The 57,671-nt window shown below is 71.7% G+C and carries 45 protein-coding genes (1 of these 45 only partly in view); 21 read left to right on the top strand and 24 right to left on the bottom strand.

The annotated features are described in order from the left end of the window. Nucleotides 1-111: 111 nt before the first annotated feature. Nucleotides 112-255, bottom strand: coding sequence for a lasso RiPP family leader peptide-containing protein (locus ACIG36_RS16240; protein WP_399927402.1), 144 nt, complete (start codon nt 253-255; stop codon nt 112-114). 132 nt (nt 256-387) lie between these two features. On the opposite strand from ACIG36_RS16240, the gene ACIG36_RS16235 reads away from it, so the two are divergent. Together ACIG36_RS16235 and ACIG36_RS16230 are read left to right on the top strand one after the other, a co-directional pair. Next, nucleotides 388-2,802, top strand: a complete 2,415-nt coding sequence (locus ACIG36_RS16235) for an ATP-binding protein (RefSeq protein WP_399927400.1) — start codon at nt 388-390, stop codon at nt 2,800-2,802. Between the two features lie 70 nt (nt 2,803-2,872). After that, a complete protein-coding gene (locus tag ACIG36_RS16230) occupies nt 2,873-3,430 on the top strand; it encodes a GNAT family N-acetyltransferase (protein ID WP_399927636.1) in 558 nt (185 codons plus the stop codon). 79 nt (nt 3,431-3,509) lie between these two features. Here ACIG36_RS16230 and ACIG36_RS16225 read toward each other — a convergent pair whose 3' ends face one another. Then, nucleotides 3,510-4,478 carry an ADP-ribosylation family protein gene (locus ACIG36_RS16225; RefSeq protein ID WP_399927397.1) on the bottom strand — a complete coding sequence of 323 codons (969 nt, stop codon included), beginning with the start codon at nt 4,476-4,478 and terminating at the stop codon, nt 3,510-3,512. A gap of 152 nt (nt 4,479-4,630) precedes the next feature. Here ACIG36_RS16225 and ACIG36_RS16220 point away from each other — a divergent pair, with 152 nt between their 5' ends. Both ACIG36_RS16220 and ACIG36_RS16215 read left to right on the top strand, forming a co-directional pair. After that, complete coding sequence (locus tag ACIG36_RS16220; protein ID WP_399927394.1) at nt 4,631-6,004, top strand: TrkH family potassium uptake protein; 1,374 nt, start codon at nt 4,631-4,633, stop codon at nt 6,002-6,004. Next, nucleotides 5,997-6,719 carry a potassium channel family protein gene (locus ACIG36_RS16215; protein ID WP_399927391.1) on the top strand — a complete coding sequence of 241 codons (723 nt, stop codon included), beginning with the start codon at nt 5,997-5,999 and terminating at the stop codon, nt 6,717-6,719. Before ACIG36_RS16220 ends, ACIG36_RS16215 begins: the two co-directional genes overlap by 8 nt. Before the next feature lie 23 nt (nt 6,720-6,742). Here ACIG36_RS16215 and ACIG36_RS16210 read toward each other — a convergent pair whose 3' ends face one another. Beyond that, nucleotides 6,743-7,813: an alkene reductase gene (locus ACIG36_RS16210; protein WP_399927388.1), complete on the bottom strand. Its 1,071-nt coding sequence runs from the start codon at nt 7,811-7,813 to the stop codon at nt 6,743-6,745. A 203-nt stretch (nt 7,814-8,016) separates the two neighbouring features. Here ACIG36_RS16210 and ACIG36_RS16205 point away from each other — a divergent pair, with 203 nt between their 5' ends. Beyond that, on the top strand, nt 8,017-8,511 hold the full coding sequence (locus ACIG36_RS16205) for a MarR family winged helix-turn-helix transcriptional regulator (protein WP_399927385.1): 495 nt from the start codon (nt 8,017-8,019) through the stop codon (nt 8,509-8,511). Between the two features lie 85 nt (nt 8,512-8,596). Here ACIG36_RS16205 and ACIG36_RS16200 read toward each other — a convergent pair whose 3' ends face one another. The 5 genes from ACIG36_RS16200 to ACIG36_RS16180 all read right to left on the bottom strand — a co-directional run bounded on the left by ACIG36_RS16200 (nt 8,597) and on the right by ACIG36_RS16180 (nt 16,563). Next, entirely contained in the window at nt 8,597-9,478 is an 882-nt protein-coding gene (locus ACIG36_RS16200; RefSeq protein ID WP_399927381.1) for an SAM-dependent methyltransferase, read from the bottom strand. Between the two features lie 89 nt (nt 9,479-9,567). Continuing rightward, entirely contained in the window at nt 9,568-11,592 is a 2,025-nt protein-coding gene (locus ACIG36_RS16195) for an ABC transporter ATP-binding protein (protein WP_399927378.1), read from the bottom strand. Continuing rightward, nucleotides 11,586-12,926, bottom strand: coding sequence for a lanthionine synthetase C family protein (locus tag ACIG36_RS16190; protein WP_399927375.1), 1,341 nt, complete (start codon nt 12,924-12,926; stop codon nt 11,586-11,588). The genes ACIG36_RS16195 and ACIG36_RS16190 overlap by 7 nt, the downstream gene beginning before the upstream one ends. After that, nucleotides 12,923-16,276, bottom strand: coding sequence for a lantibiotic dehydratase (locus tag ACIG36_RS16185; protein ID WP_399927372.1), 3,354 nt, complete (start codon nt 16,274-16,276; stop codon nt 12,923-12,925). Before ACIG36_RS16185 ends, ACIG36_RS16190 begins: the two co-directional genes overlap by 4 nt. Before the next feature lie 98 nt (nt 16,277-16,374). Further along, nucleotides 16,375-16,563, bottom strand: coding sequence for a hypothetical protein (locus tag ACIG36_RS16180; RefSeq protein WP_399927370.1), 189 nt, complete (start codon nt 16,561-16,563; stop codon nt 16,375-16,377). Nucleotides 16,564-16,866: 303 nt separating this feature from the next. On the opposite strand from ACIG36_RS16180, the gene ACIG36_RS16175 reads away from it, so the two are divergent. Next, nucleotides 16,867-17,769 (top strand): hypothetical protein, encoded by a 903-nt coding sequence (locus tag ACIG36_RS16175; protein WP_399927367.1) that lies wholly within the window; start codon nt 16,867-16,869, stop codon nt 17,767-17,769. On the opposite strand, the gene ACIG36_RS16170 is transcribed toward ACIG36_RS16175, so the two are convergent. From ACIG36_RS16170 to ACIG36_RS16160, 3 genes are all read right to left on the bottom strand, one after another. Next, nucleotides 17,750-18,604 carry a hypothetical protein gene (locus ACIG36_RS16170; protein WP_399927364.1) on the bottom strand — a complete coding sequence of 285 codons (855 nt, stop codon included), beginning with the start codon at nt 18,602-18,604 and terminating at the stop codon, nt 17,750-17,752. The genes ACIG36_RS16175 and ACIG36_RS16170 overlap by 20 nt on opposite strands. A 112-nt stretch (nt 18,605-18,716) precedes the next feature. Continuing rightward, complete coding sequence (locus ACIG36_RS16165; RefSeq protein ID WP_399927361.1) at nt 18,717-19,268, bottom strand: hypothetical protein; 552 nt, start codon at nt 19,266-19,268, stop codon at nt 18,717-18,719. A gap of 207 nt (nt 19,269-19,475) precedes the next feature. Further along, nucleotides 19,476-20,198 (bottom strand): hypothetical protein, encoded by a 723-nt coding sequence (locus ACIG36_RS16160; RefSeq protein ID WP_399927359.1) that lies wholly within the window; start codon nt 20,196-20,198, stop codon nt 19,476-19,478. A gap of 299 nt (nt 20,199-20,497) precedes the next feature. On the opposite strand from ACIG36_RS16160, the gene ACIG36_RS16155 reads away from it, so the two are divergent. Then, a complete protein-coding gene (locus ACIG36_RS16155; RefSeq protein WP_399927356.1) occupies nt 20,498-21,112 on the top strand; it encodes a hypothetical protein in 615 nt (204 codons plus the stop codon). Here ACIG36_RS16155 and ACIG36_RS16150 read toward each other — a convergent pair. Next, nucleotides 21,099-21,452 (bottom strand): zinc ribbon domain-containing protein YjdM, encoded by a 354-nt coding sequence (locus tag ACIG36_RS16150; protein ID WP_399927354.1) that lies wholly within the window; start codon nt 21,450-21,452, stop codon nt 21,099-21,101. The genes ACIG36_RS16155 and ACIG36_RS16150 overlap by 14 nt on opposite strands. 197 nt (nt 21,453-21,649) lie before the next feature. Between ACIG36_RS16150 and ACIG36_RS16145 the strand changes: the two genes are divergently transcribed. The 5 genes from ACIG36_RS16145 to ACIG36_RS16125 all read left to right on the top strand — a co-directional run bounded on the left by ACIG36_RS16145 (nt 21,650) and on the right by ACIG36_RS16125 (nt 26,821). Then, entirely contained in the window at nt 21,650-22,447 is a 798-nt protein-coding gene (locus tag ACIG36_RS16145) for a matrixin family metalloprotease (protein ID WP_399927350.1), read from the top strand. 76 nt (nt 22,448-22,523) lie between these two features. Then, nucleotides 22,524-23,480, top strand: coding sequence for a GlxA family transcriptional regulator (locus tag ACIG36_RS16140; protein WP_399927347.1), 957 nt, complete (start codon nt 22,524-22,526; stop codon nt 23,478-23,480). 150 nt (nt 23,481-23,630) lie between these two features. Beyond that, nucleotides 23,631-24,326 (top strand): DJ-1/PfpI family protein, encoded by a 696-nt coding sequence (locus ACIG36_RS16135; RefSeq protein WP_399927344.1) that lies wholly within the window; start codon nt 23,631-23,633, stop codon nt 24,324-24,326. 91 nt (nt 24,327-24,417) lie between these two features. Continuing rightward, complete coding sequence (locus tag ACIG36_RS16130; RefSeq protein ID WP_399927341.1) at nt 24,418-25,149, top strand: class I SAM-dependent methyltransferase; 732 nt, start codon at nt 24,418-24,420, stop codon at nt 25,147-25,149. A 133-nt stretch (nt 25,150-25,282) separates the two neighbouring features. Continuing rightward, nucleotides 25,283-26,821, top strand: a complete 1,539-nt coding sequence (locus ACIG36_RS16125; RefSeq protein WP_399927338.1) for an FAD-binding oxidoreductase — start codon at nt 25,283-25,285, stop codon at nt 26,819-26,821. A 34-nt stretch (nt 26,822-26,855) separates the two neighbouring features. Here the strand turns inward: ACIG36_RS16125 and ACIG36_RS16120 are convergent, their stop codons facing one another. From ACIG36_RS16120 to ACIG36_RS16090, 7 genes are all read right to left on the bottom strand, one after another. Continuing rightward, entirely contained in the window at nt 26,856-28,178 is a 1,323-nt protein-coding gene (locus ACIG36_RS16120) for an MFS transporter (protein ID WP_399927335.1), read from the bottom strand. A gap of 129 nt (nt 28,179-28,307) precedes the next feature. Next, the gene (locus tag ACIG36_RS16115; RefSeq protein ID WP_399927332.1) at nt 28,308-29,498 is read right to left on the bottom strand and encodes an acyl-CoA dehydrogenase family protein; all 1,191 of its coding nucleotides are present in this window, start codon (nt 29,496-29,498) and stop codon (nt 28,308-28,310) included. After that, complete coding sequence (locus tag ACIG36_RS16110; protein WP_399927329.1) at nt 29,495-29,962, bottom strand: hypothetical protein; 468 nt, start codon at nt 29,960-29,962, stop codon at nt 29,495-29,497. The genes ACIG36_RS16115 and ACIG36_RS16110 overlap by 4 nt, the downstream gene beginning before the upstream one ends. Then, entirely contained in the window at nt 29,959-30,393 is a 435-nt protein-coding gene (locus tag ACIG36_RS16105; protein WP_399927326.1) for a hypothetical protein, read from the bottom strand. The genes ACIG36_RS16110 and ACIG36_RS16105 overlap by 4 nt, the downstream gene beginning before the upstream one ends. Next, nucleotides 30,390-31,949 (bottom strand): type I 3-dehydroquinate dehydratase, encoded by a 1,560-nt coding sequence (locus ACIG36_RS16100; protein WP_399927633.1) that lies wholly within the window; start codon nt 31,947-31,949, stop codon nt 30,390-30,392. Before ACIG36_RS16100 ends, ACIG36_RS16105 begins: the two co-directional genes overlap by 4 nt. Continuing rightward, the gene (locus tag ACIG36_RS16095) at nt 31,940-32,635 is read right to left on the bottom strand and encodes a nitroreductase (RefSeq protein ID WP_399927323.1); all 696 of its coding nucleotides are present in this window, start codon (nt 32,633-32,635) and stop codon (nt 31,940-31,942) included. The genes ACIG36_RS16100 and ACIG36_RS16095 overlap by 10 nt, the downstream gene beginning before the upstream one ends. 1 nt (nt 32,636) lies before the next feature. Further along, nucleotides 32,637-34,097, bottom strand: coding sequence for a hypothetical protein (locus ACIG36_RS16090; RefSeq protein ID WP_399927320.1), 1,461 nt, complete (start codon nt 34,095-34,097; stop codon nt 32,637-32,639). A 206-nt stretch (nt 34,098-34,303) separates the two neighbouring features. Here ACIG36_RS16090 and ACIG36_RS16085 point away from each other — a divergent pair, with 206 nt between their 5' ends. The 6 genes from ACIG36_RS16085 (at nt 34,304) to ACIG36_RS16060 (ending at nt 39,131) form a co-directional block, all read left to right on the top strand. Further along, nucleotides 34,304-34,972 carry a class I SAM-dependent DNA methyltransferase gene (locus ACIG36_RS16085; RefSeq protein WP_399927317.1) on the top strand — a complete coding sequence of 223 codons (669 nt, stop codon included), beginning with the start codon at nt 34,304-34,306 and terminating at the stop codon, nt 34,970-34,972. Between the two features lie 17 nt (nt 34,973-34,989). Next, a complete protein-coding gene (locus tag ACIG36_RS16080; protein ID WP_399927314.1) occupies nt 34,990-36,216 on the top strand; it encodes a cytochrome P450 in 1,227 nt (408 codons plus the stop codon). Nucleotides 36,217-36,408: 192 nt separating this feature from the next. Beyond that, entirely contained in the window at nt 36,409-37,335 is a 927-nt protein-coding gene (locus ACIG36_RS16075) for an NADP-dependent oxidoreductase (protein ID WP_399927310.1), read from the top strand. A 70-nt stretch (nt 37,336-37,405) separates the two neighbouring features. Further along, on the top strand, nt 37,406-38,341 hold the full coding sequence (locus ACIG36_RS16070; RefSeq protein ID WP_399927307.1) for an AraC family transcriptional regulator: 936 nt from the start codon (nt 37,406-37,408) through the stop codon (nt 38,339-38,341). Nucleotides 38,342-38,407: 66 nt separating this feature from the next. Further along, nucleotides 38,408-38,833, top strand: coding sequence for a peptidoglycan-binding protein (locus tag ACIG36_RS16065; protein ID WP_399927305.1), 426 nt, complete (start codon nt 38,408-38,410; stop codon nt 38,831-38,833). A 31-nt stretch (nt 38,834-38,864) separates the two neighbouring features. Further along, entirely contained in the window at nt 38,865-39,131 is a 267-nt protein-coding gene (locus ACIG36_RS16060) for a peptidoglycan-binding protein (RefSeq protein WP_399927302.1), read from the top strand. 9 nt (nt 39,132-39,140) lie between these two features. Here the strand turns inward: ACIG36_RS16060 and ACIG36_RS16055 are convergent, their stop codons facing one another. Continuing rightward, nucleotides 39,141-39,656 (bottom strand): hypothetical protein, encoded by a 516-nt coding sequence (locus tag ACIG36_RS16055; protein ID WP_399927300.1) that lies wholly within the window; start codon nt 39,654-39,656, stop codon nt 39,141-39,143. A gap of 207 nt (nt 39,657-39,863) precedes the next feature. On the opposite strand from ACIG36_RS16055, the gene ACIG36_RS16050 reads away from it, so the two are divergent. Together ACIG36_RS16050 and ACIG36_RS16045 are read left to right on the top strand one after the other, a co-directional pair. Next, nucleotides 39,864-41,573: a thiamine pyrophosphate-binding protein gene (locus ACIG36_RS16050; RefSeq protein ID WP_399927297.1), complete on the top strand. Its 1,710-nt coding sequence runs from the start codon at nt 39,864-39,866 to the stop codon at nt 41,571-41,573. Between the two features lie 65 nt (nt 41,574-41,638). Next, on the top strand, nt 41,639-43,030 hold the full coding sequence (locus tag ACIG36_RS16045) for a hypothetical protein (protein ID WP_399927294.1): 1,392 nt from the start codon (nt 41,639-41,641) through the stop codon (nt 43,028-43,030). Here the strand turns inward: ACIG36_RS16045 and ACIG36_RS16040 are convergent. The 4 genes from ACIG36_RS16040 to ACIG36_RS16025 form a co-directional block, all read right to left on the bottom strand. Beyond that, a complete protein-coding gene (locus ACIG36_RS16040; RefSeq protein ID WP_399927630.1) occupies nt 43,027-45,912 on the bottom strand; it encodes a peroxidase family protein in 2,886 nt (961 codons plus the stop codon). The two genes, ACIG36_RS16045 and ACIG36_RS16040, sit on opposite strands and share 4 nt — an antisense overlap. Continuing rightward, entirely contained in the window at nt 45,912-47,126 is a 1,215-nt protein-coding gene (locus ACIG36_RS16035; RefSeq protein WP_399927292.1) for an FAD-dependent monooxygenase, read from the bottom strand. Before ACIG36_RS16035 ends, ACIG36_RS16040 begins: the two co-directional genes overlap by 1 nt. Continuing rightward, the gene (locus tag ACIG36_RS16030; protein ID WP_399927290.1) at nt 47,123-50,131 is read right to left on the bottom strand and encodes a LodA/GoxA family CTQ-dependent oxidase; all 3,009 of its coding nucleotides are present in this window, start codon (nt 50,129-50,131) and stop codon (nt 47,123-47,125) included. The genes ACIG36_RS16035 and ACIG36_RS16030 overlap by 4 nt, the downstream gene beginning before the upstream one ends. Before the next feature lie 192 nt (nt 50,132-50,323). Then, a complete protein-coding gene (locus ACIG36_RS16025) occupies nt 50,324-50,737 on the bottom strand; it encodes a hypothetical protein (protein ID WP_399927287.1) in 414 nt (137 codons plus the stop codon). A 325-nt stretch (nt 50,738-51,062) separates the two neighbouring features. Between ACIG36_RS16025 and ACIG36_RS16020 the strand changes: the two genes are divergently transcribed. Further along, nucleotides 51,063-57,671, top strand: partial view of an SDR family NAD(P)-dependent oxidoreductase gene (locus ACIG36_RS16020; protein WP_399927284.1) — the 5' portion only. The gene runs 993 nt beyond the window's last position; 6,609 of the gene's 7,602 nt are visible here — the first part of the coding sequence; its start codon is at nt 51,063-51,065; the stop codon falls past the right edge of the window.

The following is a 57,671-nucleotide window of genomic DNA, read 5'->3' as shown; positions in this document are numbered from 1 at the left end:
TGGGATGTCAGGCATGGCTCTCCAGCGGAAATGGGCTGATGGGCTGATCCGAGCGTGAAGCAGTGGGGGCATCCCACACGCGTTGTGCGGGATGCCCCGGTCAGGCGTTGCTCAGCTCCGGATGAACCGGCCGCCGGCCGGACCCTCAGGCATTCCGTAGATGTTCCCTCGGGTCAACTCGGCGAAGTCGCCGACCTCGTGCAGCAGCGGGGGCACATAGACGTCGGCGGGTTCGAAGAGCGGGGTCTCGTTCACGTGTACCTCCTCCTGGTGCCGGGCGGACGTTCCGCCCGCATCGAGGGTGCCGCGCGCCGCCGAATGTTCCCCACCGGGCGCGGAGGGAAATAATCAATCGGTCATCAACCGAACAATGCGCTGGGGGCCACCATGCTGGGCAAGCGCGGACGTCGGGAGCGGCCTCTCGATCCGCAGGCCGGCCCGCTGGAAGAGTTCGCGCACGGCCTGCGCGAGCTACGCCGGCAGGCAGGCATGACCTATGCCGAAATGGCGAGCCGGGTCCACTTCTCGGGCAGTACCTTGTCCCAGGCCGCCGCGGGGCACCGATTACCCACCTTGGAGGTCGTCCTTGCGTACGTCCGCAGTTGCGGCGGTGACGAACGCGCCTGGGATCAGCACTGGAGCGCCGCTCGCCGTGCTCTCGGCAGTACCTCAGCAGCGACGCTGACCGCCCCCTCACGGACGACGACGCTGCCGATCGCAGCCCAGAACGAGCCGACCAGCTTTGTGGGCCGCGAGCGTGAAGTCGAGGCGGGGCTCGCACTGTTGGCGCGCTCCCGGCTGGTCACACTCACCGGCACCGGGGGTGTCGGCAAGACCCGGCTCGTCTGGTGGCTCGCCTCCCAAACGGCCAGGACGTATCGCGACGGCGTGTATGTGGTGGAACTGGCCGATCTGAGCGATCCCGGCGCACTCCCCGATGCGGTGGCCGCCGCCCTGCGTATCGCCGAGGACCCTGCCCGGGACACCGGCACTGCGCTGATCGCAGAGCTGGCGGGCCGGAACTTGCTGCTGGTGCTCGACAACTGCGAACATCTCCATGCGGCTTGCGGGTCGCTGGTGCACACCCTGCTGCGGGCGGCACCGGGTCTGACGGTGCTCGCCACCAGTCGGCAGGCGCTCGGTGTAGGCGGCGAGCATGTGCTGCGCGTCGCGCCGCTGACCCTGCCCGCGAGTGACGCGCCGTTGGGCGAAGACGCCGCTGACCGCTACGCCGCGCTACGCCTATTCGCCGACCGCGCGGCGGCTGTGCAGCCGGAGTTCCGTGTGACGGCCGCGAATCGCGCTACCGTCGCCGCGGTGTGCCGCCGACTCGACGGGCTGCCGCTTGCCATCGAATTGGCGACCCGCTGGCTACGCGTTCTCACGGTCGGCCAGCTCCTGGAAAGACTGGACGGTACGTTCGCACTGGCCGCCGCAGTCGACCCGACCGCGTGCCCGCGCCACCGGACCATGCGCGCGGTGCTCGACTGGAGCCACGATCTGTGCACGGACGCGGAACGGGCGGCGTGGGCCCGGATCTCCCTGGTGGCGGGCACCATGCCGCTGGAACTGGTCGAAGACCTTGCCTGCGGGCCGGGCGTGCCGGAGCCGATGGCCGCCATCTGCGGAATCGTGGACAAATCATTGTTGGTGCCGACCACGCACGGTGACGTGATGCGCTACCAGATGCCGGAGACGGTGCGCGTCCACGGCACGACCCGGCTGAGCGCGGAGGAGACCGCCGCGACCCGACTCCGTCACCTCGGCTGGTGCCGACGGCTCGCGGAGGAGGCCGAGGCCGACTGGTACGGGCCCCGACAGGTAGCGGCGCTCAACCGGATACGACGCGAGCACCACCATCTGCGCATGGTCCTCGCCGACGACATCCCCGCCGGAGCCGCGGACCGGTTGCGGACCGCCGCATCGTTGTGGCTCTACTGGATCGCGTGCGGCAGCCTCAACGAGGGACGCCGCTGGCTCGAGAGGGTACTCGCCGAAGACCACCAGCACGGGCCCGACCGCACCCGAGCCCTGTGGACCTGCGGATTCGTAGCCCTCGTTCAGGGTGACCTGACCGCGGCAGCCCGGTACATCAACACATCGGAGGATCAAGCCCTGCGGGCCGGTCTGCCCGTAATCCGCGGACGGGCGATGATGGTACGTGGCCTGATCCACCTGTTCGGCAATGAAATTTACGCTGCGGTAGCCGAGTCGGAAAGGGCCCTGACGGCTTGCAGATCCGCCGCCGACCCATTCGGGACAGAGCTGTCCCTGGCCCAGCTCGGGCTCGCACGCGCCCACCGGGGAGACACCGACGCGGCCCTGGCGTGCTATTCCGAGGCGGTAGCGATGGCCGAGGCGGCGGGCGAGCAGTGGCACCTGTCGTACATCCACTGGTGTGTCGGCATGCTTCACCTCGAAACCGGGAACCCAGCCGCCGCGGTACCGCTGCTCAGGTCTTGTTTGCGAGCCAAGCGTGGTTTCTACGACCGGGTCGGGGCCGCCGCGGTGGTGGAGGTACTCGCCTGGACTGCGCATGCACTCGGTGCCGACGAGTTGGCAGCACGTCTCCTGGGCGCGGCGGAAGCCATCCGCCCTGCTGGCGCCGTCGGCCTGTTCGGTGTGCACGCCCTCGTCGCCGACAGCGCCCGGCACAGCGAGCGAATCCGGGCCGCCCTCGGCGAACCCCGATTCACCGCCGCCCGCCGCGCCGGAGCCGCGCTTCCTCCTGACGCCGCCATGGATTTCGCCCTCACCCAGGACGTCGGGCCGGTCCATGGACGCAGGCCGCCTCACTCATAGTGCCTGTTCACAGGCCATCCGAGCGAGCGGAAGTCTGGACCCTCACGCACAGGGCATGATCGAATATGGGATGACATCGTTCTGGACGGGTAATCGCATACGCCTGCGTGGCATCGAACCCGATGACTGGACCGCGTTCATGCAGTTTGCCGTCGACGAGGAGCGTTTGGGAGACCTACTGCACCCGCCTGGTTCCGCCGAGGGCTTCCGTTCCTGGACGAAGGAGCAAGCAGCTGCCAAGTCCGATGGTGACTGCTTCGTGTTGGCAATTGAAGCCGTCGACACGGGGGAGACAGTTGGTGCTGTCGGCTCGCACCACGCTGATCCACGTGCGGGGTGGTTCGAATACGGTGTCACGATCGGTGGCGATCACCGGCGCAAAGGCTACGCGGCGGAAGCCGCGGTGATGGTGTTGCGCTTCATGTTCGCCGAGCGGCGCTATCACAAGTGCGGAGCGCGGGTCTTCGCACATAACGAGGCATCGCTGGCCCTTCATCGTCGGCTCGGCTTCGTCGAGGAGGGCCGTCTCCGTGATCACGTGTTCTTCGCCGGTCGGCACCACGATGTCGTCATGATGGGCATGCTCGCCGACGAGTTCGTCCAGCGGCACTCGATGAGCGAGCTGTGAGCTGCTCATCGAGGCCTGATGCCGAATGAGACCTGAGTTGGCTACCAGGGCCTGCCCACCGCTTCCCGTCGCAGCTCCTTCAGAACGTCGACCTCAGGACGTCGACGCGCGGCAGGGAGCGGTGACGGTGGTGGGCGTCGGCGATGGCGGCCAGGGATGGGCGGGACAGTGCGTGGTAGGCCGATACCAGGAGTTCGTTCGCCAGGGCCTCGCGCTTCGGGTCGCCGGCCGAGGCCCAGTGCAGGTCGCGGCCCAGGACCAGGGCCTCCGCCGGGTCGCCCGTCGCGCACCGGCGCCGGGCCTCCTCCACGCACGCCGCCAAGGCGCCGGCATCGTCGAACAGGCCGTGGATGTGGTTCGCGAGCGCGTACTCGTCCGCTCCCTGATGTGCGGTACGGCCCGCCACGAGCGCGCCCGCGCCGTCCAGTGTGGTGACGCGTTCGTGGTCCACGGGCGGGACCACGAAGTCGTATGTCCGGGAGTAGGCGAGGCCCACTTCGGGGCGGTCCCCGGTCTCGAAGGCGGTGACCGCGTCCCGCAGCGCACTCAGACGGGACAGCCGCTGCGGCGCCTCGTCGTCGCCCGGGTCGTCCTCGACGTCGCGCCAGCAGCGTTCGAGGATCGCGCGTACCGCCTCCATCGGTGTGCTCGCGCTTGTGTCGATCCCGCCGCCGTCGTTGGTGCGGTACGCGGCGACGCCGTGGCAGGTGCGGCCGTCGTCGAACCACAGGCCGTAGTGGAGGCCGTCCGAGCCACCGTGCAGGAACGTCAGGAACTCGGGCGGGTCACGGTAGTAGCGGCCGTGCACCCGGACATCGAGGCCGTCACGCGGTTGTGCGCCCGGGTCGGCGAAGAGGTCCATGATGCCGGCCGGGGCCACGCCCGTCTCACCGAGCGTACGCCGATCCGCCGGACCCAGGGATCCCAGGAACGTCCAGAACCGGAAGATGGACTCCGGCAGCTCGAGGCCCCAGTCCCGCAGGAAACGCTCCTCGATGCCCGCCCGGCTCCCCGGTATCCCCGAGCTCCCGGCATTCGCCCCACACATCGAATCCACTCCCTGTTCGGACGTACTTGCAGGCCCCCGACCCTACGGGCGTCCCCGCCGAACGGCGCAATGGCCGGGGGCCGAGCCGCTGCCCGGGTTAGGGTTCCCGGTGATATGGGTGAATTGCGGGGAAGGTGACGGGAGGTCAGCGCGTGGAGGGTCGTGTGGCGCGGCTGCTGCGGTGGTTGCTGACCGTCCACCCCGCCCGGACCCTCGTCCTCTCCTTCGCCCTGGTGATCCTGGCCGGCGCGGGGCTGCTGATGCTGCCGGTCGCCGCCCAGGGCCCGGAGGCCGCGGGCCTGGTGACCGCGCTGTTCACCGCGACGTCGGCCGTGTGCGTGACCGGGCTGGTCACCGTGGACACCGGCACCTACTGGAGCGGCTTCGGCGAAGGCGTCATCCTCGCGCTGATCCAGCTGGGCGGCTTCGGCATCATGACCATGGCCTCGCTGCTCGCACTGCTCGTCTCCGGCCGCCTGCGGCTGCGCATGCAGCTCACCGCCCAGGCCGAGACGAAGAGCCTGGGCATCGGTGACGTACGACGCGTCCTGATCGGCGTGGCGGGGACGACCCTCGCCGTGGAACTGACCGTAGGCGCGATCCTCGCCCTGCGCTTCCGCCTCGGCTACGACCGCGGCGGGGCGGAGGCCGCCTACCTCGGCTACTTCCACGCCGTCTCGGCGTTCAACAACGCCGGCTTCGGCCTCCACGCCGACAACCTCATCCCCTACGCACAGGACGCCTGGGTGACGATGCCGGTCTCGGCCGCCGTCATCCTGGGCGGCCTCGGCTTCCCCGTCCTGCTCGAGCTGCTGCGCCACCGGCGCCGGGCCCGCACCGAGAACAAGCGCAACTGGTCCCTGCACACCAGGCTCACACTGCTGACCTCCGCCGTGCTGCTCGTGGCCGGCACCGTGCTCACCTGCCTGCTCGAATGGACCAACCCCGGCACGCTGCGCCCTTTCGACTGGGACCAGAAGATCCTGAACGGCTTCTTCCACTCGACCGTGAGCCGCACGGCGGGGTTCAACGCGCTCGACATCGGCGCCATGCGGCCCTCGACCCTCCTGGGAACCTGCATCCTGATGTTCATCGGCGGCGGGAGCGCGGGCACCGCGGGCGGCATCAAGGTGACCACCTTCGCCGTCCTGGCCGCCGCCATGCTCGCCGAGGTGCGCGGCGAGCCCGCCGCCGAGGTCATGGGAAGGCGCCTGTCGGCGGCCGTGCTGCGGCAGGCCCTCACCGTCGCCCTGCTGGGCGTCGGGCTGGTGGTGGTGGCCACGCTCACCCTCCTCACCCTCTCGGGGAAGGCCCTCGCGGCCGTGCTGTTCGAAGTCGTCTCCGCCTTCGCCACGGTGGGCCTGACCACCGGCATCACCCCGGAGCTGCCCACCTCCGGCCAGCTCGTCCTCATCGGCCTGATGTTCGTCGGCCGGCTCGGCCCCGTCACCCTGGTGTCGGCGCTGGCCCTGCGCGAGCGCCTGCGCCGCTACCAGCTACCCGAGGAGCGACCCGTCATTGGCTGACCACCTCAACCCCCTCAGACGCCGCCGCCCCAAGCCGGCCGGCCGGCGCGCCCGGACCGCCGCCGACCAGCGGGTCGCGGTGTTCGGCCTCGGCCGGTTCGGCGGCTCGCTCGCCCGCGAACTGATGCGGCGCGGCTGGGACGTCCTGGGCGTGGACTCCGACCCCAAGCGCGTCCAGAAGTTCAGCGACGTGATCACCCACGCGACGACGGGCGACAGCACCGACGCCGAGACGCTGCGGCAGCTCGGCGTGTACGAGTTCACCAGCGCCGTCGTCGGTATCGGCACCGACGTCCAGGCGAGCATCCTGGTCACCTCCAACCTCCTGGAGGCCGGCGTGCCCAACGTCTGGGCCAAGGCGATCAGCCGGCAGCACGGCCGCATCCTGGAACGGCTCGGCGCCCACCATGTCGTACTCCCCGAGCACGACATGGGCGAACGCGTGGCCCACCTGGTGACCGGCCGCATGCTGGACTTCATCCAGTTCGACGACGACTACGCCCTGGCCAAGACGGTCGCCCCGCGCGTCGCGACCGGGCTGCCCCTGGGGGAGAGCCTGGTCCGCAGCAAGTACGGGGTGACCGTGGTCGGCATCAAACGGTCCGGCCAGGACTTCACCCACGCCACCGCCGAGACCGTCGTCGAGGCGGGCGACATCATCGTCGTCACCGGGAGGACGGCGGCGGTGGAGCGATTCTCCGAGCTCGAGAAGTAGGCCCTCGGCAGGCCATCACACCCTCAGGCGGTCAGGGCGGGGTAGTCGGTGTAGCCGCGGTGGTCGCCGCCGTAGTAGGTGGCCGGCTCCGGGGTGTTGAACGGGCCTCCGGCGGACAGGCGCGCGGGCAGGTCCGGGTTGGCCAGGAACAGGGCGCCGAAGGCGATCACGTCGGCGGTGTCGTCCTCAATGAGGGCGAGCGCGTCCGGGCCGGTGGACTCGGGGTGGGTGAACGGGTTGAGGACGAAGGCGGACGGCCACGCCTTGCGCAGCTGCCGGGTCAGTTCGCGGTCCGGGCCTTCGAGTATGTGCAGGTAGGCCAGGCCCAGGGGCGCCAGCTTCGCCACCAGCGAGCCGTAGACGTCCGCGACGTCCTCCTCGGCGACGTCGTTGAACGGGTTTCCGGGGGAGAGGCGGATGCCGACCCGCTCGCCGCCGATCGCCTCGGCCACCGCCGTGGCGACCTCCACCGCGAACCGGACGCGGCCCTCGACGCTCCCGCCCCAGGCGTCGGTGCGCTGGTTGGCGTTGGGGGCGAGGAACTGGTGGATCAGGTACCCGTTGGCGCCGTGGAGTTCGACTCCGTCGAAGCCGGCGGCTATCGCGTTGCGGGCCGCGGCGGCGAAGTCGGCGACGGTCTGCCGGATCTCGGCCTCGGTGAGCTCCTTCGGAGTGACGAAGTCCTTCATCCCCTCGTGGGTGAAGACCTGGCCCTTGGCCGCCACGGCGGACGGGCCCACCGGGGTCAGGTCGTCCGGCAGCAGGCTGGGGTGGCCGACGCGGCCGGTGTGCATCAGCTGGGCGAAGATCTTTCCGCCTTCGCGGTGGACGGCGTCGGTCACCGTCCGCCAGGCCGCCACCTGCTGCTCGGAGTGCAGGCCCGGGGTGTCCGGGTAGCCCTGGCCGACGACCGAGGGCTGGATGCCCTCGGTGATGATCAGGCCGGCGCCGGCGCGCTGCGCGTAGTACGTCGCCATCTCGGGCGTGGCCGTCGCGCCGGGGCCGTAGGCGCGGCTGCGGGTCATCGGAGCCATCGCGATGCGGTTGGCCAGTCGGGTGACGCCCAGGTCGATCGGGTCGAATGCCGTGGTCATGGCTGTTCCTCCGGTGGTGTGCGTTCGCAGTTACCTGTCCGAACAAGTAAATCAGGGGAACCGCTTCCCTTGTCCACGGTGAGCTGCGTCACCCCTGCTGGTCCAGGCCTGCGAGGTGGCCTTTCGTAGGGTTCGCCGACGACCGGCGTGGTGGAGTACGGTAGTGGTTGTTCAGGCAGCTAATGGGAAAGGAAGGCCGTCGCATGTCGCAGTCGGAACCGCAGTCGCCGACGGTGCCGGTGCCCGCGTCCGCGCAGGTGGGGCCGATCAGTCATGCGATCTTCCGGGTGGCTCGCCTGCATCGCATGATCGCCGGGCAGCTTCTGCGCCGCGTCGGTCTGCACCTCGGTCAGGAGCTGGTGATGATGCAGCTGTGGGAGGCCGGTTCGCAGCGCCAGACCGACCTCGTGCGCCTGCTCGACTCGGACGCCGCCACCATGACCCGCACCATCAAGCGGCTGGAGCACGCCGGCTTCGTCCGCCGCCGCCCCTGTCCCGGTGACCGGCGCGCGACGCTCATCGAGCCCACGGCCGCCAGCCACGCCCTGCGCCGGCAGGTCGAAGAGGTGTGGTCCGAGCTGGAGGCCGGCGTCGTGGGCGATCTCCCCCTCGACGAACGGGCCGTGACGCTGCGCGTCCTGGAGCGGCTCGAGAGCAACCTCGCCCACGCGACCGTCGCGCTCCCCGAGGACGACTGATCAGCTCGCTCGCACGGCAGTGGCCCGCCCGATGACGGGCGGGCCACTGCCGTGAGCTTCACCGTGAGTTCTGCTGTGTGCGGACTCAGTGCGGCTTGCGCAGCAGGTAGACGTGGTAGCCGAGGTGGTCACGGACGAACTCGCGCAGCACCGGCATCGCGGCGTCCATCCCGGCGGTGGTCTCGGGGCCGTAGTGCTTGCGGATCGTGTCGTGGTGGTCGCGGTAGAGGAAGTCCATCAGCTCACCGGTGACCCCGAGGCTGTGGGTGTGGTTCTCCATCCGGACGAGGTCGAATCCGGCCTCCGCCGTCAGGCCGAGCACCGTGGTCGGGGACTCCGGGGCCGGCGACGTCCACACCGACCGGAAGACGGCGAGGTGTTCGGGCCGCGCGTTGCCGCGCCGGGTGAACTCGGTGAGCAGCAGCCGCCCGCCGGGGCGCAGCACCCGCCAGGCGTTGCGCAGGGCGGCGGGGCGGTCGGACATGTGGGGGAACGAGTCGATGGCCCACGCGGCGTCGTACGACTCGTCGGCGTGTTCCTCGCCGAGGGCCATGGCGTCGCCGAGGGCGAAGCGAACCCTGTCGGAGAGCCCCGCCTCCCGGGCCCGCGCCTCGCACAGCGGTACCTGCGAACCGCTGATGGTGATCCCGGTGACCCGGGCGCCGGTCGCCCCCGCCAGCCGGACGGCGGGGCCGCCGGTGCCGCAGCCGATGTCGAGCAGGTGGTCGTCGGGGCCGAGGCCCAGGGCGGCGATGTAGTAGTCGGTCTGCCGGTCCATGGCCAGGTTGGCCAGGTCCGTCATGGTGGAGGCGGTCGCGGCTCCGTCGGGAGGAGTCCACATGCCGATGTGAATCGCGGAATCGCCGAGGATCAGTTCGTAGAGGAGCCCGAACTCGTCGTAGGAGGCGCCGACTTCCTCCGGTGTCGGTGCGGCTTGCGTGCCTTCGAGGTGCTCGTCCGCTGCCATGACGGTCACGATAGTGGCGTATCACCGCATGGGTGGGCCGTATGTGGACAACCGGCCCCCGGCGTCCGTGACGGCCGAAGGGGTCGGCCTCAGGGGCCGGGCGTCCGGCCCGCGGTGCTGGCGTACTGCTGCGCCTGCAGGTGATAGAGGCCGGCGAAATGCCCGTCACGGAGGAGGAGTTCTCCATGAGTACCGTCCTCGACCAGCCGGCCCCCGTCGAGGACGTAGATGTGGTCGGCGTGGCGGACGGACGCCAGGCGGTGGGTGATGAGGACGACGGTGTGGCCTTGCGAGGCCAGCCCGCGGATCCTGTCGAACGCCTCGATCTCGGCCCTGGGGTCCAGTGCCGACGTCGGCTCGTCGCAGATGAGCAGCGGTGCCGACCGGTAGTGGGCGCGGGCCAGCCCGAGGCGCTGCCACTGGCCGCCCGAGAGCTCGACGCCTCCGCTGAAGGCCGGGTGGACCAGCGTGCTCCAGCCGTTGGGCAGCGATTCGACGAGGTCATGGGCCTCAGCGTAGGAGGCGGCCCGGTCCAGGGCCTCCTCGTCGGGGGCTTCGGCCGGGCGGCCGATGACGACGTTGGCGCGCGCGGTGAACGGCCAGCGCCGGAAGTCCTGGGTGACCAGCGCGACACGGTCGAAGAGCTGCCGCCGGTCGAGTTCGCGGGCGTCGGCACCGTCCCAGGTGACGCGCCCGGAGTCCGGTGCGTACAGTCCCGCGATCAGCTTGGCCAGTGTGGTCTTGCCCGATCCGTTCTCCCCGACGAGCGCGACCACCTGCCCCCGGCGGATGGTCAGGCTCACCCCGTCGAGGGCGGGGCGGTCCCGGCCCGGGTAGGTGAAGACCACCTTCTCCAGCCTGACCTCGGCGGGCCGTGCCGCCACGGGCGCGCCTCCGGTGGGGATGGCCCGCCGCTCGGCCTCCGTGTCCAGCGCGTCCAGGTCCTTGAGGTAGAGGGCCTCCTTGTAGAGGTTGTTGACCTGGAGCACCAGGGTGGAGAGATTGCTCGTGGTGGTACGGATGGTCAGGACGGCCGTGCCGGCGACGGGAAGGGGGAGGTGACCGCTCGTCAGCAGCAGCCCCAGGGCCAGGTAGGTGCAGCCCAGGGCCAGTCCCGACAAGGCCGCCGCGGCCGTCTCGGTGACGGCCTGCCGCCGGGCGAGACGGGTCTGCTCGGCCTCCGAGGCCACGGCCATCCTTCCGTAGTGCTCGAGCAGGAACGCCCCGGCGCCGTGCACCCGCACCTCCTGGGCCGCGGCCTGCTCGGTGAGCATCCCCGACACCAGGCGGCCGGCCCGGGTGTGCTCCAGCCAGCTCTGCACGGAGAGGTAGCGGCGGCGGGCGGTGCGGATCGCGCCCCAGCTCTTCGGGACGGCGATCAGTGCCAGCAGCGGCAGCAGCGCGGGATGCAGGGTGGTGAGCACGATCGCGGCGCCGGCCATGGTGGCGAGGGCGTTGACCACGGCCGCGCTGTAGCCGACCATGCTGCGCGCGGACGTCGTCGCGTACTGGGCGGAGTCGAGCAGCCGGTGGAAGACGGCGTCCTCGATCGCCGCCAGCTCGACCCGTGCGGCCTGCCGCAGGAACCGCAGCGTCGCCACCCGCTCCACCTTGGGCTCCAGAGTGCCGATGGCCGCCGTGGACGCCGAGTTCAGCAGGGCGGCCAGGGCGGTCGCCGCCGCGACCGCCATCAGCGAGGGCAGGGCGGCCATGACCCGGTCGGGTGTCGGACCGCCCGCGAACAGCGACACCAGCACCCGGTTGGTGGCGAACAGCCCCAGCGCCCGGCAGACGGCCTGCCCCAGCGTCGCGAAGGCCAGGGCCGGCAGCGCGCCCCGGTCGGCCGAGTAGGCCAGCCGCACGCTCTCGGCGACCAGGCGTGGCAGCTGCCGCCCCATGACCGGCAACGACAGTGCGGACAGGTCCTGTTCGTGACGGCTGAATCCGCGGTCGTAGCGCAGCCTGCCGCCGAAGAGGAGCTCCTCACTGGCGAAGGCGGCCTCACCGCTGGGCCCCGGACGCTCCGGTCCTTCCGGGGCACGGCCTTTCCGGTGCCGCCCGGTCGCTGCGCCGGTCCGCCGCCCGTCGTTCCTTCGCCGGTCGTTCCTCAGCACAGCAGGAGCGCCGCGTCCCAGCTCGTCGCCGGTTCGGCGTCCGTCGCATACGTGTGCAGGGCGAGTGCGATGCCGGCCGCCCCCTCCAGGAACCCCGCGCGGTGCGGTGCCAGTCTGATGTGCGGCGCGGCGCAGGAGTAGCCGAACGGAAGCCCGGGATCGTAGGCGTCGAGAATCGGGGCGGCGAGCCGCGGCAGATCGTCGGCCAGGCGCTGGTCCCCGCTGTCGCGCGCCATGCGCCAGGTCGTCTGCAGCAGTCCCGCCCAGCCGTGGCACAGGGCGCACTCGTACACCCCCCGGACGTCCGCCAGCGCCGCGACCAGCGCGTCCACGGCGGTGCGCTGCCAGTCGGCGCGCCGCAGTGCCCGTCCGGCGAGGTACAGCGCCCGCGCCACACCGGGCGTTCCGTAGCACCACGCGGTACGGCCGACGGCGGGCGGAGTCCCGCCCAGCGCGACGTGCTCCTCGAAGGCCACCGCGGCCGGCCACTGCAGGCCGTCCCCCTGCCAGCGCAGGACCCACTCGGCGACCCGGGTGATGGCCCCGTCCTGACCGGGCACCCGTACGTCCGCCTCCCGGGCGAGCGCGAGCAGCGCCAGGACCCCCGGGATGCCATGGGCCAGGCCCAGGTTGAAATGGCCGCGGGGGTGGCTGCCGTCCGGTTCGTCGGTGAGCGTGCCGTTCACCCACCAGCCGGGCACGGTGTGGCCGTCGACGCGTACCGGTTCCGTCAGCCGGACCAGATAGGCGAGCACGTCCGACAGCGCCTCGTGGTGCCGGTCGCGGCGCAGGAGCAGATAGCGGCCCAGCCCCGCGGCTCCGCTGATGAGGTCGTAGCGGTGCATGCGCACCCCGGGCAGCCCCGCCCCGAGCCGTTCGTCCTCGGCGGCGAACACCGCCTCCCACTGGGAGAGCACCACCGTGTCGGCGTGCTCCAGCAGTGCGGCGTAGTCGCGAGGGCCGCGGCGGGCGGCGCACGCCGCGAAGGCCAGCGCGGCCGCACCCCCGAACAGGCCGCTCCGCGCGCCCGCCGCCACGCCGCTCACGGCCGCCGACAGGTGCCGGTGCGCGGTGGCCCGGTGGGCGGGGCCGGAGTGCGCGAGTTCCGCGAAGAGCAGGGCCACTCCCGGATGACCCTTGCCGAGGCCGAGCCGTGTCCAGGGGGAACGGGCCGGACGGCCGGGGACCTCGTCGACGTTGCCGGGATCCGTCTCGACGGCGACGACCGACCGGGGATCGGCGAGCCGCCCGGCCACGTCGGCCACGATCCGCCCGGCGCGCACCCTCGGCGTCGCACAACCGGCGGCGGCCGTGGGCAGTGGTGAAGCCGTCATCGCTGCCACCTCCGGCGGTCGCGGTGTGCCTGGACCGCGCCCCGCGCGATCGCGTACGAGCCCTGCTCCGCTCCCGGATCGATACCCACGAGACGGTTGTGGTGCATGTGCAGCACCGCGGCCAGGACGTCCCCGGGTGCCGCCCACGCCCGTCCGCCCAGTGCGCGCAGCGTGCGCCCGAAGGCGGCGAACGCGGCCGCGCGCCGGTCCCAGCACCCGCGCACGGCGTCCCCGGCCCGCAGGGCACTCAGGCGGGGCCAGTCGCCGTAGGGGTCGATGAGCATGAGGGCGTCCTTGCGCCGGCGCTGGAACTCCGGGTGCGCCGGGCCCTTCGGGTAGGTCGTCAGCAGCCAGTCGGCCCACGGCGGCTCGGCGTCCGGTGGGCGGTCCGGGGGAGCGGCGCCCGCCGCGGGCCGGGCCTCCGGCCAGAACGACCGGGCCAGGTCGACGAAGTTGGCGGCGGCCAGCAGCGGCGGCTCGATGTCCAGCCCGCCGGAGCGCAGCAGCCGCAGCTGTTCGAGCACGGCGACGCTGTCGGCGTGGAAGGCTCGTTCGGCCGCCTCGATCGCCTCGGGGCCGCCGTACCGCTCGAGTTCGGGGTCGTAGGTGTCGAGCACCAGCCGCCGGGCGAGCCCCCGGCCGCGCAGCCCGCTCACCCAGTCGCGCAGCTCCGGCAGCAATGCGTGGTGGAGGGTGTTCGAGGGGCCGTGCCAGCGCAGGCGGAGATGGGGCTCGTCGTGCTCGCGGTACCGGATGAAGAACCAGCGGTCCACGCCCTGCGGCGCCGCGGCGAGCAGCCGGGGCAGCTCGTCGGCCAGCAGCTCGTCCTGGCGCTCGGCCGAGGAGTACACGCGCGCGTAGAGCCACTCGCCGCCCGGCAGGTGCTCGGCCGCCACCGGGCGCGGCGGCACCGGACGCCCGGCGAGCCGGGCACGGGTGCCGTCCGCCGCGCGGTGGACGGCGGTTCGCCTGGCCACCAGGGGGATGACCAGTTCGTTGCGGTGGGCCCCCGAGGGGCCGGTGAGCCAGCCGCACGGCCGGCCGGTCGCCGCCCCGCCGTCAGCGCTGGGCGGGCCGTCGGCGCCCACCTCGTCGTCCGCGCCACGCACGTCGTCCGCGCCGGGAAGGACGTCCGCGCCGGGAAGCACGTCCGTCGGTAGTTCGTGCAGGACGGTGCCGTTGCGGCGGCCCAGTTCGTGACGCAGCAGGAGCAGGTGGTCGCGGTCGTCGAGGTCCAGCTCGAGCCGGTTGTCGTGGTAGCCGGCGCAGATCCGCCGGGGGACCTGCCAGCGGTCGCGCCAGGCACGCACCTGCGACGTCCATGCGTCGAGTCCCGCCCGCTGGTCCACGAGCTCGGCCGTCGGCCGCCACCGCGCCAGGGCGAGCACCGTACGCCCGTACCGCAGCCGGGGCAGGAACGGCATCGCCCCGGCGGCACCCCAGTCCCAGGCATTCCAGGGCCGTACGCCCGTATCGCGGATCTCGAGCAGGAAGCGTGCGGCGTTGGGCATGTTCCGCTGAGCGCTCAGAAGATGGAACACGCTCGGCACCACCTCGCGGCCGCTGGCGCGGTCCACGGTGTACAGCCGGTGCGGATCGGCTCCGACCAGCAAATTCTCGAGGCCGACCACATCGGGCCGGCCGCGGTCGGCGAACGCGGCCACCGGCAGCAACCGGTCCAGCAGCCGCGGCACCTGAGCGACGTTGGCGGCGTGGGACCGCGGCACCTGATAGGTGAGCTGCGCGCGCAGCGCCTCGGGGCCGTACGTCCGCGTCGTCCCCGCGACGGTACCGAGCGCGGCCGGGACATGTCCGGGCAGCAGATGCAGGAACCGGCCGAACGCCGCCCCCGCCTGCCCCGTGCCGGCCAGCGCGACGAGCCGGAAGCGCCCTTCCCGGACCTCCGACGCCGACGCCGCCACCAGATGCGCGAGCAGGTCCACCGAGCCCGGCGGGGTACCACCGTCCCTGGCGAGCCGGGAGACGACCGGATCCCCGGCCGCGTCGGTCAGTTCCACTTCGAACGCGCCGCAGCGGGCGGCCTCCTGGGCGAGCGCGACCAGCACCGGATCACGGTCCGGATCCCAGGCCGCCGCCCTCCGTTCGACGCGGTGACCGGAGGGCCGGAGATAGCCCGCCGGTGCGCCCAGCCCGGTGTCGGGATCGAGCACGTCCTTCACCGGAACGAGCCGGCCCGTGCCGTACCGCTCGAGGAACTCGGCGTGGTAGCTCTCCAGTACACGCACCTCGGGGCACATCCGCCACAGCAGCAGCGCCGCCCGTTCGGCTTCCCGGGCCACGGTGCCCGGCAGCCGCACATCGGCGTCCAGCGACAGGTCCACCTGCACCAGCTGGTCGGCGGGCCGCAGCTTCCGCATCCGGGCGGTGACCCGCTGCCACGCCGGGAGTCCCCCGCCGAGCGGGGCGGCCGCGTAGCCGGCCAGTTCCTCGCGCACGGCCCGCAGTTCGCCGAGCCCCGCGAGCGCGCTGTCCGCGAGCGGTGCGAGCCGGTCGAGTACGTGCGAGAGCGGATCGGTCTCCTCCAGGGGCGGGCGCAGATCGGTGAGGACGATCTCCTTGGCCACCAGCTGGACGAGCATGCCCTCGATCGTTTCGGGCGCCGCCTGAGGGAAGGCCGTCCGCAGGCGCCGTCGCACGTCCGCGCCGAGCGCGGGCGTACGCACCGACTCCAGCACCGCCCGCACGGCGGCGGTGTGACGGACGCTCACCTCGCGGACCACCCGGCCGTTCCTGGAGCCGTCCTCTCCGCCGCCGGGTACGTAGGGCAGGACCAGACGCTCCCCGCGGACGAAGCAGAGGTTGTTGACCGTCACCCGCAGCAGGGGGAGCACGGCGGGGTGCCGCTCCCACGCGGTCACCAGACCGGTCAGCCACTCCCGGTCCGGACGGACGAACCTCCGGTGCCCGTCGCCGAACCGTACTTTCATCTCCGCCGGGTCGTCGGTGAACTCCGCCGCCGCCACCCCGGCCATCAGCCCGAAGGGCGTGCACCGCGTCGCCATCCGCATCCGGTATCTGCTCAACGCCCGGACCACTCGCCGTAGTTCCGCCACCGGCGGCAGGTCGCCGGGGGGCATGGCCAGGATTCGCTCGAGGCCCTGTGCCAGCGACCCGCTGGAGACCGCCACGGCCTCACGGACCAGCGGATCGTCGGCCATCCGACGCAGCTGTTCCCCCAGCCGTTCCGCCTCGCCCGCCAGAGAATGCTCCCCGCCTTCGCCCGCTCCGTCCTGGATATCGGCGGACGTTTCACCGGCCCACCACGCCGGCCGGACCGGCGCCCGCAGCAAGGCGAACTCGACGCATGCAAAATTCCATTCCTCGGTCACGAATCCCGTCCCCCCGCCTCGGCATGTCGATCGACCCCGGGAAGGGCGCCTCCCCTCGTGATGGGGAGGCGCCCCGCTGTCTCGCCGGAATTCCTGGACTAGCCGATGCGGCCACAGATGAAGGGGCAAGTGAGGCAGGTCGCCGTGCAAAGACTGGCGACACAGGTGTCGAAACTGGTGACGGCGGGATCCGCCGACCCGGTCGCACCGATCTCGCCCACCTCACGGATGTCCAGGTCGAAGACGTCTTCCGGCGCGGATTCGAGGACCAAGGTGTTGGTTGACATAGCCGATCCATCCATTCTCGGGATTTACGGCGGCCGCCAATTCGGCGTTCCCGCCCTTGCACGCAGAGTGCGCGTGCCACGCCGAGACGGATAGATGTCAACCCGGAATTTCACCCCGGCGGGTTATTAACGCTATGGTCGCATCATGATCCGGCTCGCGGCCGGAATCCGGGGAATTCCTCGACGGAACCGCATGACACCGGCTCGGACGACCTTGGCGGACGGGTCACTGGTGAGGGCGCGGTGGTGGCCTGTACAACGGTCCGCATGCGTATTCGATCGTCAGCGGTTGTGGGAAGTCTGATGGCCGCCCTGGTGGCAGGCGGCGGATCGGGAATGCCGGCGGCGGCAGCCGGACCGCCGTCCGCCGAGGCCCTGGAGCAGTGCGCGGAACGCGCGAGCGTGACCGTCTTCCGCGAGGGCGGGGTACCGCTGCTCGACTGGCGGGAGAACCTGGAGTTCGACGGGCACGGCACCCTCTGGGTCGCCCACGTCACCAAGCACCGGGTCGAGGGCTACGCCCCCGACGGGACACTGAAGGCGAGCTTCCCGCTGAGCGGACCCGGCGGGATCCGACGCGGCCCCGACGGCATGATGTACGTCAACTTCGGCGTCAACCCGTTCCGGCCCCACGGCGGCATCATGCGGTTCGACCCCACCGCCGACCGGCCGCGACCCGAGAAGTTCATCGACGGGATATCCGGCATCAACGGCCTCGCCGTCGACGCCGCCGGCAACCTCTACGTCAGCCGCGAACTGGCCACCGGCGTCCTCAAGTTCCGGCCGGACGGCACCCGGGACGAGGAGTGGACGAGGAAGGCCGACGTCTTCGGCACCAACGGCCTGGAGATCGTCGGCGACCAGCTCTACGCGAGCGTCATCACCAGCACCTCGTCCCCGATCGTACGGATCCCGCTGAACGACCCGGCGAAGCACACCCGGATCGCCGAGCTCAGCCCGAACCCCCTGGACCTCAAGCTCCTCGACGACCTCACGTACTTCCGCGGCGACCTGGTGGTCGCGAGCTTCCGCGACGGCGAACTGATCCGCGTGAACCCCGCGACCGGCCGCTCCTGCGTCCTGGCGAAGGGCCTGCGCATGCCCAGCAGCGTCCGGGTCGCCCGCGGGTTCGGCGACAACGACCCGCGGCGCGACCTGTTCGTCGTCGAGGCCTCCGGCCGGATCCTCAAAGTGACGGTCGGCTGACCGGATCAGGAGTGGGAGGAGCGGCCTCCAGGGCGGGCGCGTCCGCGTCCTGTTCGGCACGCAACTGGGCGGCGACCGCGTCGGTGCGGGCGCGCAGCGCGCGCACCCGCTCGGCCGTCCGCGACCCCGCCTGGGGGGCCGCCGCGGGCAGGACGGACACGCCGTTGGCCTGCGCGGTGAGCACCAGGCTGCGCATCACCTCCTCCTGCTGGGCCAGCAGGGCGGTGGTGAACATGCTCGCGTGCAGGGTCTTCTTCATGCCGAGCGCACCGCGGTAGCCGATCTCGCAGGCGACGGGCACGGTCTCCAGCCGCTGCTCGCCCGCCTGCTCCAGCGCGGCGAGCATGACGGAGGCGAGGCCCTCGACGACCTTGGTGACCACCCACTTGCGCCCCGGAAGCATGGGCAGCAGATCCCGGATGCGGTCGATCTCGGCGTCGAGCGCCTCCGTGGTCATGGCGCTGAACGCGTCGTGCAGCTGGATGTGCGTCACCTTCGACCACGGGATGTCCTCCCCGTCGAAGCCCACCGACCCGGGGCCGAAGCGCAGGGCGCCGATGCCGTCCAGCGGACGCAGCGCCTTGGCCGTGATGGCCGGGACGCGCGGGTGGCGGCAGATGAGGGCGCCGAGGGAGAACTCCCATTCCTCGTGCGCGGGCGCGGGGGGAGCGGGCAGCGACCGGAGCACGGAGACGACCCAGTCGCCGGAGGCGTTCGTGCCGGCACGGCCGGCGTCGACACCGCGCTGCACCGCCTGGGCGACGTTGCTGCCGAAGGCGGTGGCCGCCGAGCCCACCGAACCGCCCAGGCTCTTGGCCCGCTCGAATATGCCCATGCTTCTGACCCTGCCTCACCTGCGACGTTCCTTGTGGCGGCGACACTCTACCGACTGATTGGCCGGTAATGATCGCTCGCTCGCCGGAACGCCCATCGGTGACGGGAAACGGTCAGGGGCCGATGAAGAGCTCGGCGAAGCCGGCTCCCTGCCGGAGGCCTTCGCGGGACAGGCACGCCGTCGGCAGGTCCTGGTGCAGCAATTGCGCGAGGCGGAAGGCGTGCCGGCCCTTTCCGTACCCCTCGACCACCGTGCCCTCCAGCTTGGTGACACTGGCCGCGCCGACGCGCGCCCTGACGTTGGAGGTGTACTCGATCACGGATCGTCGGCCGTCCGCGAAGCGCACGGTCTCCTGGAGCGGCGACGTGTTCAGCCCCAGGCACGAGGCGGGAATCGTCCCCTCGAAGCGGCCGACGGCCTTGCTCTTCCTGCCGGAGCCCTCCGTGCAGGTGTACTGCTCGGCCGTCGAGATCCGCGTCGGCCGGGTGCCGAGGGAGAGGCCCGGGGTCCAGGTGGTGCGGTACCGGCCCGCACAGGCGACGGTCTCGTCCGGCGCCGGGGACGGATGCACGTCGTGGGCCCGCGCGGGCGCGCACCACATCAGACATACCGCCGCCAGTGCCACGGCCCGCACCGCGAACCCGGATCCTCGCCGCTCGACCATGCACCCTCCTCGCCCCCGGGGTCGCGCCACCCGTCGGCGCCCCCACGGGGCCCCCTTCTACCCAGGAGGTTCTCGAACAACGCGCCTCGTACGGGGGACCTCCCGCTTGACCGTCACGGCACCGGCGCCGTACGAGGCGTCCGTGCCCAGCCGGACGGCCTCGCCGCCCTCGCCCCTGCCCAAGGACCGGGACCGGCGTCTGCGGCCCTACCGTGCGTAGGAGCCGAGTCCGACCAGGCAGTAGACGTACGAGTTGATGGTCTGGCCGCCCATCGTGGTCCGGGAGGAGAAGGAGTACTGCGTGTCGCTGTTGTCCCGGCACCGGCTCAGGTCGGTCGTTCCGTAGAAGGTCTGGATCACCTTGTAGTGGGCGTCGGAGGCCGAGCAGGAGACCACGTCGACGTTGCTCACGCTCGTGGGGGTCGTGGAGTCCGGGAGGGTGCCGTTGAGGCACGTCCCCGTGGTGTACGGGCTGGGGGCGGCCTCGGTCGGGGTCGCGGCGGCCGTGCCGGGGCCGGGACTGCTGGAGTTGGGGTGGTCCAGGTCGGGGTCCGAGGTGGCGTTGCCGGTGTGGGCCGGGACGGGGGCGGCGCTTCTGCGGTCCGCGCCCGATGACGCCGACGGTGAGGAACTGTCGTTCCCCGACAGCGCGATGACGAGCGCGATGGCGCCGAAGACCGCCAGGGTGACCACCACCCTTACCAGTCGGCCGGTGCGGGGACGCCCCGCTCGGGTCGGCGGCGCAGCGGGTCCGCCGGTGAGGCGGATCCGGAAATGCACCATGCCCTGATCGGTGGAGACCTTGACGACGCTGCCGTCCCGGGTCGGGGGTATGCGGATGGTGACCGGCCCGCCCGGCAGGTCGACGACTCTGGTGACGCCAGAGGCCGCTTCGTCGGGGGTCAGCCATAAGGTGGCTTCCGTCGGCACCGGCCACTCCGTGAGGGGGTTGGGATCGATCGCACGGCGAGGACACGGTCGTCCCGTCGTGCTTCTTTCGGTGCCTGGATTGTCGTCCGTAACCGGCCCCTTGCACAGTCCCGGGGACCGTGCGGCACATCACAAGTGGGGCCGGGACCGGGCACATTGGGCCCGTCCGGGGACCGTCCGGGCCGGTGCGGCGTCGGTGGTCCGGAAAACGACTGGTGGATCCGGCCACCGGTCGCGACCCTGTTCTCCGCGAAAGATCGCGAAGCCTCTGACGGCTTGTGAACGGGAGGAAGAAAGCAGTGAAGAACGTCTTGCCGCGCCCCCGGATCGCCCGCCGATTGTCCGTTGCCGCGGCCGGCTGCGCCGCCCTGATGGCCCTGTCCGCCGCGCCCGGAACCGCGAGCGCCGCCCCCGATCCCGTCACGGCCGGAATTCCCTACTACCTGGTGGCCGCAGAATTCGACCGCGGGCTCACGTCCGGAAAGGGGAGCGGCGGGGACTTCGTACGGTTCGCGGATCGCGCCGGCCAGTACGGGCAGTCCTTGACCTTCGAGAAGAAGAACGGCGGAGGACCGTACGGCGCCGGCTACGTCATCAGGATGAACCGCCCCGCCCAGCCCGGCCGTGGCAACGAGAACACGCTGTGCCACGGCTACGGACGCATCGCGTTGACCTCGGACGCGAACTGCCGGATGAACCCCTGGGTCGTCGAGGCCAAGGGGGACCGGTTCCTGCTGAAGACCAGGTGGGACGGCGAATACCTCTACCTCGCGGCCTCCGGGGCGATCGACGGGGACAAGGCGCTGTACGCGAAGTCCCGGTACGCCGACGACGGCCGTCGGTTCGTGGAGTTCAAGGCCGTGCCGGCCGATCAGGCCGACGAGGCGGCCGGGGCGGGCGTCAGGCCTTCCTGACCACGCTCGACTTGAGCTGCATCGAGCCGAACCCCTCGATCTTGCAGTCGATGTCGTGACCGTCGACGCCGTCCACGAGGCGGATGTTGCGCACCTTGGTACCCGCCTTGATCCCGGACGGGCTGCCCTTGACCTTCAGGCCCTTGATCACGGTCACGGTGTCACCGTCGGCGAGCACGTTGCCGACCGAATCCTTGATCACCCTCTCCCCGGTACCGCCCGCGGGCTCGGCGGACGCCGGGGACCACTCATGGCCGCATTCGGGACAGACCAGGAGCGCACCCATCTCGTAGGTGTACGCGCTGGAGCATTGGGGGCACGGCGGCAGGTTCTCGTTCACCAGTAAATTGTAGGCCGCCCGCTGCCCGCTGCCCGCCGCCGGCCGCTCCGTGCCGTACCGGGTGCGGGGGCCCGCAGAAGTGTTCACGATGGAATTGGGGCCGGTGTGCGGGGGCGTATGGCCAGGGGGGCACGGGAGGAAATCGCGGGAGTTTCCACGAACCGGGAGCAAGACCGGGAGCAATACCGGGAGACGTCATGGCCGAGCAGCGATTCAAGATTGATCTCGAACATGCCGGCAGGGGCGAGGAGAATCCCGAGATCGCCAAGGTCCAGGACTATCTGGCGCGCTACGGGTACCTTCGCGACTCCGCGGAACAGAGCAAGGTCGACGCCGCGACGAGCGACGCCGTCGCCACCTTCCAGCGCTTTTTCGGACTCGACGAGACGGGTGAGGTCGACCGGTCGACGATCGAGGTCATGGAGCAGCCACGCTGTGGAGTGCCCGATACACGGACCGTGGACAGGGTGCTGGACGGTGCCGCCGCGGAGTTCGTTCTGCGGGGCTGCAAATACGAACAGCAGGTTCTGAGGTACCGGTTCACCAACGGCACCCCGGACATCAGTGGCGAGGACGAGCGGACGGCGGTGGAAAAGGCGTTCAACACCTGGGCCGATGCCCTTTTCGGAATGACCTTCGAGGAGACGACGTCGTCCGACGCGGACTTCGTGATCGGATGGGCCGCCGGAGCCCATGGTGACGGTTCTTCCTTCGACGGCATCGGCAATACGCTCGCCCACGCGTTCTTCCCTCCGCCGTGCGGTGGATCCCACGCCGGGGACATGCATTTCGACGAGGCCGAGAAGTGGAGCCTGACCGGTTCCGGCGGGACCTTCGACACGGAGACCGTCGCGCTGCACGAGATCGGGCACCTGCTGGGCCTCGACCATTCCCAGGTAACGACCGCGGTCATGGCGCCTTCGTACAGCGGACCCCGCCGGACGCTCTCGAGCGACGACATCGACGGGATCCGGACGCTCTATCCCGCGGCCTGACAACGGGCCGACGGGCCAACGCCGACGGGCCGACGGGCCGGGTGCCGTACCGGGCCGCTGCGTAGGATCCGAGGGCATGCATGTAGTAGCCATCCTCGCCCCGGACGACGTGGCGGCCTTCGACCTGACCATTCCCTGCGAGGTGTTCGCCCTCGCGCGGCGTCCCGACGGCACCCCCGCCTATGAGATCAGGGTCTGCGCCGAGCGGACGGTCACCGCGACAGCCGGAGGGCAGCGGCCCTTCCGCATCTCGTCGAGCCACCGGCTGGACGACGCGCGCGGCGCGGACACCGTGATCGTCCCCGGCGTCAGACCGGACCGCGCGCCCTCGCCCCGCCTCCTGCGGCTGATACGCGACGTGGCCGCCGACGGCGCGCGTGTGGCATCGATCTGCACCGGCGCGTTCGTCCTGGCGGCCGCGGGCCTGCTCGACGGGCACCGGGCGACCACGCACTGGCGGTTCGCCGACCGGCTGGCCGAGGACTTCCCGGCCGTGGAGGTGGATCCGTCCGTGCTGTTCGTCGACAACGGCCGGGTCCTCACCTCCGCCGGCATCGCCGCCGGACTCGACCTGTGCCTGCACATGGTGCGGCGCGACCACGGCGCCACAGTGGCGGCCCGTACCGCACGGATGATCGTCATGGCGCCGCAGCGCGCAGGCGGTCAGGCGCAGTTCATCGAGTACCGCGATCCCGCCGGCGACACCGGTGACACCGGCGACCTCGGCCCGACCCTGCGGTGGATGCAGGACAACCTCCACAGGCCCCTGACCGTCGCCGAGATCGCCGCCCAGGCCGTGATGAGCCCCCGCACCCTCGCCCGCCGGTTCCGCGCCCAGACCGGGACCACACCGCTGCGGTGGCTGCTCAACCGGCGTCTGCAGCGGGCGAGGGAACTGCTGGAGACGACCGCCCTGCCCATGGACCGGATCGCCGGGGCGGTGGGATTCGGTTCGACCGACACTCTGCGGCACCACTTCTCCCGTCACGTCGGCACCACACCGACGTCCTACCGCGCGACCTTCCACGGCTGAACCGGCTGCTATCCGCGCCGGGACCCGTGGTGTCCGTGTGGCCGTATCTTCCGCCCAATGGGCATTCCTGCCACTGTTCGCCGGTTCCTCCACGACCGCAGACTGGGCGGCGACGACATCGCTTCGATCAGTACGTTCCGGAGGATCGACATGCACAGACGGAGTCTTCTGCGGTCCGGTGCGGCCGCCGCCGCGGGTCTCACCCTCGGCGTCACCACCACGGGCCCGGCGGCCGCGGCCGCGCCACGCCGCACCCCGCTTCGTATCCACACCGTGCTGTACGACGGCGTGGAGGAGCAGGACTTCGCCGGCCCGGTCGAGGTGTTCGGGATCGCCGGGACGGAACTGATCAAGCAGAGCTTCGTCAGCGCGGACGGGCCGCGCACGGTGACCTCGTCGGCCGGCATGACGATCCAGGTACGGGACCGCTGGTCCCCGCAGTCGGCCGACGTGATCGTGGTGCCCGGAGGTGGCTACGGGACGGGGTCCCCGCTGGACAAGGAGATCCGCCGGGGCGTCCTGCCCAAGGCGCTGGCCGCCGCGCGGCGCCCCGGCCTGATCGTGGCATCGGTGTGCAGCGGGACGATGCTGCTCTCGGCCGCCGGAATCACCAAGGGCCGGCCCTGCACGACCCACCACATCGCGAAGAAGGACCTGGCGGCGCAGGGCGGCAAGGTGGTGAACGCCCGCGTCGTCGACGACGGCGACCTGGTCACCTGCGGCGGCGTCACCTCCGGCATCGACCTCGGGCTGTGGCTCCTGGAGCGGCTGCACGGCGTCGAGACGGCGCTGCTCGCCGAAGAGGTGCTCGAGTACGAACGCCGCGGTACCGTCTGGCACTCCTGAGCGGCACGCGAATCCGGCAATCCCTCTCCCCGGTGAGTGCCTTCGCGAACGCGGTCTTTCCCGGCCGCCACCGCTGTGTTCCGATGGTTGGATGAGCGAACGGGTACGAGAGGGCTACGGGGGAACCGGGCCGGGAGCGATCACGCCGGACGGATGCGCGGTCGAGCTGTACGAACGGCTGCCCGTCGGCGACGAGCCGGACGTCATCGAACGGGCCGTTCCCGCGGGCGCCCGCGTCCTCGAACTGGGCTCCGGCGTGGGCCGGGTGACGCATCCGCTGGTCGAGCGCGGCTTCTGCGTGACCGCCGTCGACGAGTCCCCGCAGATGCTGGAACGGGTCCGGGGCGCCCGGACCGTCTGCAGCCCCATCGAGGACCTGGAGCTCGACGAGCGCTACGACGTCGTGCTGCTGGCGTCGTTCCTCATCCACACCGGTGATCTGCGGGTGCGCCGGGGCCTGCTGCGGGCCTGCAGGGCACATGTCGCCGACGACGGATGCGTGCTGATCCAGCGGGAGGACGAGCACCGGCACGAGGGCCTGCCCCGGGAAAGGAGGATCACCGGCGGCCTCGTCCGCGTGGTGTCCTCCGAGCCCGTCCGCCCCGGCCTGCGGTCCGTCCACGTCGAATACCTCTTCCCGGACACCCGGTGGACCCAGACGTTCCTCTCACGTCCCCTGACCACGGAGGACTTCGAGCGCGCGCTGGCCGAGGCGGGCCTCGCCGTCGACTCCTACCTGACCGACGACGGCACCTGGGTACGCGCCGTGCCGGTCACCGCTCCCGCGCGTGCGGGCCGGCCCGACGGCCGTCACGTCATATGACCTCCCTTCGCAGCGCCGCCCACCTTCGGATGAATACCCGTCCCGGGGCCCGTACGGGGATGGGATGGAGCCCGATGGCGTGACGGTACGGGCTCGGTCGCGCCGTGCGGGCCGTGGCCGCAGGGAGGGCGAGATGGCTGTGAACGCACCTGACAGACGACGTGTTCTGCGGACGGGACTGGGGGCCGCCGTCACCGCCGGCCTCGGCCTCTCCCTGACCGAGCAGCCGGCGCCCGCGACCGTGCGGCCCGCGCCCGCGCGGCCGGACGTCCGGCGCCCCGCCGACGTCGACAACCGGGCCTGGAGGGACCTGCGGGACCGGGTGCGCGGTCCGCTGTTCCGGCCGTCCGACAGCAACTACTGGGCCCTGAGCCTGCCGGCGAACCACCGTTTCGCGGACCGGCATCCGGCCGCAGTGCTCTGCCCGCGGACCACCGGCGACATCACGGAAGCGATCGCCTGGGTGCGGCGGCAGCGGATCCCCGTAGCCGTCCGTTGCGGCGGGCACAACTACGCCGGGTACTCCTCGACCACCGGACTCCTGGTGCACCTGGCCGGGATGCGCAAGGTCGAGGTGGACGTCGGCGCGCTGACGGTCACGGTCCAGGCCGGGGCCCGCAACAGCGAGGTGTACGAGGCCCTCAAGAACACCGACCTGCTCCTGCCCGGTAGTCGCTGCCCGGACGTCGGCATGAGCGGGCTCGTGCTGGGCGGCGGCATCGGGATGGCCACCCGCAGGTACGGGCTCACCTGCGACAGCCTCCTCCGGACGACGGTCGCGACGTCCGAGGGCGAGGTCCTCATGTGCGACGAGCGCCGGGACGCGGACCTGTTCTGGGCCTGCCGCGGAGGAGCGGGCGGCAACTTCGGCATCAACACCTCCTTCACGTTCCGGCTCCGCCCGGTCGCCGGAGTGACGGTCTACGACCTGGCGTGGGAGTGGAAGGACGCCGCCGCGGTGCTGGCCGCCGCGGCCGAGGTGACCGGTGCGTCCGGGGAGACCGCCCAGGACCTCTCCTGCCAGTTCGGGCTGCGCACTGCCGGCGACGGGACACGGGTCTACGCCCAGGGCCTCTACTTCGGCGCCCAGGACGACCTCGAGCGGGCGCTGCGGCCCTTGCTCAAGGCCGCCGCACCGACCCGGCGGTTCATCGAACAGCGCCGCGTCTGGCCCGGCATGAGCCACTTCCACGAGACGCCGTCCGGCAACCCCTACCTCGCCAGGTCGATCGTCTCCAAACGCCACCTCACCTCGGGCGTCATCGACCGCATCGTCGGCCACCTCGACGACTGGCGGCCCAGGTCACGGGCATCGCGTTCGACGGTGACCTTCTTCGCGATGGGCGGCAAGGACGCGGCACCGGCCCCCGGCGACACCGCCTATGTGCACCGTGACGCCCGGTTCATCCTCGCCCTGACCACGTACTGGTCCGACACCGATCCCGGCCCGGTGAGCGACCACAACACGACCTGGCTCGGCCGCCTCTACGACGACCTGAGCAAGGACCTGGGAACGGCCGCCTACCAGAACTTCCCCGACCCCGAACTCGAGCGCTGGTGGAGCGCCTACTACGGCTCCAACTACAACCGGCTGGTCAAGATCAAGGAGGACTACGACCCGTCGGGTCTCTTCCGCTACCCCCAGGCCGTCCGGGACCGGCCCGGCTCATGACTGTCGGACCGTCGCGGTGCTCCCGCGCAGGGCGTCACCGTGCCTGCCCTTCCGGAATGGCGTCGAGCGAGCGCCAGCGGGTCTCGCGCAGCACGAACAAGAACACGAGCGCGGCCACGACCTCGACGGCAGTGATGTAGTACGCCAGGAAGAGTGGGTGGTGGCGGGAGATGGACCACGTGGCCAGAATGGGCGCGCTGCCGCCGAAAGCGACGGTCGCCATGTTGTACGGCACCCCGATACCGGAGGCCCGTACGCCGGTCGGGAAGAGTTCGCAGAACAGTGCCGCCGTGCTGCCGTGGGACAGCGCGAGCAGCAGGTTGCCGGTGATGGCGACGAACAAGTACGTCGCAGGGGTGGGGCTGTTCAGCAGGGAGAGCAGCGGACAGGCGCATATCGCAAGGCCGACGGACTCGGCGATGACGAGCGGCTTGCGGCCGATCCGGTCGGAGAGCATGCCGGTCAGCGGAAGCGCCAGGGTGAAGACCGCGAGAGCGACCACGTTCAGCTGTAGTCCGGTGGCCAGGGGAAGGCCTCCGACCAGGTTGGCGTAGGTGGGCAGGAACACCTGCCAGGTGAAGAAGCCGACCTGGCTGATCTGCTGGACGACGACGAGCAGCACGCTCGCCTTGTGGCGTCCGACGGTCGTGCGCAAGGGGTGGGGGTCGATCCTTCCGCGCTCCGCCAGCGTCTCGAACAGCGGACTCTCCGGGACATGGCGTCGCAGATGGACGCCGACCAGACACAGGAGCGCCCCGATGACGAAGGGGACGCGCCACCCCCATGCGACGAGCCGGTCGTGCGGGAGGATCAGGGTCAGCAGGCTCACCGTGGATGTCGCGCACAGAATGCCCAGGGCCGCGCTCGCGGCCTGCAGCGATCCGACGGTGGCCCGGCGATGCGGTGGGGCATGTTCGACCATGAAGGACGCGGCGGCCTGGTACTCGCCGGAGTTGGATATGTTCTGGGCGATCCGGCCGATGACCAGCAGGACGGGGGCGAACACGCCGATTGTCCGATAATCGGGTGTCGCGGCGATCAGCGACAATCCGCCCGCCATGATGAGGAGGGTGAGTGCGAGGAGCCGACGGCGTCCGTACCGGTCACCGATCGGGGATATCAGCACCGTGGCGATCGGACGGATGACGAAGGAGACAGCCACGACGGCGCCGTAGGTGTACAGCAGGGACAGCGCCTTGTCCGAGACCGGGAAGAATTGCTGCGCGAAGACGGGAGCGAGCAGGGTGTAGAGGGCCGCGTCGTAGAACTCGATGAAATTCCCGACGGCTCCCGCGGTGATCGCTCTGTACGAATACTTGCGGGATGCGCGGGACTTCACCTGATCGGCGACGTTCATCTACCGCTCCCTCGATCGGGCGCAGTGCTCTGGTCAAAGCCTCGGTGTATGCCGGATTCCGCGCATCCGGAGATCTGCTGTTCGGGTGATGCCAGGCTGTTAGCGCAGGGGCCGGCGCCCGCTGACGGCTCAGGGCCGATGGAAGGACGGATCGTGCTGTTCGCCCAGCACTTCTCGGCCGATCATGGCCACGATGTGATCGTCGTTGTCGTGGCGCTGGTAGAAGGTGAGGTCGCGCAGCACCCGCTCCACCGGGCCGGGCCGCATCAGTGAGCGGGCACCGCACGCGCGGACGCAGTGCCGCACGGTCCGCTCCGTCAGGTGCTCGATCACATGCCGGGCCCTGCTGCCCGCGATCCTCGCCCCGGCGCGTTCGCCGGAGTCCCACAGCTCCGCGACGTGGCGCAGCCACAGCCGGGCGGTGTCGAGATCGACCGCCATGTCCCCCACTCGCTGCTGCACATAGGGATCGCCGCTCTTGTGCTGGTGTCGCAGATAGGCCACCGCATAGGTGAAGACCGCCTCGGCGGCGCCGAGGAAGCTGGCCGCGTAGTGCGGGGTGAACGCGGTCTGCCACTGCCCGGCGAAGTAGCTTCCGGGGTCACCGATCAGATGCTCGCGCGGCACGAACGTGTCGTCGAAGCGGACCACATGACTGACCGTCGCACGCATGCCGATCGGATCCCACCAGGAACCGTCGACCGTCACCGTCGGGTCCGACAGGTCGCAGGCGAGCAGCATCAGCCCGGCTCCGGTGCCGCCGGCGTGCCGCGCGCCGCCGGGCCCGTCGGCATCGACGAGCAGCACCGCCCACTGGGCGCCCGTGGCACCGGTGGCGAACGCCTTGCTGCCCCGTACGGTCCAGCCACCGTCGACCGGGGTGAGCGTCGTGCCGAAGCTGCGTTTCTCCCCGTGCCGCGAGGCCTGCGGTTCGCCGCTCCAGCCCGCCCACTTCTCCCCGCGTTCGACCACGCCGGCGAACCAACGCCCCTTCTGCTCCTCGGTGCCGAGGGCGTCGATCAGGGTGAGGCAGTTGGCGTGCCCTTCCCAGCAGCGCGCCAGCGACAGGTCCGCCGTGGCCAGCGATGTGGTGATCTCCCACAGCGGCAGGGTGTTGCGCCGGTGGGGGCCGAATCCGAGGCCGCCGTACTCGCGCGGTACCGCCGCGCCCAGGACGCCCGCGGCGAAGAGGTCGTCGAAGTCCTCCTGGGGGAACGCGGCCCGGCGGTCGTAGCCGTCGGCGCGGGCGGCGAAGACCTCGCGGGCGAGCTTCGCCACCCGCTCGACGACGCCCCTGTCGCCTCCGCGCGCGGTCGTCATGGTCGGACGGCCGCTTCGGGACGGTAGTAGTGGGCCCGGTACATGGTGTTCGCCGGATGCCCGTCGACGAGCCGGGCGATGCTCACGTCGACGGTCAGCAGACCGCGGTTGAGATAGCCGCACAGGACGGCTTTCCGGGAGCCGGGGGCGCCGTCCACGGCGGCGACGAAGCCCACGGCGTGCCCGGTGCCGACCTCCCCGGTCAGTGGCGCGGCGGTCACCGTGTCCCAGACCAGCGGGCCCGTACCGGGACCCGGTTCCGGCCGCTCCGCCGTCCCGTCGGCGGTCTCGGTGACCCTCAGCAGCAGCTTGCCGCCGTCGGCGTCGATGCCGACGCGCACGATCCCACGGGCCGCGGGGTCGAAGGTGACCCAGGTGCCCGTCAGCGGGGCGGTGTCGATGGCGGTCGCCGGCAGCCGCCCGGCCGCGCGGTCGCGTGCGCGGGTGATGCCCTGTGCCGTCACTGCTGTTCCCCCTGACGGTAGTAGAACTCGCGCGTCCAGTAGTTGGCGCGCCCGCTGTCGTCGGTGAAGACGTTGTAGGTGGTGGCGACCAGGATCCCGGCCTTGACGTACGCGGAGACGACCGTCCGCAGGAAGCCGGAGTCGTAGGCCGCGGTGAGGGCCACGGCGGCCGACGGGGCATCCGGAGGGGTGTACGTGACGGCTTCCGCCTCACCCCAGTCGACAGGTTCCGGATCCCCGCTGCCGAGAACCCGTACCCGGACCGCCCCCTCGCTCTTGGTTCCCTCGCATTCGGTCACGGTGATGCGGAGCAGCCCGCCCGCCCCGTCCCGTTCGGTGTTGTGCCAGGTGCCCAGCAGTGCCGAGACCTCCGGCGCGTTCCACTGGTGCGGAGGGGCCGCGGCGCCCCCGGCCTCCGGTCGCATGGTCACAGTGCCTTCCTCTCCGGTCGGTTGTGATGTCGCTCCTCGGACGGGTCCGCGAACAGGCCGTCGGGCAGTACGGGCATGGGCTGCCCGGTCATCAGCCGGAACTGCTCGCGCAGCTCCATCCGCAGGACGTCCCAGCCGTCGACGGACCGCAGCCCACGGGCACGGGCGGCGGCCATCAGGGGGGTGGGCGAGGACCGGTAGGGCATTTCCAGCACCACCGCGTCCGGCCGGGCGTGCGTCATGGGGAAGGGAATCCGTTCGGTCAGCGGAGTGGCGTGCACCAGGACCGCGTGTCCTCGCGGGGAGAACCGGTGCAACGGAACGTAGTCCGCGCCCAGCAGCCGGGAGGCGTCACAGCCGCGCACCCGCCCCCGGTTCACCACGGTTACCGCCGCTCCCGCCTGCTGCAGTACAGCCGCGGCGGCCCGGCCCGCGCCGCCGCATCCCACGACGGCGACGCTGCGCCCGCCCGGGTCCACACCGACCCGGGCCAGCGCCCGCAGCACGCAGATGGTCGAATCGGCCTGCCAGGGGCCGTCCTCCGCACGCCACAGGATGTTCACCGCACCGCAGCGACGCGCCACCGGACGCACCTCGTCGGCCAGATCGAGCGCGGCCTCCTTGTGGGGCGAGGTCACCGTGACGCCCCGCAAGGGCAGGCCCGCGGCGGCGAGCCGTGGTCCGGTCATGACCGGCCAGAAGCGTCGCAGGGAATCGACGGGGAACGGCAGGAACAGCGCGGGCAGGCCCAGGGCACGGTAGGCGGCATTGTTCAGGCGCGGTGCGGCGGAGCGGTGCGGGGAGCCGCCGACGATGCCGTGGAGGCGGCTCAGGCGGGGCAGGTGCGGGAGGCCGTAGTCGGTCACGAGCCGGCCCACGCACGGCATGCCGTCCGCGTCCGGACCGTCGTCCCCGAGGTGCCCGAAGACCACGGGTGCCGCCAGCCAGGGGGCCAGGATGCGGCTCCAGGTGCAGGAGGGGCCCGTGGTGTAAGCGGTCACGTCCGTCCGGTGCAGCCCGGCGAGGAACGCGACCGTGGCCACGGCGTCCTCGGCCGTGGCCCCCTGGGGAGCCACGACGTAGCAGGCCGCCGGCGCGGACAGCATCCGCCCGAGCAGTTCGCGCAGCCCGTCCGCAGCGGTCGCCGGGCCGTGCCAGGAGATCCGCCGCTGCCGCGGCGGAATGCCGGCCAGCAGCTCCGGCACGATGTCGTCCGGCCACTGGAGGTCGACCAGGTCGTAACGGGCCGCCGCACCCAGCAGTCTGGCGCGGCGCTCGGCCGTGCCGCCGGCGAAGCACCCGCCACGGGCCCGGGGGCGCAGAGCGTACGTCAGCGCCCCCGCGAAGTGGCGCCGCAACCCAGCGGGGTCGAGGTCGCCCACCACGTCGGCGCGGACCTCCAGCCCGTCGGCGGTTCCGCCGAGCGCGCGCAACCGGCCGGCCGTGGCGTGGGCCGGGTCGGCGAGGACGGCGGTCAGTGTCGCCCGCCGTGTCGTGGCCGGCGGCCTGTCAGGGGCGGCGGGAGCCGCGGCGGGATCGCCCGTGTTCATGCCCATCCGTGCCACCGGGTGTACTCCTCGAGGCGGGCGCGCCGGGGCACGAACCGGTTGACCGGTGCTGCCTCGTCGACGTACCCGGCGGCCAGACAGCAGACGACCAGCCGGTCCTTCCCGATCCCCAGGGCCGTGCGCAGGACGTCGGCGTAGCGGGCCGGGCTGAACTGCGGGCAGCTGCCCAGGCCGCGGGCGACGAGGCCGAGCATCACGTTCTGTACGAAGAAGCCCATCTCGAGGAACGTACCGCTGACCGCGTTGTCCGGCAGGTGGAAGACCATCGCGACGGGCGCGCCGTAGAAGCGCAGGTTGTCGCGCAGAAGCTCGCGCCGGGCCGCCGGGCCCGGGTCGGCGGTGCCGTCGGCGCCCCTGGCCCGGAGCACCCCGGCGTCGGCGTCGCGGGTGCGCTCCTCGATACGGGGTTCGAGGGTCCGGGGTCTGCCGGCGCAGTCGGGCCGCGGTGGATCCCCGCGGTCGAACGCCTCGCACAGCTTGTGCGTCAACGTCTCGCGGGCGCTGCCGGCCACCACCTCCACCTGCCACAGCTGAGTGTTCCGGCTGGAGGGAGCGTGACCCGCCGCCTCCAGGACGTCCGTGAGGACCGACCGGGGCACGGCCCGCTCGAGGAAGGCGCGTTTGGAGTGCCGGGAGGTGATCAGGGAGAGGAGGTCGTGCCGCGTCGTCGGCATGTCAGCCGCCTCCCGCGGCGAGGAGGCCGGGACCGAACCGCTCGTTCAGCCGTGCCCGCACGAGGCCCTGGATGCGCCGGGCGCACTGCCGGTGGGCCTCCAGGGACTGACCGCTGGGGTCGGGGACGTCTCCCGTGACGTCCAGCCGGTGGACGCGGCCGACGGCTTCGGGCGCCATGGTGGTCACCGCCTCGCACTGGGCCTGGGTCATGCAGTAGATGACGGAGCTGTCACGGCACAGCCGGGCCGTGACCGGGCGCGCCCGGTGCGTCCGCGGGTGCAGCCCCAGTTCGCCGAGGACGCGACGGGCCGCGGCGCTGAGCGGGGCGCCGGGCCGCCCCACGCAGACGCCGGCGCTGGTGACCCGCAGTGCGTGGACCGCCCCGGCCGCCGCGAGCTGGGCGCGTGCGAAGACCTCCGCCATGGCCGACCGGCAGGTGTTGCCGCCGCAGACGAACAGCAGGACATCCGGCCGGACGCCCGCTCCGGGCCCGGCGGGGCGGCGGGGGAGCAGGGCGGGAGCGGACAGCGCCGCGATGGCACAGAAGACGAAGGCCAGGGCGACCAACTGGGCGGGCCCCGGAGCGGCGAGCGAGGTCAGCCGGGCCAGCACGTACGAGACGACGAGGCCGGACAGCAGACTGGCGCACCGGTTGGCGGGCACGCACCAGGTGAACTCGCGCCGGTCGAGATAGATCAGCGTGCCGAACACGAACAGGACCTCGTACGCCACCCCCGCGCAGAACGCGCCCGCGGCGGTGGGAGTGGCCAGGAAGGTCGTGAAGCCCTCGCGCAGCTGCTCCTGTCCGAGGAGCGCTCCGGCGGCCAGCAGGAGCACCAGGAGGACGGGGGTCGCGGCGTGCTCCTCGGCGAAGTAGCGCCGGTCCACCGCGGGCACACCGGTCTTGGCCTCCCGGCTCATGACCTCGAAGCGGCCCGCGTAGCCGATGAGATAGACCGCCACGCTCACCACGAGTGCTCCCGTGAGCCGGTAGCTGGTCACGTCCCCCAGCGCCGTGGCGATGGCGAGCAGGCTGAACAGGAGAGCGGCCCAGGCCGACGCCGACACCCGCCGCCGGCGCGCCGCGTCGAGGACCGGCGAGAGAACGAGCACGCCCGCCCGCATCAGCAGGAGGGCGAAGAGGACCGACGCGCCGGTGAAGGTGAAGTTCAGGGTGGTGGTGCCGACGACGAGGGCCGTGAACAGGCTTCCCAGAAGCGTGTTCCTCCCCGGGACCGGCAGGTGCCGCCCCAGGACCACCCGCCGTCGCGAGTGGCGCCACAGGCCCGTGAGCCCCAGGAAGACCGGCATGACGGCAAGCTGCCCGAGCGCGGCCGCGGGCAGGAGGACCAAGCCGTGGCCGGGTGCCGCCATTCCCGGAACGAGATCGCTGGACAATGCTTTGACGAGCAGGGCGTACGGAATGTAGGCGAGGAAATATCCGAGTGCCAGCCAGATCACTTCAGCCCCCCGGCAGGTCGGCCTGGTTCCGGGATTCTCGCGACGTGGAATGCCTCTTCATCCCCGTGCGGCGCGGGGCATGCACAGGCTGCCCGCAGCGATTGTCCGATAAACTGGCGCGATTCCAGTCAAGGCCGCGGGCGGCCGTACCGGCATGATCGGTCAGGTGCCCACCACGTCCAGGTGAGAGACGGAACCAGATGGCTGTGAACTTCCGTATGCTCAATGCGTTCTATTCCGGCCACGACGACGAGGAGAAGACCCTCTTCCAGTTGTGGGAGCAGGGTGGGGCTCGCGGCGATTCCGTGACCCCGTCCACGTACAGCGCTCCCTACCGCGGCTGGATGCGCGACCGAATTCTCGAGGCACTGCGACGGAACGGCACCGGCGGCCTGGTCAGCCTCGGCTGCGGCAATGCCGTGATCGAGGAGGAGATCGCAGCCCTGGGTCACGAGGTGCTGGCGGTCGACCTCCTGCCCGAAGCGGTCGCCTGCGCACGGAACAAGGGGCTGCGGGCGGTCCAGGCGGACATCTCCGCCTGGACACCCCCGGAAGGGGGGTGGACGGTGGTCTATATGGACGGAGTGCTGCCGCACCTCTACGACCCGGGGCGCGACTCGCTACCCGTCCTGGCGCACATCCGCTCGTGGCTCGGCGAGGGAACCCTGATCGCCTCCAACGACGGGACGCGCGACGGAAGCCCTGTCGAACGCGTACCGAACATTCCGGACTTCCATTGGCTGTCCCCCGAGTACATGCGGGAGGAGGCGAGGAGCGCGGGTTTCGTGCGGGTTTCGAGCACGACGTTCACTTACGAGAGGCCGCTCTCCGGGCCGCGGCGGCGTTCCGTCCTCTTCGCCGACGCCGTTCACTGAACCCAGGAGGACCGGGAATGCCGGAATCGGAGCACGAGCCGTACCGCTACGGCTTCGACGAGCCCTACCGCCTCGAGCCGACACCGCTGTACGCCGGGCTCAGATCCGCTGAACCGGTGGCCAGGGTCAGACTTCCGTACGGGCAGGAGGGCTGGCTGGTCACCCGGTACGAGAGCGTCAGGACCGTTCTGAGCGATCCACGGTTCAGCCGCGCCGCGGCGGTAGCGGCGGGGGAGCGCATCCCACGGCCCGGCCCGCTGCCGCCCCGCTCCAACCCCATGACAGCGGTCGACCCACCCGAGCACACCCGGCTGCGCAGGCTCGTGGCAGCCGACTTCACCAAACGCCGGATCGAGCGGCGCCGTCCCCGCGCGCTGCAGGTCGCCACGGAACTGATCGACGACATGATCGCGGCGGGCCCACCGGCCGACCTCGTCGCGGACTTCGCCGTCCGGCTGCCGGTCATGATGATCTGCGAGGTCCTCGGCATCCCGCAGGGAGAGCGGGGCCGCTTCAGCGAATGGGCGGTCCCGTTGTTCGGGCGCACCGCCTTCACCGACGGCCAGGTCGGCTCGGCACACACGACCATGCGGGAATTCATGGCCGGCCTGGTCGCCGAGAAACGGAGGAATCCCCGGGACGATCTGCTCACCAAGCTGGTGCGGGCCCGGGACGAGCGGAACGACCTCACCGAGGACCAGTTGATCGGCCTCGGCGTGAGCCTGCTGTCCGCAGGACACCACAGCACCGCCCACCAGATCGCCAACTGCGCCTATCTGCTGCTCACCCACCCCGATCAGCTCGCCTGGCTGCGCGCCGACATCACGCGGGTTCCGCAGGCGGTGGAGGAGATGCTGCGCTTCATCCCGCTCGCGGCGGGTGCGCCCAACGGCGAGGGACATCCCAGGGTCGCCACGGCCGACGTCGAACTCGACGGGGTGACGATCCCCGCCGGCGAGCCCGTCCTCGCCTCGATCATCTCCGCGAACCGCGACGAGGAGGTGTTCCCCGAAGCGCACCGGCTCGACATCACCCGCGGCGACCGGTCCTCGCCGCACATCGCCTTCGGCCACGGGCCGCACCACTGCCTGGGGGCGGAGCTGGCGAGGATGGAGATCCAGGTGGCGACGGCCTGCCTGCTCACCCGGTTCCCGGCACTGCGCCTGGCCGTCCCCGAGGAAGAGGTTCCCTGGGGGAAGGGAATGATGACACGGGGCCCGGCCCGGCTGCCGGTGGCATGGTGACCTGATCCGACACGGCCCGACCCGGCGACCGGCCGCACCGAGCACGGATGGCCGAGCTCGCCGGGCCGGCGAGACGATGGGACATTTTTCGAAGACTGAAAGATATTCATCGGCTCGTTCGATCTTCCTAAGGTTGAGGGCATCGCGAACCGGCCGAACGACGGGCCGGATGAACCGGAAGGAAGCCCTCCCATGCGTGCAGTCATCCAGAAGTCCTTCGGCGGCCCCGAGGTCCTCGAGACCGTCGAGACCGAGCGCCCCACCCCGCTCGCCAGCGACGTCCTCGTCCGCGTCCACGCGAGCGCGGTCAACCCGGTGGACGTGGCCGTCCGCGCGGGCGCGTTCCCGCTGCTGGGCGAGCCGCCGTTCGGTGTCGGCTGGGACATCTCCGGTGTCGTCGAGGAGGTCGGACCGGGCGCCAGGTTCAAGCCGGGCGACGAGGTCTACGGCATGCCGTTCTTCCCCCGAGCCGCCACCGGATACGCCGACTACGTCGCCGTCCCCTCGCGGCAGGTGGCCCGCAAGCCCGCCACGCTCGACCACGTCCACGCCGCCGCTGTTCCCCTCGCCGCCCTCACCGCCTGGCAGGGCCTGGTCGACGCGGCGGGCGTGAGGGAAGGACAGCGGGTGCTGATCCACCGCGCGGCCGGCGGCGTCGGCCACTTCGCCGTCCAGATCGCCAAGGCCCGCGGCGCCCACGTCATCGCCCTGGCGAGCGAGCCGAAGCACGACTTCGTGCGCGGCCTGGGCGCCGACGAGATCATCGACTACCGCACCACCGACTACACCGAGGCGGCGGGCGACGTCGACGCCGTCTTCGACTCCTCCTCCCAGGGCACGCGTTCCCTGGAGATACTCCGGCCCGGCGGCACCCTCGTCAGCATCATGGAGCACGGGGACCGGGAGCTCGCCGCGCGCATCGAGGCCGCCGGCCGCCGCTTCGCGGGCATCTCGGTCGAGCCCGACTACGCCTCGCTGGAGGCCATCACCGACCTGATCGACGCGGGCCGCATCCGCCCGCACGTCTCCCGGACGTTCCCGCTCGCCGAGGCCGGCAAGGCCCATGAGCTGGTCGCGTCCGGCAGCGTCCAGGGCAAGGTCGTCCTCACCGTCGCCTGAACGACGTCCTAGTCTGAGCGGGACGTCCTCATACGGACAGGACGTCCTTGTGCGGAACAGGGGGAAGGCGTTGGACATCCTCACCGAGGCGCTGAGCTCGATGCGGACGGGGCACCCCACGTCCGTACGCACCGAGGGCCGGGCCCCCTGGGGCCTGCGCCTCCCCCCGGTCGCGGGCGCCGGATTCCACGTGGTGCTGTACGGAACGTGCTGGCTGATCCCGCTGGACGACGCGCCCGGCGGGGAACCGGTGGCCCTGAGCCCCGGCGACGTGATCTTCCTGCGCGACGGCCGGGGCCACATCCTCGCCGACCACCCCTCCACGCCGGCCGAGGAGGAGCAGCCCGGACAGTACCGGTCCAGCTCGCCGATCGGCACCGTCACCGTCGGCGGTAACGGCCCCCGCACCAGTCTGCTGTGCGGCAACTACCACCTCGACCAGGGCCGTCCGCACCCGCTCGTACGCCAGCTGCCGGAGGTCGTCCATCTGCCCACCCGGCACGGACGGCACCCGGAGTTGAGCGCGGCCGTCCAACTCCTCGGCGCGGAGCTGGAGAACCCCCGCATCGGCTCCACCGGCATCGTCCCCGCGCTCATCGACTCGCTGCTCCTGTACATCCTGCGTGCCTGGCTCGAGGACCAGCCTCCGGCGGCGGCCGCCGGCTGGGCCGCTGCGCTCGGCGACTCCGCCGTCGCGCCCGCCCTGACCGCCATCCACGAGGCCCCCTCGGCCCAGTGGACCGTGGAGTCGCTGGCCGAGCGGGCCGGGCTGTCCCGCGCGGCGTTCGCCCGCCGCTTCACCACCCTCGTCGGCGAACCGCCCATGGCCTATCTGACCCGCTGGCGCATGGCGACCGCCGCCAAGCTCCTGCGCGAATCCGAGGCCCCGCTCACCACGGTCGCCGCGCGGACCGGATACGGCTCCGAGTACGCCTTTGCGAAGGCGTTTAAACGCGAATACGGCCAGCCTCCCGGCGGCTACCGCCGCACGGCACGCGCCGCCTGAGGGGTCCGCCCCGCCCGCACATTTCCGGACATGCGCGCTCGGGCCACCGCGCCTAGGATACGAAATATGAACGGTGAGGACACCTTTTATGTCGTCAAGACGGGTGACACCCTCTTCAAAATCGCCACCCACTTCCATGTGACCGTCGAGCAGTTGCAGGCCTGGAACAACATTCCCGACCCGGACCACATCGAGGTCGGGCAACGACTGCTCGTCGCCAAATCACCGTCCGGCTTCATCCCGTTCCCCGGCACCGACTGGTTCAAGTCCGAGCCCAACAGCCCCATCATCGGCATGATGGCCGTCCGCCTCATCGAGGAGGGCTGCTCCGCCTACGGGCCGAACGGCGGTCAGACGCAGTGGGACGCGGAGCACCGCAACTCCTACTCGCTGTGGCAGATCAAGCTCGGTTTCATCGGGGCGGACGCGGACGGCTGGCCCGGCAAGAAGTCCTGGGAGAAACTGCGGGTTCCCTTCCCGCATTTCGGATGACACCCCCCATGACACCCCCCGGAGATCCGTCATGGTTACTGAAATCTGCAACCACACCAATACCCGGCCCACCGTCAAGCGCGGTGCGAAGGGCCCGGCAGTGAAGCAGGCGCAGTGCTATCTGAACAATTCCCTGACCAATATGGACCTCACCCTCGACGGTGAATTCGGCCCCGCCACCGAGTCCGCGACCCGACGCTTCCAGGGCTGCGCCGAGATCACCGTCGACGGCATCATCGGCGCCCAGACCTGGTCGCACCTCGCGTTCTTCGCCAACAGTCCGGGATTCGCCTGCTGAGCGACCGGGTCACCGGCGGCGACGCCAGTAGGCGACCGTGACGGCGGCCAGCAGAGGACCCCAGAGGACGAGTGGCTGGTACAGGATGCCGACCACGACGTTTCCCGTGCGGGTCATGTCGTCGTGCGGATGCGTCCACCACAAGGGCATCGTGGCCCAGAGGACGGTCAGCGCCGACGCGCCCAGCGCGGCCGGCACCACGGCGGCCATCGGGCGGACCGCCCGTCCGCCGATCAGCGGTATCCAGTGCGGCACGACCTCGCCCCACGGCCGCACCAGGCCGACCGTCAGGAAGGCCAGGAGCTCGCAGACCACACTCAGCGCCAGCATCCACACCTTCGCGCCGGGCGACTGGAAGGCCGTGAAACCCTCGGCCGTGTAACCGGCGGGGAACCCGAGCACGAGGAGGATGCGCCACAGCCCGCTCGGCAGGACGACCAGCGTGGTCAGGTGCGCCGCCCACACCGCCCAACGAGGCGGTGGCGGCGCGGATCGCGTGGACACGGTGATCGCTCGAGTGCTCATGGGTTCATCCTGCGGCGCCGCCCGCCGCACTTCGTCAGCCCGAAGGCCCGGTCCGGACAGCCGGAAGGCTGACTCCGCGACGACGCCCTCGACCGCACGGCGGAGCCACCGTGGCGCGCCCTCGGTGGCCGCAATGCGCGAGGTGCCGGGCGCAGGCGCCTTAGGGTCACTCCCCGTCATCTCGTCGAGAGAACGAGGAGCGCGCCGGTGAGGGTCTACGAGGCCATCGTCAAAGGGCTGGAGGACGTCGGGGTGCGCGCCGCCTTCGGCGGTGCCGGGGAGAACGCCGCCGGCCTGATGCTGGCGCTCAAGCATTCGCAGCGCATCCGGCCCGTCATCACCCGGCACGAACAGGCCGCCTCCTTCATGGCCTGCGGCTACGCCATGTACACCGACCGGCTGGGCTTCTGCTTCGCCACGGCCGGGCCCGGCGCGTTCAACCTGTTCTCCGGGCTGGCCGTGGCCATGTCCGACTCCTACCCGGTCCTCGCCGTCTCGGGGTACGCCTCGAGGCAGTGGCGGGGATGGGGCTCGCTCAACGAGACCTCGGGCGTCAACCGCACGCCCGACTCGCAGGCCATGTTCGCGGCCACGACGAAGAAGTCCTTCCTGCTCGAGGACGCCGCCGACACGTGCGACGTCCTGGAGGAGGCGGTCAACCTCGCCTTCGAGGGCAGGCCCGGCCCTGTGCACATCCACGTTCCCGAGGACCTGACCCACCACGGCGTCGAGGTCACCGGCTTCCGGAGGATCCGGCTGGACGTGGCACCGGTCCTGCCCGACCCGGCGCGGGTGGAGGAGATCGCCTCGGTGCTGGCGGAGGCCATCGCACGGCGGAAGAAGGTCGTGGCGCTCGTCGGCTTCGGCGCCGTCCGCAGCGGGGCGGGCCCGGAGATCAAACGGCTGATCGAACGATTCCGGATCCCGCTGCTGACCACGCTGGACGGCAAGGGCATCGTGTCCGAGGGACACCCCCTGGCGGTCGGCGTCTTCGCCGACAGCGGGCACTCGAGCGCGTGGAAGGCCTTCCGCGAGGCCCAGATCGTCCTGTGCATCGGGAACTCCCTCAACCAGCACGCCACGTTCAACTACCGCGAGGACCTGTTCAAGGACAAGCTGCTCATCCATGTGAACATCTCCGAGACGGAGTTCCACAAGGCCTACCGCCCCGACTACGCGCTGCTGTCCGACGCCCGTCCGGCGGTGGCGGCGCTCGTCGAGGCCCTGGAGGGGATGGTCGGCGAGGTACCGGAGGCCGAGGGCGAGGGCCGGGACTACGAGGCCCGGCACATCACCCACCTGACCGGGAAGATCCACCCCGGGCAACTCGCGCAGACCATCGGCCGGATGCTGCCACCGGGTGCCGTGCTGCTCGCCGACGCGGGCGCCCACCTGGCCTGGCTCGGGTACTACGTGGAGCTCGAGGAGGGCCAGAACTTCCGCAAGGCCGGCTCCTTCGGACCGATGGCCGGGCACGTCAACGGCGCCATCGGCGTGAAAGTGGCCCACCCGGAGCGGACGGTCGTCGTCGGCTGCGGCGACGGCTGCTACTCGCTGTCCGGCTTCGAGCTGATGACCGCCGTAGAGCACGACATCCCCGTCATCTGGGTCATCTTCGACGACGAGGAATTCAAGCTGATCAAGCTCTTCCAGCTGGTGACCTACGGAGAGTCGGCGCTGGTGGAGTTCCGCAACCCGGACTTCGCCGCGTACGCGCACGCGTGCGGCGCAGACGGCCACCGCGTCGAGACGCTCGAGGAGTTCGAGGACGCCTTCCGCGCGGCCCTGGCCTCCGGCCGGCCCACCGTCATCGACGCCCGGATCACCCGATGGGCCGTACCGCACTACAGCCCCTCGCCCGACGGCGTGATCGCCGGCCTCGTCGAAACCGTCGAAGCGCGCTTCCGCGACCACTAGGGGGTGTCCGACCCATCGGACACACCTGGCACCGAGCGGCCACTGCCAAGGGAAGGACCGGAGAGATGACCGACCGGACGAACGCACCCGGCCGAGCCGGGCTCGACGCGCTCATGGAACGCCCGCTGCTCGCGTCGATCTGGCACCGCCGGACGCACCGGGTCAGCCGCGGCAGCTCCGTCGAGGCCGGGTCGATGAGCTGGACCTCCACCGAACCGCGCACCCCCCTCACGGAGCTCGAGGAGGCCGTCCTCATCGCCATGACGGGCTGCACCGGGCTCACCATGCCCGACCGCCCGTTCGCCGATCCCCGCGACGGCAAGCCGATCATGGCCAAGCCCAACCTCCACATGACCGGACGGACCGCCGGCAGCCCCGACAACGCCCAGGGCACCCACTTCTTCCTGATCAACGACACCGGCACGTACTTCCTGCGCACCCTGCCGCCGCCCCCCGACGGTTCACCGGCGGCCCTCGACCCGGAATCGCTCTGCGCACGCGCCGCACAGGCGAAGGTGCGGCTGCTCGACCACCGTATCGACGTACCGCACGGCAACCGCGACTTCCCGGCCTACCTCGACTCCAACCGGTTCCTGTCGAACCTGCCGGGCACCACCGTCCTGTTCCCGGTCGTGGACCTGTCCCGGCAGTACATCAACGGCATGATGTACCTGCTGACCCAGCCCGAAGGAGCACGGCCGACCATCGTCGACGACCGCAACTTCTACCGCCCCGCAGGCGTGAAGAAGTGGGTGAAGTCCGGCTTCCTCAACAAGGACATCAAGATTCCGCTCGGCGCCATCTGGGCGATGCGCACCCAGATCGAGGCCGACCTGCTGCTGCAGAACCTCATGCTCACCGCCGACGCCATGGGGCTCGGCGCGTGGATCCACGCCTCCATCGCCCCGCCGGTCATGCTGGGCGACCCCAAGTTCCGTCGCACCTACGGCGCGATGCTCGGCTTCGACTGGACCACCCCCCGCTGGAAGCCCGCCGACCTCCTGCGGTGGCACGTGCCGCTGCCGCGCTTCTCCGCCCTCCGGGCGACCACGGTCGGTCTGCGGCACGACGGCGAATACCTGATCAAGGCGATGTGCCCACCGAACTACGCCACGATGGCCGACGCGGTCGACGCCGTCGTGTCGGACAAGTTCGGACCGCAGGGCATCTACGCCGACGAAGGCCTTTTCGAACGCATCTACCGGGGCGAATTCGGAGCCCAGTACCTGCGCCAGGCCAGCAATTACTCCGCCGATGTCATCGCCTGCACCCGCGACATCTGCACCTACATCCACGAGACCCACGGCCGGTTCCCCGCGCACTGCGACACCATCCACGCGCCGGGGGTCTGGCTGCAGGCGCACCACGTGGAGAACGCCTATTACGAGAAGTTCTTCCGCAACGGCCTGACCGACGTCCACCAGCAGCACGACCGGCACTGGCACGCGGCAGGCTAGCCGCGCCCGCCCACGCCCCCGCCCTCGCTCCCCGAATTGTTCCGGCCCGGCGCCAGCGGACGCCACGGGGCGAACACGCTCGCCGTACGCGGCAGAAAGCCGGCCAGTTCGGGGCAGTGCCGCAGCAGCACGCTCGTCATGCCGTTGCGCTCGACCCAGTCCATGCCCAGCGGCGTGTACACCTCGGGCCGGAAGTCCACGGTGAGGAAGCGGTCGCTCTGCAGCCGCCGGCTGGCCATCAGGATGAAGATGCGGAAGGCGGTGTCGCTGAAACCGAAACCCCTGGGCGGATTCTCGGCGAAGAGGCCGACCATGGTGTCGATGTCGTCGACGGAGCGATAGACGTCCTTCAGCCGCGCGACCGTCTCCGGATCGGAGGACAGCTCCTCGAACCGCCGGATCCGCGGCTTGTGCAGACCACTGCGGAAGTCGTTGTAGCGAGGAACGCCGCGGCGCCGCGTACGCACCAGATCGACCACCGACAGATCGATCACCTCGCCGTCCCGCTCGAACGCCTGCAGCGCACGCGGGAAATTGTGCAACGTGATCGCTCCCGGGTGGGCGATCCCGAGCGAGTACAACGCGTTCGCCAGGCCCGTCTTGCGGATCAGCGGCTCCGAGGCGGCACCCTGCACGGCGTTGAAGTCCAGCGTGTCGATCCGCTGCCCGAACCGGTGGTCGACGATCTCGAAGTCGTCCGGCATCAGCGGATGCATCCGGTAGACGGTGACGAAGTCCTCGGTGAGGGAGTACGGAGCGCCGTGGTGATCCGGCACGGACCGGGGGATGCCGGTCAGCGAGTGCGCCTCGAACAGCCAGAGCCCCAGCTGGTTGAGCCAGTTCTTCGGCGGGCCCTGCCAGTTGGTCGTCAGGGCGAGCTCGATCGCCTCCGTGGCCAGGATCGCGGGGGTCCACTCGACGGTGTGGATCTTGGCGATGAGGGCGGAGACGACGAGCCGCGCCGTGTGGTACACCCGGTTCTCGTCCAGGTGGGGGTACTCCCGCCGCAGCGCCTCGCACACGGCGTTGTGCTCGCGCGCGAAGACGGTGTGCATGACGCTCAGGCCGAGCCACCAGCTCTCGCGGAAGCCGGTCAGCGGGATGCCGTCGGGGCCGAGCGGCAGGTGCCCGTCCTCCAGGCGCAGCGCGGCACCGCCGCCGGGCTCGCGCAGGGACATCGCGAGCTGCTGGTCGCCGCCGTAGACCTCCGAACCGTCCCACCAGTGGGAGGCGATGTCGGCGAACAGTGTCGGCGGCAGCGGGCCGCCGGGCGGGTGGACGCCCTTGTTCTCGGCGAACCGCATGACCTCCTCGAGCGGCCCGCCGGGCGCGTTGCGCCAGGTCATCCCGGGCGGCAGCGGCACCTCCACGCTGTTCGTGCCGGTCGGATACCGCTGGTGGTTGACCCAGTCGTGCACCTGGAACTGGATCCACGCCGCGGCCAGGATGTTCAGCGACCGGGCGGGAATGAACGCGTCACGCTGGAGCAGCGTCCTGCTGACGGTGACCGGGTTGGGGCTGTCGAACAGGTCGGGCCGGTAGTCCGGCCGGAGGTTGCGGCCGAACGTGGAGCCGACGGCACCCATCCCCGGCGCGGACAGGTCGTTGTACGTGCCGTCGTAGCTGCGCTCCACCCGCAGCTGCTCGTCGACCGGCTCGGGCACCGGCCGCGTCACCGGCGGGGCCTCGTGGATCCCGGTGTCGATCAGGTTCTCCCTGCGCAGCTCCTGGCGGAGGGCCACGAGGTTGAGCAGGCCGAGCCGCGTCGGCAGCCGGTGCCAGGGGACGAACCGGTTCAGGGCACGGAAGCCGGCGCGCAGCGGCACGCCGAGCACCGCGTTGCGGCGGGGCTCCTCGGCGACGAAGCGCTGCCCCAGGCGCACGGCGGCGCTCGCCTCGTAGGCCGCCTTGCGGGCGCGGTTGAGGTTGCCCAGGGGCCGGAACTCCTCGGTGGTGTTCCACGGGTTGAAGGCGAGAGCCTCGATCCGCGCGGCGGCGGCACGCGCCGTGGCGGCGTCCACGTCCTGGCGCGGGACGGTCAGTGTCGCCACCGGAATCACCGGCGAGTCCTTCTCCTTCCACTCCACCGCGCCGTCCTCGACGGGCGTGCGCCGTTCGTCCACGTAGCGCTGTACGCACAGCTCGAAGACGACGTCCGCCGCGCCCACGCGCCGCGCGAGCTCGCGCCGCAGGTGGTCGGGGTCGGTGCGGGAAGGGGCGGGGGCCGGGGGCGCGTCGGGGGCCGGGCGCAGCAGGTAGCGCACGGGTCCGGCATCGCCCCACAGCACGGCGCCGCGGCTCCAGTACGTCTCGAGCGCGAGGCTGCCCACCTTGTGCCGGGTACCGGCCCGCAGGTTGCGCCGCATGCGCGCGGCCGTCGGCCGGCCGACGGCAAGGGGCAGCTTGACGAGCAGCGCGAACGCCTTCCGCGGCGTCGAGCCGGCGCCCGCCATGGCCTTCGCGAAGGCGACGAACTCGTAGGCGTTGCGGGCGTGGGAGACCGGGAAGTTCGTCATCAGGAGGTCATGGGCCTCGCCGGACCCCGCGAGGACGCGCAGTGCCGCACCGCGCAGATCGGGCGCGAAGTCCGGCTGATGGCCACCACTGGCATTGGACAGCCGGAGGACGACGGGGTACTCGGCGCCCGGCCGCACGAAGCCCACGCGCAGGTCGTCGGGCAGGTCGTCGCGGATCACGAGCCGGGCGTCCTCGACACCGAGGACGGCCTTCGCGTGGAAGGTCCGCGCGGGACCGGCCGCTCCGCCGCGCCTGCCGGCCCTGGCCTGCACCCGCGTCAGGTCGTGGACGAGCCGCTCGACGAGTACGCGCTCGGCCTCGGGAGTTCCGCCGGCGTAGCGCTCGTACTGCCCGGCCTCGTGCATCATCGCTCCGTTCGTGCGACGTCCGTGATATTCACCCGCTTTTGATCACTTTGTACGCTTCGGTGTGCGGTGCCCAGTGGTGCGGGGCAGACGGGTGCATCACGGGCGTGGCGCCGTCGCCAGAAGGGGTGGTCCGGCCAGCGCCGCTCCTGGGCGTAGGAGTGCGCGTGGTGGTTCCGGTAGGCGTCCGCGATGCCGTCGAGAAACGCGGAGTACGCCGCGAGGGCGTCGGCGGCGCCGCGCAGGAGCGCGTCGACGGCCCGTCCCGCCTGCGCGCCGGTGTGCAGAGCGGTGAGGATTCCCTGGGAGGAGAGCGGGTCGAAGGCGAGTGCGGCGTCCCCTGCCGCGATCCAGCCCGCGCCCGCCGCGGGGCACAGGCGCAGCCCGTGCGCGGCGGTCCACCGCGGCGTGGCCGCCGGTGGGACGTAGCCGTGCAGGCGGGCGCGGAGGTGCCGGGTGCGTGCGGCCCGGTCCAGGAATCCGGCCGGGGTGCGCAGCGCGGGGGAGAGGAGGTCGACGTCGGTCAGATGGGCCACCAGCCGCCCGGCGGGGATCCTGGCGGTGTACCACCAGCCCTCGGGCACCGCCTCCACGAGCGTGCGCAGTTCCTCGTCCCGCGCTCTCCCGCCCGGAACCGGTTGGTCGAACAGGGTGAAGGCCGCCACCAGCCGGTCCTGACGCAGGCGGGCGGCCCGCCGGCGGCCGACGACGGCGCGGCGGCCGGTGGCGTCGACGACCCAGTCGGTACGCAGTTCCCTGATGGCGCCCTGTTGCCGTACCAGCAGCCGCCGGTCCGTGCCCCGGGTGAGGTACCGCACCGCGGTGGCGTGGAGGAGCCGGGCGCCGGCGGCCACGGCGGCGTCGCACAGCGAGGCGTCGAACCGGTTCCGGTCGAGGTGCCAGCCGTGGCCGTCGGGGTCGAAGAGATGGCTGCGGCCGTGGAGGCCGGGCGAACCCCAGCAGGCGAGGGTTCCGGTGGACCGCACGTGCGCGGTCGTCGTGAAGTCCGCCCACAGTCCCAGGTCCCGCAGCAGCGGCCGGGCCGCGGGTGGCAGCGTCTCCCCGACCTTGAGCGGGGCGGCCCGATGCGCGTCGGCGCGGTCGTCCACGAGCAGCACGCGGCGTCCGGCGCGGGCCAGGACCAGGGCCGCCACGGCGCCCGCCGGCCCGGCACCGGCCACCACCACCTCGAACCGCCCGGTGGCGGCGGTCACCGCCGGTCCGGGAAGCGCACGACCTTCTCGAAGTACCCCGCCAGGACCTCCTCGTCCGGCAGGTCGGTGTCGGCGAGAGCGGAGCTCACCGCGTCCTTGCGCCGGGCGGGGTCGGGGTCGGCCGCCCCGGGCACGTGCAGGCACATCAGGTTGCGCCGGTCGGACGGGGGGTGCTCGGGGGAGAAGCCGACCTCGGACTCCACGAGCATCGTCCGGGGGAGTTCGGGGTCGTCGTCCGCTCCTTCGCGCCGCTCGACGAGGCCGAGCCTGCCGAAGTCCTCGACCATGGCGTTCATCTGGGCGGCCGCACTGGTGGCGGGCAGCCACCTGTCCCAGACGGCCCGGTGCTCGAAGGCGGCCCGGCGTTCCTCGGTGGGACGCGTGGTGTCGACGGCGATCTCGTAGTCCGCCTCCGTCAGGACGTGGTTGGGCACCCGGGCCGGCCAGAAGGTGGGCAGGTAGGGGTCGTAGCGCGGCCCGAAGCCCAGGTAGTAGCCGGAGCGGCAGCGCGCGGTGTCGGTCTGCCAGGGCACGGCCATCCACCGGGTCAGGTCGCCCGGCCCCTGCGCGTAGACCGGGCCGTCGACCGCGAGTGCCGTCTGCGGTGTGAGCGTCGGGCCGTACGAGGGCTCGGGCGTGCCGGGATCGCGGTGCCGCAGCCGGAAGGGCGCGGCGTACAGGGTGGGGTGACGCATCGGCCAGGTGAACTCGCAACCCGGGTGGAAGGCGTCGGCCAGGCAGTAGGACAGGGCGGCCCGGTCGAGGGTCTGCGGGCGTTCGGCCAGGGGGAGTTCGTCGAGAGCCTTCGGCGGCGCGGCCGCCGGGTCGTGGTCGGCGTCGAAGTCGCCGGCGGCCCAGCGGGCGAGCAGCCGGTACTGCAGCCGGGTGAGGGTCAGGTGCTGGCGCGGCGAGACGGCCCGCACGCTCATGGCGTCCCCGTAGATCGCCGGCCACGGCACGGGGGAGAGGCCGTCGCGGTCGGTCTCCCGCATCGTCGCCCAGATCTGCTGGCGCAGCTCGGCGTGCCGGGGGTGGGGGTCCGCCAGCCGGGCGAGCCGGTCGGGCGCGAGGAGGTGTTCACGCCCGGCGTGGCCGAAGTGGGCGGCGAATCCCCGGTTGACCCACTGCAGGTCGCACAGGCGCCGCAGCAGCGGCAGCACCTCGCGGGTGAAGGAGACCCGCCGCGGTGGCGCGAGCGTGCCCGCCGCCACGAAGGTGTCGCGCATCAGGTCGTACATCGTGCGCACCGACTTCAGCTCCGGCGCGTAGTTCGGGGGTGCCACCACGACCCAGGCGGGATCGACGGGTACGGGCCGCCCGTCGATGCGGACCTCGGCGGTCACCGGGCCGTCGCAGACGTCGTCGTGCCAGGTGTCGTTGTTGGCGAAGTGTCCTGCCGGGGTGTTGTCGAAGGACGCGGAGACCCCGCGGCCGCCGAGGAAGACCAGCCGCCCGGCGGCGTCGGTGCGCAACTCGCCCAGATAGACGGGCTTGCCCATGAACGTGCCCGTGTCGAAGCGGTACTCGGGCTTCCCCGAGCGGTCGGCGCCGCGTACGGACCGGGGACCGGGGTCGATGACCAGCTTGTGCCGTTGCCCGGGGGCGACCGTGGGGTTGCGCAGGGTGGTCGGGGCGGCCTGAGCGGCCTCCGGGATGTCCAGGGCCAGCTGGAACTGGTACCAGGCGGCCTTCTTGTTGGCCACGTGCACGGTCCACCGGAGGTCGGCGTTCTCCGAGGTCAGCTCGGCGACCGGCTCGCCGGCGGCGTTGTAGCCGTACACGCGGAAGCGGGCCGCCTGGCGCTTGAGCGCACCGGTGGCGTCCTTGTAGCTGCCGGTCGGCAGCGGAGGGGCATCGTCCACCTCGGGGCCGAGGAAGAACCCGTCCACGCTGTCGCCGATCCGGGCCACGCCGATCGCGGGGTGCACCGCCGCCCGTACGATCCGGGTGTCACGGCCGTGCGGCTCGTTGGACAGCGGCCGCGCCGGGCCGGGTTCGGTCGCCGGGACACCGTTCGCGTCGCGCCGGCGCGACGCGGAGGCCCGGTAGACGACCTTACGGGCCTCCCCGAGGCTGCCGACCGGCTGGTGCTCGGCCAGGCTGTGCCACGGATTGCAGGCGAGGTTGTCGCCGTAGTCCTCCTGGCCGCGGGACGTGGTGTCCTGCCGGTGCAGCGTCAGCCTCGCCACCCGGACGGGAACGCTCTCCGACTCCTCCCAGCGCACGGTCGCGCGGTCCAGCGGCATGCGGTCCGGGTCCGTCCGGAACTGCAGCATCAGATCGAACGCGGCCTCGCCGGCGGACAGCCGGTGCCGCAGATCGCCCCGGAGGAACGAGGGATCCTCCTCCGGCGGAGCCGCCCGGGGGTCACCGGGCGGGCACCCGGCCGGCACGAGCTTGTACTTCACATACCGGCCGGTGCCGAACGCGTACGGCAGCGCGCCCCAGTACGTGGCGGTCAGCACGCTGTTCTCGGGCTTGCGCATCTCCCGCAGGATCCGGTCCGTGACCGGGTGGTCGCGCCGGTAGGCCACGGGGTCCTGCTGGAACTCGCACATGTCCCGGGCGGTGTCGACGAAGAAGACGTCGTGGTTCTGCAGGATCAGGTCCTGGGTGTCGGCACGGCCGTCCTGCTCGAGGAGCTTGGGACCGGGCACCTCGAACAGCTTGATGCCCACACCGGCGGTCCTGCGCAGGTCCGGCCGGTCCGGCAGGGTGTCGCTGGAGAACCGCACCCAGGCCGGCAGGCCGCCCTTGCGTTCCCTTGCCGCCTCGAGGAACCCGACGCACAGTTCCGGCGCGAGACCGGGAGCGACCGTGAGCACACCACGGGCGGCACCGTGGTACTTGACGAAGACCGGCCGCAGCACCGGATCCTGCCCCTGCGAGATCCGGCCGCCCATGCGTTTGCCCACGAACTCGGCCACCAGCGCCGCGACGGGATCGGTGGCACAGACCAGCGGCGCCTCCGGGGACTCCCCGGAGGCGGCGGATGCACCGGTCATGGCCCGACCCTCCTGTCATGGAGCGGGTGGCGAGTCGTTCGATCCGACAGGCATATGACTGCCCGTGGCGCGGCGGCCGTAACGCGGAACGTGAATTTCGGACCGATCGGGCGCTACCGGTCGGTTGCGCCTGGTGAACGCCGGTCTGGGCGGACCGGGCGCCTCCGGGTCCTACCGGGCGCCCCCGGGACCTTACGCGACGCCGTCGGCCGGCTTGACCGCCTTGGCGCGGCGCTTGCGGGACTGCGGCGGAACGGCCTGCGGCTCGCGCGAGGCGGCGGCGAACGGCTGAAGGGCCTCGACGAGCTTCGCGAAGGACTCCTTGCCGAGGTCCACCTCCCGCCGCTCGTGGGTCACGCAGGGACGGGTGGCGATCTTCTGGCTGCCGTCCTCGTGCTCCTCGCCGGTCTCGTACTCCTCGGTGCTCATGACCGGCACCAGAATCTCAACCGTGAACACGTCCTCGGTAACTTCGGGATTCAGGTCGTCGTGGCGCATTTTCCGCCAGTACGTTGTGATTTCCTGCCCGCCCAGCGGAACGGGAACCGGCTCGACTCCCGGCTCGTCCTTTACCGATTCGTCAACCTGCTCAAACTTGAGGGCCATTGGGCACAATCCTTTCGAGATGGAGCCCAAACGATATAAGAATCGGGGCCCGTTGAGCCAATTCGCACACCGCGCCGGGCGGTGGTGGTGTACCGGACCACCCGTCAGCTCGAAAACCCGTCAGGAGCGCTGGCACGCACCGTCGTCACTCGAAAGGGCTGTCTAGCTACTCGGGTGTACGCCTCCCCCGTTCGGTTGAACCGTGTGCGTCGCCGACCGGCCTGGCATGCTCACGCCCCCGGCACGGTATCCCGTCCTCAAGCGGCGCACCTCCCCGGGGGAGGAACGATTGTGCGCCGGGTGCCGCAGTGGGGGAGGCCGGGCCATGACAGCACGTCAGAGCGTCCACAGCGAGCGGGCGATCGCCATCGTCGGAGTCTCCTGCCGGCTGCCCGGCGGCATCGGCTGCCCGGAGGACCTCTGGAACGTTCTGCTGCGGGAACGCGACGTCATCGGCCAGGTGCCCGAGGACCGGTTCGAGGCCGACCGGTTCGTCGACCCCTCGATGCCCCGCAGGGGCAAGAGCTACACGGCCGCCGGCGGCTTTCTCGACGACATCGCCGGATTCGACGCCGCCTATTTCGGGATCTCCCCGAAGGAGGCGGAACACATGGACCCCCAGCACCGGCTGCTGCTGGAACTCGCCGCCGAAGCGCTCGACGACGCGGCCATCGCCCCCGACCGGCTGGCCGGTTCCGACACCGCCGTGTACGTCGGGATCTCCGACGCCTCCTACGGCGCCCTGCAGATGTCCTCGCTGCGCGCCGTCGGCCCGTACACCATGGTGGGCGCCGCCTCGTCCGTCGCGGCCAACCGTCTCTCCCACGCCTTCGACCTGCGCGGTCCGAGCATGGCGATCGACACGGCCTGTTCCTCCGCCCTGGTCGCCCTCGACCGCGCGTGCCACACGCTGTGGGAGGGCACGAGCCGTGTCGCGCTGTGCGGCGGCGCCAATGTCCTGCTCAGCCCCTTTCACTACATCGGCTTCTCGCAGGCGTCGATGCTGTCGGCCCGCGGACGGTGCGCCCCCTTCTCCGCCGACGCCGACGGCTTCGTACGCGCCGAGGGCGGCGGCATGGTGGTGCTCAAGCCGCTCGCGGACGCCCTCGCCGACGGCGACCGTGTCCACGGCGTGATCCTCGGCAGTGCCTCCAACTGCGACGGCCGGACCGTCGGACTGGCCCTGCCGAACCCCGAGGCACAGGAGGACCTGCTGCGGCGGGTCTACGCGGAAGCCGGCGTGGACCCCGATGAACTGGTGTACTTCGAGGCCCATGGCACCGGAACCCCGGTCGGCGACCCGGCGGAGGCCACGGCGATCGGGCGCGCACTGGGCATCCGCCGGGTCACGGGGGAGCTGCCCATCGGGTCGGTCAAGTCAAACCTGGGGCACCTGGAGCCGGCGTCCGGCATGGCGGGACTGTGCAAGGCGCTGCTGGTCCTCCAGCACGGCGTCGCGCCCGCCACCCTCCACGCCGACCCACCGCACCCGGACGTCGACTTCACCGGCCTGGGGCTGGCCCCGGTCCGGGAGAGCCGCCCGCTGCCGGATACGGAACGTCCGGTCGTGGGGGTCAACTCCTTCGGCTTCGGCGGCGCCAACGCGCACGTCGTCCTGACCCGCGCACCCTCGCCCGCGCACGCCGGCGGGGACGGCGCCTCGAACGACGTGCCGGGCGATCACGGGCCACTGCCGGTCATGGTCTCGGCACGTTCCCCGCAGGCGCTGGCCCAGGCGGCGCAGCGGATGGCGGAGCGTTTGGCTGGTGCTGGTGCTGGTGCTGGTGCTGGTGCTGGTGCTGGTGCCGGTGCTGTCGCGGTCTCGGGCTCCGGCTCCGGCCCCGCGGACTTCTACGACATCGCCTACACCTCCTGCCTGCGGCGCGGCCGGCACGAGCACCGCGCAGTGGTCCTGGCCGCCACGCCCGCCGAGGCCGCCCGCCGGTTCACCGCCCTCGCCGGAAGCCGGCCCGAGGCCGGATCCGTCGAGGCCGGAACGGCCGAAGCGGTCCGCGAGGGCAGGGTGGCGTTCGTGTTCTCCGGCAACGGCTCGCAGTGGGCGGGCATGGCCTCCGGCCTGCTCACCGGCAACCCCGCCTTCCGAGAGACGGTCACCCGCGTCGACGCCGAACTCGCGCCGCATCTGGGCTGGTCGATCGCCGAACACCTCGCCCTGCCGCCCGAGCGGTGGCGCCTGGAGGCCACCGCGATCGCCCAGCCGCTGCTCTTCGCGGTCCAGGCCGGCATCGCGGCCGAGCTGCGGAACCGGGGAATCGAGCCCGTCGCCGTCCTCGGGCACAGCGTCGGCGAGGTCGCGGCGGCGTACACCGGCGGTGCGCTCGGCCTCTCCCAGGCGGCCCTGCTGATCGCCGAACGCAGCCGTGCGCAGGGCGCCACGGCGGGACGCGGCCGCATGGCCGCGGCCGGGCTCCCACCGGACCACGCGGTGGAGGAACTGGCCCGGTACGAGGGAGAACTGGAGATCGCCGGTTTCAACAGCCCCCAGGACGTGACGTTCACCGGTGAGGCCGACGCCCTGGCCGCCCTCGGCCGGGAACTGGAACAGCGCGGCGTCTTCTTCCGCGACCTCGCCCTGGACTACGCCTTCCACAGCCGCACGATGGACCCTCACCGGAAGTCCTTCACCACGGCCCTCACCGGCCTCGAGCCCGGTGCGCTCGCCGTCCCCCTCTACTCCACCGTCACCGGCGGCCGGGCCGACGGGGAGGACCTCGACGCGGCCTACTGGTGGCGTAACCTGCGCGAGCCGGTGCGGTTCGCCGCGGCGGCCGAACGGGCGATGGACGACGGCGCGGACATCCTGATCGAGATCGGCCCGCACCCCGTACTGCTCACCTACCTGCGGCGGATCGCCGGCCGTCGTCCGGGCCGGCCCGTGGCCGCCGTCCCGACGCTGCGCCGCGACGGCGACGGGCCGCGCGACCTCGTCCGGGCCACGGCCACCGCGCTCGCCGCCGGCGCCGACATCGACTGGAGCCGATGGTTCCGCACGCCCGGACGGGTGGTCGGCCTGCCCGCGTACCCCTGGCAGCGGCAGAGGCACTGGGCCGGAACCCCTCAGTCCTGGGTGCGCGCCGGCGGGAACGCACACCTCGAGCACCCCCTGCTGGGCGTACGGCTGCCCGCGCCCCTGCCGGTGTGGGAAGGCGTGGTCGAGCCGGTGCTGGCGCCCTGGATCCCCGACCACCGCATCGGCGGGTCCGTCCTCCTGCCGGCCACCGCCTACGCGGAAATGGCGCTGGCCGCGGGACGCGCCGTCCTGCACGCCCCGGTGGAGGCCGAACGGCTCGACATCCACGCTGCACTGGTCGTCCCCCGGGCGGACCCCTCCAGCGTCCGCACCCAGGTCTCGCTGAACCCCGCCGACGGCATCGTGACGATCACCAGCGCCGACGAACAGAGCGACCACCCGCGCACGCACGCCCGCTGCCGCGTACGGACACTGCTGCGCCCCCGCCCGCCACGCCTCGACCTCGACGCACTGCGGCAGCGCTGCCCCGGCAGCGTCGAGGCCGGCGACTTCTACGGCGCCTGCGAGGAGGCCGGGCTGGTCTACGGGCCGGGCTTCCGGGTCCTGACCGGCCTGCGGTTCAGCGAGGACGAAGTGGTGGCCGACTATCGGCACGAGGCCCCCGGCGACCCCTACGTCGTCCACCCGGCCCTGCTCGACGCCGCCCTCCAGGCAGGGGTACACCTCCTGGCCGGCCGACTGGCCGAAGGGACGGGCCACCTCCCGGCGAGCATCGGCGCGGTCCGCGTCTGGGAGACACCGGCCCCCACGGGGACGATATGGGTGCGCGAACGGTCCCGCACCGCCGACGAGGTGTGCTGGGACATCCTCGTCACCGACGACCACGGCACGGTCACGGCGGAGCTCGCCGAGTGCCGGCTCCGCCGCCTCCCGGTGGCCGGACGGACACCCCTGACCACCCACCACACCGTCCTGCGCGCCGCCCCTCACCCCGACGAACCGTGCGCCCCCTCACCGCTGCCCGGCTCCGAGCAGATCGTGGCGGCGGTGCGGGACGAGGCCGATGCGCTCAGCGCGGCGTGGCCGACCGCGGGCTACGCACGGCTCACCTCCCTGCTGAAGCAGGGCACCTCCCGCCGCATGGCCGACGCCATCGCCTCGCTCCTGCCCGACCCGACGGTGCCCTGGTCCGTCGACGACCTGGTGGCTGCCGGCATGCACGACCGTCACCGCCGCCTGATGGGCCTGATGATCCCCCTGATGACCCGGAACGGCCGGCTGACGGCGGAGGAGAACGGGCACTGGCGCCTGACAGCGAACGGCACCGATATCGAAGAACCGCTCAGGGAAGCCGTGGCCCGGACACCCGCGTTCGGCATCGAGGTTGCCCTGTGCGCCCACCAGCTCGCCCGCCTGGAGACAACACTGCGCGACGAGGACGACACGGCGCGGCGACTGGCCGCCGGCGGTCCCGTCGCCCATACGCTGCAGCAGTTCTACGACATCGCACCGGCCTGCGGCTTCCACAACCGTCTCGCCCGGACCCTGATGAAGGAAATGGTCCGCCGCTGGCCCGCCGACCGCACCCTGCGCGTCCTGGAGATCGGCGCCGGCACCGGTGGCACCACAGCCGCTCTGCTGCCCGTCCTGCCCGCGGACCGTACCCACTACTGCTTCACCGATGTCTCCGCCGCGTTCTTCTCTCCCGCACAGAGGCGCTTCGCCGCATACGACTTCGTCGACTACCGCACCTTCGACCTCGACCGGGAACCGGCCGAACAGGGATACCTGCCCCACGGATTCGACATCGTGGTGGCGGCCAACGCCCTCCACACGGCCGGGGACCTCGAGGCCGCGCTGCGCCGCGTGGCCTCCCTCCTCGCCCCCGGGGGCCGGCTGCTGGGCGTCGAAGCCCACGATGCCGAGACGGTGGGCACGTTCTTCGGCACGCTCGACAGCTTCTACGGCAACACCGACACCGCCCTGAGGCCCCACTCGCTCCTGCTGCCCCGCGAACAATGGCCACCGCTGCTGCGGCGGTGCGGCTACCCCCACGTCACCCAGACGGGCATCGACCGCGAGCTGGTACGGGACCACCATTCCGTCTTCCTCGCCGCCACCGCCTCGGGCCCGCAGCCCGAGCCGGCGCGGCTGCCCACCGCCACGGCGGGCACCGCGTACGTGCTCGCCACCGAGACGACCGAGGACCGGCAACTGGCCGAGATCACCGCGGACCTGCTCTCCACCGCCGGCGGCCGGTCGGTGCACGTCATGCTCGCGGGGACCGGCACGCAGGACTGGGAGGAGTCGCTGCGCAACGCCGTCACGGACACCGGGGAAGGAAGGGTCGAGGCGGTGTGCCTGGCCCTGGTGCTCGGTGACGCGCACCCGCCGGCGCCGGACGGCGGCACCGGCCTGACCACCCGGCGGGCCGACCTCCTCCGCGCGGCGGCCACGGCCTGCGAACGACTGCCCCACGGCATCCGCACCGACCTGTGGCTGGTCACTTCGGACTGCGGCGCCGTGCCCACCCCCGGCGCTGTCACCGGCGTCGTCGACGCGGCGGCCTGGGGAGCGGCACGCAGCCTCGCCAACGAAATGCCCGGCCTCGCCGGGCGAAGGGTGGGCCTGCACCGGAGCGGCGACGTGGCCGCCGACGCCCGGCGCCTGGCCCGGGAACTGATCGACCCCACCGACGAGGACGAGATCGTCCTCACCCGCGCCGGCCGGTTCGTCCCCCGCGAGCGGCATTGGAGCCCGGCCCGGCCGGCCGGCGATCCGCTGCCGTACACCCTGCGGGTGCGCAACCCCGGGCTCTCCTACCAGCTGGCATGGGAGGAGACCGAGCCGCTGGTGCCCGGCCCGGGGCAGGCGGTCGTCGAGGTACGGGCGGCCGCGCTGAACTACCGGGACCTGATGCACGCCGCCGGGCTGCTGCCGTCCGAAGCGGTCGAGGGCACCGCTTCGGAACACGGACCCGGCCTCGAATGCGCCGGCGTGGTCACCGCCTGCGGACCGGGGGTGACGGGCCTCAAGCCGGGTGACCGGGTCGGTGGCTTTGCCACCGCCTGCCTCGCCTCGCACGCCCTGGCCGAGGCCCACCTCCTCTCGCCCGTCCCCGACGACGTCACCGACGCCGAAGCCGCCACGGTCCCCATCGCGTTCGTCACCATCTACTACAGCCTGATCCACCTGGCCCGCCTGCGACCGGGAGAGACCGTGCTGGTGCACGGGGCGGCCGGAGGCATCGGACTCGCCGCCGTCCAGTACGCCCAGCACCTGGGGGCGCGGGTGATCGCCACAGCCGGAAGCCAGGTCAAACGCGACTTCCTGCGCGCCCATGGAGTCGAGCACGTCCTGGATTCCCGCTCCCTGGACTTCGCCGCCGAGACCATGGAGATCACCGGGGGGCGAGGTGTCGACGTCGTCCTCAACTCCCTGGCCGGCGAGGCGATCCCCCGCAGCCTGGAACTCCTCGCTCCGGGCGGCCGGTTCCTCGAACTCGGCAAGCGCGACATCTACGAGAACAACCCGCTGCTGCTCCACCCCTTCTCCCGCGACATCGCCTTCTTCGGCGTCGACATCACCAAGCTGCTGAACGACCCCCGCCGCAAGGCCGTGGCGGACGAGGCGCAGGAGTTCATCGACGCCGCTTACGGGCGTCTCAATCCGCTGCCGTACACCGTCTTCCCCGCCGCCCGCGTCACGGAGGCCTTCCAACTGCTGCAGCATTCCCGCCACATCGGCAAGGTCGTCGTCACCTTCGACCCCCGGGACGTGCCCCCACCGGTCGAGCGGATACCGCGGGCGCCGCGACTCGACCCGGAAGCCACCTATCTCGTCACCGGTGGCACCGCCGGATTCGGTGCCGCCACCGCCGACTGGCTCGCCGACCTGGGCGCCCGCCACCTGGCCCTGGTCAGCCGCCGCGGCCCCGGCGCA

The sequence above is a fragment of the Streptomyces sp. NPDC053048 genome (assembly GCF_044547045.1).
Taxonomy (GTDB): domain Bacteria; phylum Actinomycetota; class Actinomycetes; order Streptomycetales; family Streptomycetaceae; genus Streptomyces.
This window is presented reverse-complemented; position numbering and strand designations above follow the sequence as displayed.

What these genes read in the sequence shown, in the direction of transcription:
- ACIG36_RS16175 (WP_399927367.1), top strand. Translation starts at nt 16,867, where the DNA reads ATGGCCGCCCTGGTGGCAGGCGGCGGATCGGGAATGCCGGCGGCGGCA.
- ACIG36_RS16045 (WP_399927294.1), top strand. Translation starts at nt 41,639, where the DNA reads ATGACCGACCGGACGAACGCACCCGGCCGAGCCGGGCTCGACGCGCTC.
- ACIG36_RS16190 (WP_399927375.1), bottom strand. Translation starts at nt 12,926, where the DNA reads ATGACGGCTTCACCACTGCCCACGGCCGCCGCCGGTTGTGCGACGCCG.
- ACIG36_RS16055 (WP_399927300.1), bottom strand. Translation starts at nt 39,656, where the DNA reads ATGAGCACTCGAGCGATCACCGTGTCCACGCGATCCGCGCCGCCACCG.
- ACIG36_RS16115 (WP_399927332.1), bottom strand. Translation starts at nt 29,498, where the DNA reads ATGACGACCGCGCGCGGAGGCGACAGGGGCGTCGTCGAGCGGGTGGCG.
- ACIG36_RS16075 (WP_399927310.1), top strand. Translation starts at nt 36,409, where the DNA reads ATGCGTGCAGTCATCCAGAAGTCCTTCGGCGGCCCCGAGGTCCTCGAG.
- ACIG36_RS16205 (WP_399927385.1), top strand. Translation starts at nt 8,017, where the DNA reads ATGTCGCAGTCGGAACCGCAGTCGCCGACGGTGCCGGTGCCCGCGTCC.
- ACIG36_RS16080 (WP_399927314.1), top strand. Translation starts at nt 34,990, where the DNA reads ATGCCGGAATCGGAGCACGAGCCGTACCGCTACGGCTTCGACGAGCCC.
- ACIG36_RS16210 (WP_399927388.1), bottom strand. Translation starts at nt 7,813, where the DNA reads ATGACCACGGCATTCGACCCGATCGACCTGGGCGTCACCCGACTGGCC.
- ACIG36_RS16235 (WP_399927400.1), top strand. Translation starts at nt 388, where the DNA reads ATGCTGGGCAAGCGCGGACGTCGGGAGCGGCCTCTCGATCCGCAGGCC.
- ACIG36_RS16060 (WP_399927302.1), top strand. Translation starts at nt 38,865, where the DNA reads ATGGTTACTGAAATCTGCAACCACACCAATACCCGGCCCACCGTCAAG.
- ACIG36_RS16165 (WP_399927361.1), bottom strand. Translation starts at nt 19,268, where the DNA reads ATGGTCGAGCGGCGAGGATCCGGGTTCGCGGTGCGGGCCGTGGCACTG.
- ACIG36_RS16170 (WP_399927364.1), bottom strand. Translation starts at nt 18,604, where the DNA reads ATGGGCATATTCGAGCGGGCCAAGAGCCTGGGCGGTTCGGTGGGCTCG.
- ACIG36_RS16180 (WP_399927370.1), bottom strand. Translation starts at nt 16,563, where the DNA reads ATGTCAACCAACACCTTGGTCCTCGAATCCGCGCCGGAAGACGTCTTC.
- ACIG36_RS16230 (WP_399927636.1), top strand. Translation starts at nt 2,873, where the DNA reads ATGACATCGTTCTGGACGGGTAATCGCATACGCCTGCGTGGCATCGAA.
- ACIG36_RS16040 (WP_399927630.1), bottom strand. Translation starts at nt 45,912, where the DNA reads ATGCACGAGGCCGGGCAGTACGAGCGCTACGCCGGCGGAACTCCCGAG.
- ACIG36_RS16225 (WP_399927397.1), bottom strand. Translation starts at nt 4,478, where the DNA reads ATGTGTGGGGCGAATGCCGGGAGCTCGGGGATACCGGGGAGCCGGGCG.
- ACIG36_RS16130 (WP_399927341.1), top strand. Translation starts at nt 24,418, where the DNA reads ATGAGCGAACGGGTACGAGAGGGCTACGGGGGAACCGGGCCGGGAGCG.
- ACIG36_RS16095 (WP_399927323.1), bottom strand. Translation starts at nt 32,635, where the DNA reads ATGCCGACGACGCGGCACGACCTCCTCTCCCTGATCACCTCCCGGCAC.
- ACIG36_RS16030 (WP_399927290.1), bottom strand. Translation starts at nt 50,131, where the DNA reads ATGACCGGTGCATCCGCCGCCTCCGGGGAGTCCCCGGAGGCGCCGCTG.
- ACIG36_RS16065 (WP_399927305.1), top strand. Translation starts at nt 38,408, where the DNA reads ATGAACGGTGAGGACACCTTTTATGTCGTCAAGACGGGTGACACCCTC.
- ACIG36_RS16140 (WP_399927347.1), top strand. Translation starts at nt 22,524, where the DNA reads ATGCATGTAGTAGCCATCCTCGCCCCGGACGACGTGGCGGCCTTCGAC.
- ACIG36_RS16100 (WP_399927633.1), bottom strand. Translation starts at nt 31,949, where the DNA reads ATGGGCATGAACACGGGCGATCCCGCCGCGGCTCCCGCCGCCCCTGAC.
- ACIG36_RS16125 (WP_399927338.1), top strand. Translation starts at nt 25,283, where the DNA reads ATGGCTGTGAACGCACCTGACAGACGACGTGTTCTGCGGACGGGACTG.
- ACIG36_RS16145 (WP_399927350.1), top strand. Translation starts at nt 21,650, where the DNA reads ATGGCCGAGCAGCGATTCAAGATTGATCTCGAACATGCCGGCAGGGGC.
- ACIG36_RS16025 (WP_399927287.1), bottom strand. Translation starts at nt 50,737, where the DNA reads ATGGCCCTCAAGTTTGAGCAGGTTGACGAATCGGTAAAGGACGAGCCG.
- ACIG36_RS16135 (WP_399927344.1), top strand. Translation starts at nt 23,631, where the DNA reads ATGCACAGACGGAGTCTTCTGCGGTCCGGTGCGGCCGCCGCCGCGGGT.
- ACIG36_RS16120 (WP_399927335.1), bottom strand. Translation starts at nt 28,178, where the DNA reads ATGAACGTCGCCGATCAGGTGAAGTCCCGCGCATCCCGCAAGTATTCG.
- ACIG36_RS16200 (WP_399927381.1), bottom strand. Translation starts at nt 9,478, where the DNA reads ATGGCAGCGGACGAGCACCTCGAAGGCACGCAAGCCGCACCGACACCG.